The 56271-nt window shown below is 62.0% G+C and carries 54 protein-coding genes and 2 pseudogenes (1 of these 56 only partly in view); 29 read left to right on the plus strand and 27 right to left on the minus strand.

Translation table 11 applies throughout. From position 1 onward, the window contains the following. From QA600_RS18275 to QA600_RS18295, 5 genes and pseudogenes are all read left to right on the plus strand, one after another. A pseudogene (locus QA600_RS18275) lies at positions 1-266 on the plus strand (phenylacetate-CoA oxygenase subunit PaaI); the annotation flags it as partial. Next, entirely contained in the window at positions 263-682 is a 420-nt protein-coding gene (paaD, locus tag QA600_RS18280) for a 1,2-phenylacetyl-CoA epoxidase subunit PaaD (protein ID WP_278293365.1), read from the plus strand. The pseudogene QA600_RS18275 and the gene paaD, both read left to right, overlap by 4 nt. After that, positions 679-849 carry a 1,2-phenylacetyl-CoA epoxidase subunit PaaE gene (gene paaE, locus QA600_RS18285; RefSeq protein WP_005556097.1) on the plus strand — a complete coding sequence of 57 codons (171 nt, stop codon included), beginning with the start codon at positions 679-681 and terminating at the stop codon, positions 847-849. The genes paaD and paaE overlap by 4 nt, the downstream gene beginning before the upstream one ends. A gap of 98 nt (positions 850-947) precedes the next feature. Further along, the gene (gene paaK / locus QA600_RS18290; protein ID WP_278293366.1) at positions 948-2231 is read left to right on the plus strand and encodes a phenylacetate--CoA ligase PaaK; all 1284 of its coding nucleotides are present in this window, start codon (positions 948-950) and stop codon (positions 2229-2231) included. A 68-nt stretch (positions 2232-2299) separates the two neighbouring features. After that, positions 2300-2686 (plus strand): PaaI family thioesterase, encoded by a 387-nt coding sequence (locus tag QA600_RS18295; protein ID WP_278293367.1) that lies wholly within the window; start codon positions 2300-2302, stop codon positions 2684-2686. A 12-nt stretch (positions 2687-2698) separates the two neighbouring features. On the opposite strand, the gene QA600_RS18300 is transcribed toward QA600_RS18295, so the two are convergent. From QA600_RS18300 to QA600_RS18310, 3 genes are all read right to left on the minus strand, one after another. Further along, positions 2699-5293 (minus strand): penicillin acylase family protein, encoded by a 2595-nt coding sequence (locus tag QA600_RS18300; RefSeq protein WP_278293368.1) that lies wholly within the window; start codon positions 5291-5293, stop codon positions 2699-2701. An 80-nt stretch (positions 5294-5373) separates the two neighbouring features. Beyond that, complete coding sequence (locus tag QA600_RS18305; RefSeq protein WP_278293369.1) at positions 5374-6381, minus strand: LLM class flavin-dependent oxidoreductase; 1008 nt, start codon at positions 6379-6381, stop codon at positions 5374-5376. A 186-nt stretch (positions 6382-6567) separates the two neighbouring features. Continuing rightward, positions 6568-7842 (minus strand): M24 family metallopeptidase, encoded by a 1275-nt coding sequence (locus QA600_RS18310; RefSeq protein ID WP_278293370.1) that lies wholly within the window; start codon positions 7840-7842, stop codon positions 6568-6570. Positions 7843-7943: 101 nt separating this feature from the next. Here QA600_RS18310 and QA600_RS18315 point away from each other — a divergent pair, with 101 nt between their 5' ends. Beyond that, entirely contained in the window at positions 7944-8147 is a 204-nt protein-coding gene (locus QA600_RS18315) for a hypothetical protein (protein ID WP_278293371.1), read from the plus strand. Positions 8148-8159: 12 nt separating this feature from the next. On the opposite strand, the gene QA600_RS18320 is transcribed toward QA600_RS18315, so the two are convergent. The 4 genes from QA600_RS18320 to QA600_RS18335 form a co-directional block, all read right to left on the minus strand. Beyond that, the gene (locus QA600_RS18320; RefSeq protein ID WP_278293372.1) at positions 8160-10190 is read right to left on the minus strand and encodes a primary-amine oxidase; all 2031 of its coding nucleotides are present in this window, start codon (positions 10188-10190) and stop codon (positions 8160-8162) included. 84 nt (positions 10191-10274) lie between these two features. Beyond that, on the minus strand, positions 10275-11243 hold the full coding sequence (locus QA600_RS18325) for an NAD(P)-dependent oxidoreductase (RefSeq protein ID WP_278293373.1): 969 nt from the start codon (positions 11241-11243) through the stop codon (positions 10275-10277). Between the two features lie 55 nt (positions 11244-11298). Further along, positions 11299-12999 (minus strand): thiamine pyrophosphate-binding protein, encoded by a 1701-nt coding sequence (locus QA600_RS18330; protein ID WP_278293374.1) that lies wholly within the window; start codon positions 12997-12999, stop codon positions 11299-11301. Beyond that, on the minus strand, positions 12996-13316 hold the full coding sequence (locus tag QA600_RS18335) for an EthD family reductase (protein WP_278293375.1): 321 nt from the start codon (positions 13314-13316) through the stop codon (positions 12996-12998). The genes QA600_RS18330 and QA600_RS18335 overlap by 4 nt, the downstream gene beginning before the upstream one ends. Positions 13317-13434: 118 nt before the next feature. Here QA600_RS18335 and QA600_RS18340 point away from each other — a divergent pair, with 118 nt between their 5' ends. From QA600_RS18340 to QA600_RS18355, 4 genes are all read left to right on the plus strand, one after another. Beyond that, on the plus strand, positions 13435-13902 hold the full coding sequence (locus QA600_RS18340) for a VOC family protein (protein WP_278293376.1): 468 nt from the start codon (positions 13435-13437) through the stop codon (positions 13900-13902). Between the two features lie 61 nt (positions 13903-13963). Continuing rightward, positions 13964-14686: an EthD domain-containing protein gene (locus tag QA600_RS18345; protein ID WP_278293377.1), complete on the plus strand. Its 723-nt coding sequence runs from the start codon at positions 13964-13966 to the stop codon at positions 14684-14686. 5 nt (positions 14687-14691) lie between these two features. Further along, entirely contained in the window at positions 14692-15285 is a 594-nt protein-coding gene (locus QA600_RS18350) for an HD domain-containing protein (RefSeq protein WP_278293378.1), read from the plus strand. A 60-nt stretch (positions 15286-15345) separates the two neighbouring features. Next, complete coding sequence (locus QA600_RS18355; RefSeq protein ID WP_278293379.1) at positions 15346-16113, plus strand: IclR family transcriptional regulator; 768 nt, start codon at positions 15346-15348, stop codon at positions 16111-16113. A 666-nt stretch (positions 16114-16779) separates the two neighbouring features. Here the strand turns inward: QA600_RS18355 and gfo6 are convergent. From gfo6 to QA600_RS18405, 10 genes and pseudogenes are all read right to left on the minus strand, one after another. Further along, positions 16780-17850, minus strand: coding sequence for a D-xylose 1-dehydrogenase Gfo6 (gene gfo6, locus QA600_RS18360; protein WP_278293380.1), 1071 nt, complete (start codon positions 17848-17850; stop codon positions 16780-16782). A gap of 36 nt (positions 17851-17886) precedes the next feature. Further along, positions 17887-18312 (minus strand): universal stress protein, encoded by a 426-nt coding sequence (locus tag QA600_RS18365; protein WP_278293381.1) that lies wholly within the window; start codon positions 18310-18312, stop codon positions 17887-17889. 46 nt (positions 18313-18358) lie between these two features. Further along, positions 18359-19282, minus strand: a complete 924-nt coding sequence (locus tag QA600_RS18370; RefSeq protein WP_278293382.1) for a hypothetical protein — start codon at positions 19280-19282, stop codon at positions 18359-18361. A gap of 48 nt (positions 19283-19330) precedes the next feature. Further along, complete coding sequence (locus QA600_RS18375) at positions 19331-20083, minus strand: hypothetical protein (RefSeq protein ID WP_278293383.1); 753 nt, start codon at positions 20081-20083, stop codon at positions 19331-19333. 45 nt (positions 20084-20128) lie between these two features. Then, positions 20129-20560: a hypothetical protein gene (locus tag QA600_RS18380; protein ID WP_278293384.1), complete on the minus strand. Its 432-nt coding sequence runs from the start codon at positions 20558-20560 to the stop codon at positions 20129-20131. Positions 20561-20562: 2 nt separating this feature from the next. Then, positions 20563-21441 carry a hypothetical protein gene (locus QA600_RS18385; protein ID WP_278293385.1) on the minus strand — a complete coding sequence of 293 codons (879 nt, stop codon included), beginning with the start codon at positions 21439-21441 and terminating at the stop codon, positions 20563-20565. A 117-nt stretch (positions 21442-21558) separates the two neighbouring features. Beyond that, on the minus strand, positions 21559-22920 hold the full coding sequence (locus tag QA600_RS18390) for a PQQ-binding-like beta-propeller repeat protein (protein WP_278293386.1): 1362 nt from the start codon (positions 22918-22920) through the stop codon (positions 21559-21561). A 2-nt stretch (positions 22921-22922) separates the two neighbouring features. Further along, positions 22923-23120 (minus strand): hypothetical protein, encoded by a 198-nt coding sequence (locus tag QA600_RS18395; RefSeq protein ID WP_278293387.1) that lies wholly within the window; start codon positions 23118-23120, stop codon positions 22923-22925. A gap of 175 nt (positions 23121-23295) precedes the next feature. After that, positions 23296-24222: pseudogene (locus QA600_RS18400) on the minus strand (glycosyltransferase). A 92-nt stretch (positions 24223-24314) separates the two neighbouring features. Further along, complete coding sequence (locus QA600_RS18405; RefSeq protein ID WP_278293388.1) at positions 24315-25631, minus strand: cobyrinic acid a,c-diamide synthase; 1317 nt, start codon at positions 25629-25631, stop codon at positions 24315-24317. A 168-nt stretch (positions 25632-25799) separates the two neighbouring features. On the opposite strand from QA600_RS18405, the gene QA600_RS18410 reads away from it, so the two are divergent. From QA600_RS18410 to QA600_RS18430, 5 genes are all read left to right on the plus strand, one after another. Continuing rightward, positions 25800-26054 (plus strand): hypothetical protein, encoded by a 255-nt coding sequence (locus QA600_RS18410; RefSeq protein ID WP_278293436.1) that lies wholly within the window; start codon positions 25800-25802, stop codon positions 26052-26054. 84 nt (positions 26055-26138) lie between these two features. Beyond that, the gene (locus tag QA600_RS18415; protein WP_278293389.1) at positions 26139-26369 is read left to right on the plus strand and encodes a hypothetical protein; all 231 of its coding nucleotides are present in this window, start codon (positions 26139-26141) and stop codon (positions 26367-26369) included. A 130-nt stretch (positions 26370-26499) separates the two neighbouring features. Beyond that, a complete protein-coding gene (locus tag QA600_RS18420) occupies positions 26500-28083 on the plus strand; it encodes a solute carrier family 23 protein (protein WP_278293390.1) in 1584 nt (527 codons plus the stop codon). A gap of 132 nt (positions 28084-28215) precedes the next feature. Next, positions 28216-29043 carry an alpha/beta hydrolase gene (locus QA600_RS18425; protein ID WP_278293391.1) on the plus strand — a complete coding sequence of 276 codons (828 nt, stop codon included), beginning with the start codon at positions 28216-28218 and terminating at the stop codon, positions 29041-29043. 107 nt (positions 29044-29150) lie between these two features. Beyond that, positions 29151-29774, plus strand: a complete 624-nt coding sequence (locus tag QA600_RS18430) for a MaoC family dehydratase (protein ID WP_278293392.1) — start codon at positions 29151-29153, stop codon at positions 29772-29774. Positions 29775-29798: 24 nt separating this feature from the next. Here QA600_RS18430 and QA600_RS18435 read toward each other — a convergent pair whose 3' ends face one another. Together QA600_RS18435 and QA600_RS18440 are read right to left on the minus strand one after the other, a co-directional pair. Beyond that, on the minus strand, positions 29799-30434 hold the full coding sequence (locus tag QA600_RS18435) for a hypothetical protein (protein WP_278293393.1): 636 nt from the start codon (positions 30432-30434) through the stop codon (positions 29799-29801). A 79-nt stretch (positions 30435-30513) separates the two neighbouring features. Further along, positions 30514-31575, minus strand: a complete 1062-nt coding sequence (locus QA600_RS18440; protein ID WP_278293394.1) for a Gfo/Idh/MocA family oxidoreductase — start codon at positions 31573-31575, stop codon at positions 30514-30516. A 335-nt stretch (positions 31576-31910) separates the two neighbouring features. On the opposite strand from QA600_RS18440, the gene QA600_RS18445 reads away from it, so the two are divergent. Further along, positions 31911-32921 (plus strand): site-specific integrase, encoded by a 1011-nt coding sequence (locus tag QA600_RS18445; RefSeq protein WP_278293395.1) that lies wholly within the window; start codon positions 31911-31913, stop codon positions 32919-32921. Positions 32922-32957: 36 nt separating this feature from the next. Here QA600_RS18445 and QA600_RS18450 read toward each other — a convergent pair whose 3' ends face one another. Continuing rightward, a complete protein-coding gene (locus tag QA600_RS18450; protein WP_278293396.1) occupies positions 32958-33497 on the minus strand; it encodes a hypothetical protein in 540 nt (179 codons plus the stop codon). A 192-nt stretch (positions 33498-33689) separates the two neighbouring features. Between QA600_RS18450 and QA600_RS18455 the strand changes: the two genes are divergently transcribed. Beyond that, on the plus strand, positions 33690-35699 hold the full coding sequence (locus tag QA600_RS18455; protein ID WP_278293397.1) for a hypothetical protein: 2010 nt from the start codon (positions 33690-33692) through the stop codon (positions 35697-35699). Between the two features lie 606 nt (positions 35700-36305). Here QA600_RS18455 and QA600_RS18460 read toward each other — a convergent pair. After that, entirely contained in the window at positions 36306-36554 is a 249-nt protein-coding gene (locus tag QA600_RS18460; RefSeq protein ID WP_278293398.1) for a HalOD1 output domain-containing protein, read from the minus strand. A 154-nt stretch (positions 36555-36708) separates the two neighbouring features. On the opposite strand from QA600_RS18460, the gene QA600_RS18465 reads away from it, so the two are divergent. From QA600_RS18465 to QA600_RS18480, 4 genes are all read left to right on the plus strand, one after another. Then, positions 36709-37575: a hypothetical protein gene (locus QA600_RS18465; RefSeq protein ID WP_278293399.1), complete on the plus strand. Its 867-nt coding sequence runs from the start codon at positions 36709-36711 to the stop codon at positions 37573-37575. A 138-nt stretch (positions 37576-37713) separates the two neighbouring features. Further along, positions 37714-38877, plus strand: a complete 1164-nt coding sequence (locus tag QA600_RS18470) for a transposase (protein ID WP_278293400.1) — start codon at positions 37714-37716, stop codon at positions 38875-38877. 262 nt (positions 38878-39139) lie between these two features. Continuing rightward, positions 39140-40264, plus strand: coding sequence for a hypothetical protein (locus tag QA600_RS18475; RefSeq protein WP_278293401.1), 1125 nt, complete (start codon positions 39140-39142; stop codon positions 40262-40264). A 721-nt stretch (positions 40265-40985) separates the two neighbouring features. Next, entirely contained in the window at positions 40986-41666 is a 681-nt protein-coding gene (locus tag QA600_RS18480) for an SHOCT domain-containing protein (protein WP_278293402.1), read from the plus strand. Between the two features lie 119 nt (positions 41667-41785). Here the strand turns inward: QA600_RS18480 and QA600_RS18485 are convergent, their stop codons facing one another. Next, complete coding sequence (locus QA600_RS18485; protein WP_278293403.1) at positions 41786-42211, minus strand: hypothetical protein; 426 nt, start codon at positions 42209-42211, stop codon at positions 41786-41788. 541 nt (positions 42212-42752) lie between these two features. On the opposite strand from QA600_RS18485, the gene QA600_RS18490 reads away from it, so the two are divergent. Beyond that, entirely contained in the window at positions 42753-44132 is a 1380-nt protein-coding gene (locus tag QA600_RS18490) for a hypothetical protein (RefSeq protein WP_278293404.1), read from the plus strand. A gap of 43 nt (positions 44133-44175) precedes the next feature. On the opposite strand, the gene QA600_RS18495 is transcribed toward QA600_RS18490, so the two are convergent. From QA600_RS18495 to QA600_RS18515, 5 genes are read right to left on the minus strand one after another with little or no spacing between them, the layout of a single operon-like run. Continuing rightward, complete coding sequence (locus QA600_RS18495; RefSeq protein ID WP_278293405.1) at positions 44176-44346, minus strand: hypothetical protein; 171 nt, start codon at positions 44344-44346, stop codon at positions 44176-44178. Positions 44347-44355: 9 nt separating this feature from the next. Continuing rightward, positions 44356-44793: a hypothetical protein gene (locus QA600_RS18500; protein ID WP_278293406.1), complete on the minus strand. Its 438-nt coding sequence runs from the start codon at positions 44791-44793 to the stop codon at positions 44356-44358. Beyond that, complete coding sequence (locus tag QA600_RS18505; protein ID WP_278293407.1) at positions 44790-46229, minus strand: ThiF family adenylyltransferase; 1440 nt, start codon at positions 46227-46229, stop codon at positions 44790-44792. The genes QA600_RS18500 and QA600_RS18505 overlap by 4 nt, the downstream gene beginning before the upstream one ends. After that, on the minus strand, positions 46226-46696 hold the full coding sequence (locus tag QA600_RS18510) for a hypothetical protein (protein WP_278293408.1): 471 nt from the start codon (positions 46694-46696) through the stop codon (positions 46226-46228). The genes QA600_RS18505 and QA600_RS18510 overlap by 4 nt, the downstream gene beginning before the upstream one ends. Before the next feature lie 54 nt (positions 46697-46750). Further along, complete coding sequence (locus QA600_RS18515; protein WP_278293409.1) at positions 46751-47068, minus strand: hypothetical protein; 318 nt, start codon at positions 47066-47068, stop codon at positions 46751-46753. 206 nt (positions 47069-47274) lie between these two features. Here QA600_RS18515 and QA600_RS18520 point away from each other — a divergent pair, with 206 nt between their 5' ends. From QA600_RS18520 to QA600_RS18550, 7 genes are all read left to right on the plus strand, one after another. After that, positions 47275-47736: a winged helix-turn-helix domain-containing protein gene (locus QA600_RS18520; protein ID WP_278293410.1), complete on the plus strand. Its 462-nt coding sequence runs from the start codon at positions 47275-47277 to the stop codon at positions 47734-47736. A 109-nt stretch (positions 47737-47845) separates the two neighbouring features. Continuing rightward, positions 47846-49645, plus strand: coding sequence for a hypothetical protein (locus tag QA600_RS18525; protein WP_278293411.1), 1800 nt, complete (start codon positions 47846-47848; stop codon positions 49643-49645). 220 nt (positions 49646-49865) lie between these two features. Further along, on the plus strand, positions 49866-50867 hold the full coding sequence (locus tag QA600_RS18530) for a DUF932 domain-containing protein (RefSeq protein ID WP_278293412.1): 1002 nt from the start codon (positions 49866-49868) through the stop codon (positions 50865-50867). Between the two features lie 5 nt (positions 50868-50872). After that, positions 50873-51529 carry a hypothetical protein gene (locus QA600_RS18535; RefSeq protein ID WP_278293413.1) on the plus strand — a complete coding sequence of 219 codons (657 nt, stop codon included), beginning with the start codon at positions 50873-50875 and terminating at the stop codon, positions 51527-51529. Positions 51530-52156: 627 nt separating this feature from the next. Further along, positions 52157-54559 (plus strand): S-layer protein, encoded by a 2403-nt coding sequence (locus QA600_RS18540; RefSeq protein WP_278293414.1) that lies wholly within the window; start codon positions 52157-52159, stop codon positions 54557-54559. 79 nt (positions 54560-54638) lie between these two features. After that, a complete protein-coding gene (locus QA600_RS18545; RefSeq protein WP_278293415.1) occupies positions 54639-55427 on the plus strand; it encodes a hypothetical protein in 789 nt (262 codons plus the stop codon). A gap of 152 nt (positions 55428-55579) precedes the next feature. Next, on the plus strand, positions 55580-56271 hold the 5' portion of the coding sequence (locus QA600_RS18550) for an ATP-binding protein (protein ID WP_278293416.1). It continues 2986 nt past the right edge of the window; the window shows 692 of its 3678 coding nt (coding positions 1-692); it begins with the start codon at positions 55580-55582; the stop codon falls past the right edge of the window.

The raw sequence follows: 56271 nt of genomic DNA on the forward strand, positions 1-56271 counted from the left end.
GACTGCGGGACGCGAGCCTCGAGGAACTGGGCGAGGAGTGGCTCTCGATCGTGGTACCCTACCTCGAGTCCCTCGAACTCGAACTGCCGGTCAGCGCGCAGGTCGACGACGACACCTTCGAGATCACCGAGGAGATGCTCCCCGAGGAGCGCGGCCGGGACGGGAGTCACACCGACGCGTGGGTCGACCTTCACGACGACCTCACCCACACGTACCGCGACCTCGGGCGCAGCGAGACCACCAAAATTATGGACAAACCAGAATGAGCAGCGAGATGCCGGATCCGGATAGAGACGCGACCCCGTGTGCGTACACGGAGTACCGAGAGGGTGACGGGGTCGAGGACCTCCCCGCGACCGGCGAGGACGCTACGGGCGTCGAGGCCGACGTCTGGGAAGCCCTCTACGGGATCGAGGACCCCGAGATGCCGATCAGCATCGTCGACCTCGGGCTGATCTACGGCGTGACTATCGAGGACGGACACGCGGTCGTCGACATGACGCTGACCTACTCGGGCTGTCCGGCCAGAGACATGCTCACCGAGCAGGTCCAGGAGGCGGCGGCCGACGTCGAGGGCGTCGACGACGCCGAGGTGCGCCTCGTCTGGAGCCCCGAGTGGACGATCGAGATGGTGACCGAGCAGGGGAAAACGGACCTCCGGGAGTTCGGACTAAGCATATGAGACGGAGCCGAGACCCGAGCGTCACGACCAGCGGCGAGGACGCGGGCGCGGAGTGCCCGTACTGCGAGTCGACCGACACCGTCCGTGAACACCCGAAAGGGCCGTCGCTCTGTCGGTCGATGCACTACTGCAACGCCTGCGAGCAACCCTTCGAGAAGTTCGAGTAGTCGAGCCGACGTACGTTTTTCCCAGCGCGAGCGAACGCGCCCGTCGACGACCGGGGATCAAAGCTTTGGTATTCGGTGTCGTGGACTCGAGACGAGCCATGGCAGGCACTACCGAGCGAACCGCCCTCGAGGAGCGCCAGGAGCTGCAGTCCGAGCGGCTTCGCGACACCGTCGCTCACGCCTACGAGAACGTCCGGTTCTATCGCGATCGACTGGACGAGACTGGAGTTTCGCCCGAGGACATACAGTCAGTCGACGACCTCGAGCGGTTGCCGTTCACGACGAAAGAGGACTTCCGCGATGAGTATCCCGACGGCCTCTTCGCCGTCGACGCCGACGAGCTCCTGCGTATCCACGCCTCGTCGGGCACGACGGGCAAACCCAAGATCGTCGGCTACACCGAGCGCGACCTCGAGCTGTGGGACGAGGTGATGGCTCGGTCGATGGAAGCCGCGGGGATCGAACCGGGAGATACCGTCCAGAACGCCTACGGATATGGCCTCTTTACGGGCGGACTGGGGTTTCACGGCGGTGCTGAAGAACTCGGCACGACGGTGATCCCAACGGGCAGCGGGAACACCCAGCGACAGGTCGAACTCGCCCGCGACCTCGAGAGCGACGTCCTCGCCTGTACGCCGTCGTACGCGCTGTACTTCGCCGAGACCGCCCACGAGATGGGCGTCGATCCACGCGAGCTCCCGGTGTCGACGGTGCTGTACGGTGCCGAACCCTGTACCGAGCCGATGCGAGCGGAACTCGAGGACCGCCTCGGCGCGGCCGGAATCGAGAACTACGGGCTCTCGGAGCTGATCGGTCCCGGCGTCGCCGTCGAGTGTCGCGAGGCCCAGGACGGGATGCATATCTGGGAGGAACACTTCTATCCCGAGGTAATCGACCCACAGACGGACGAGACCCTTCCCGAGGGCGAGGAGGGAGAGCTGGTGCTGACCTCGCTGTCGAAGGAGGCACTCCCCGTTCTCCGGTACCGGACGGGGGACCTCACGTCGCTCACCTACGGGGAATGTGCCTGTGGCCGGACGACGGCGCGAATGGACAGCGTCACGGGCCGAGCCGACGACCTGCTCATCGTCCGGGGGGTCAACCTGTATCCGAGCCAGATCGAGGACGTCGTCCTCGAGTTCGACGCGGTGGCGCCCCACTACCGGATCGACCTCTCCCGCGAGGACGAACTGGATCGGCTGGCGCTGACCGTCGAGCTTGCGGAGGGGTTCGACGGCGACCGCGAACGGCTCCGGGAGGCGGTCCTCGAGCGCCTGGAGAACGCCCTCTCGGTCCGGCCCGATTCGCTCGACGTGGTCGAGTACGGAACGCTCGAGCGGACGGAAGTAGGAAAGGTCAAACGCGTCTACGACCACCGCTGACGCACGGTTGAGACGGATCCTGCGGCTGACCTGCTACCTTTATTACGATTCGTTCGGCACCGTGTTGCATGGACACCGAAGCGTTCTTCGAAGGGATGCCCTTCGCGTCCCTGCTGGGAATCGAGGTTACCGAGTGTGCCGACGGACACGCCGAGGGTCGCCTCGAGATGCGCGAGGAGCTCTCCTGGAACGAGGACGAGCTGATGGCCCACGGCGGCGTCACGTTTACGCTGGCCGACACCGTCGGCGGCGCGGCGCTGGTCTCGCTGGTCGACCAGCCCGTTCCGACGATCGATATGCGCATCGACTACCTCAGCGCGGGGACGGGCGACCTCTACGCCGAGGCCGACGTGGTGCGCTGTGGCAGCGACGTCGGGACGGTCGACGTCGAGGTCTACGCGGCGAAAGATGACACGCTGATCGCGGACGCCCGCGGCGTCTACAAAACCGGGTAGTCGGGGAGCAGGTCAGTCGGTCCCCGAGGCCGACTCGCTCGGGTCGGCCGCGCGATCGCAGCCGTCGGCGTCGGGTCGCAACACCCGCTGGTCGACCGTCGCGGCGGCGACCTCACCGTCCTCGAACAGCAGCTCCTTGTACTCGAACGCGAGGAAGAGATCGAGTTGGTCGTCGTAGTGGGGGGCGGGCTCCCCGTCGGGCGAGACGTACCCGGAGTTGCCCGGCGGCAACACGTTCTCGGCACAGACGACCTCGTCGCCGATTCGGACGAAGTGGTTCTCCGTGCCGCGGTTCATGAACGGCAGCTCACCCGCGTCGCCGACGCCGACGGGCATCCCGAACAGGACGACGTTCTCGAGGTCGTCGACCGCGACGTCGGCGCGCCAGTCGTCGACGTCGAGGCCGTACTCCTCCTCGAGTTCGGCGACGGCCTCCTGGAACGCCTCGCGGAACACGGCGTCACGGTCGCCGTCGAAGTAGTCGACCGCCGTCTCGAGTGCCGTCTCCTCGGGGTAGAGCGCTCGCATGAGCGTGGCGCGGCCGTACCGGAAGTCCAGGAACGTCATCGCGGACTCGAACTGCTCGCCGAACGTCGGCGCGAAGGTCCGCTCCATCAGCCGCGGGAAGAACGCGTCGAAGACGGTGTATCCGGGCGGGTACGTTCCCATGTAGTCCTCGCCGTCGGCCTGCCCGTAGTCGTCCCACGCCTCGAGGGCCGCCTTCGCCTCGCTCTCGGTCTCGGAGAGGTCCGCACCGTCGAGCGCCTCGAGCAGGAACGGCTTGTACCGGATCGCCCGCAGGTCGACGAAGGAGGTGTCGTACACCATCTGCTTCAGGTTGTCGTAGCTGACCGACCCGGTCGTCTCGAGTTCGTGTTCGACGAGGTTGATGAAGCGCTGGACGCGGTGGTCGACGCCCCACGAGTAGCTGCGGTCGCCGTTGTCCCAGTCGGGCGCGGGCTTGTTGTTCCACTGGGCGGAGTAGCCCACCGGCGGGTTGATGCTGTAGGGTACCTCGCCGTCGGCTGCTCGCAGGAAGTCGTCGTCGGTCAGTTCGTGTTCGGTGCCGTCGGCCGGCAGCCGGGTGTCCCACGGAACGGACTCGAAGTCGGGGTAGCGACCGAGGTGGAAGAAGCCGATGCCGCCCTCGCCGGCCCACATGAAGTTGAGCGCGTAGTCACACTGCCTGGCGGCCTCGCCGTAGCTCTCGACGTCGTCGGCGAACTGTGCGTCGTAGAACGCACGGAAGCAGCGCATGTCCCGGCCGTCGAACGCTCTGGTCTGGGCGATCGCTTCGCCGGCGTCGGGATCGTAGTCGGTGACGACGCCGTGGCGGGTCCGGCGAACGGTGTGAGTCACGTCCTCGGCATCGGCGACCTCGATGCACTGTTCGTCCTCGTCCATCTCGTACCACTCGCCGCCGAACTCGTACTTTGCGGGCCCGTCCTCGGCCGTTCGGATCGACTCGACGAACGTCTGGATGCTCTTGTCGATGCCTGCCGTCGACGTGAACGAACCGTCGCCGTTGTGACCGAACATGATGGCCGGGTAGCCCGTCACCGTGATCCCGGCGACGTCGAAGTCGGGGCCGTGGAGACCAACCTCGTACATGACCGAGGGCGTAGAGAACTCCATCTGTGGACCACCCATCAGGAGGTGGTCCCCGCTCTCGGTGACGTCGCCGTGGACCACGAGCGCGTTCGAGCCGACCGTCGTCGGAATCCCGAGTTCGTGCGCACCGTCGACGAGCGTCCCCAGTCGCTCCTGCTGGCGCTCGAACGTCCCGGCGGGATCGCTCGAGAGGCGATACTCGCCCCCGGTGACCCGGTTGCTAACGTCGTTCGTCTCGCCGTCCGAGATCCGATCGGCGTAGATCCCCGCCGCCGCCGTCGGCGGCGTGAATCCGGGGTTCGGGACGTCGCCGGACGTCGGCGCGTCCGGGTCGTCGCCCCACTGGAGGTCCTCGAACAGCGCCCACGCCGTCTCCTCGTCGTACTCGGCCTCAAGCCCGGCCAGCACGGCCGCGTTCAGCCCCTCGAGGTTCACCCCCGAAAAGAACGCCATCGTCGCGACGAAGACCCCCGCAACGTCGACCGGGTCCCACGGCTCCGGTTCGAAGTCGTGTTCGACGAACCCGCGGTGGAACCCCGGTCGGTCGCTCTCGCCAGAGCGTACGTCCTCGATGTGACGGTTGATCCCGTCGGCGTAGGCCCGCAAGACGGCGCGGTGTTCGTCCTCGAGTTGCGTCTCGATCTGTTCGGCCAGCGGAATCGCGCTGTCGTGGTTGATTCGGGCCTCTCGATCGAACTCGATCCACTCCTCGCCCAGCACCGCGGCGACGGTGCCGTGGTAGTATCGCCGATAGAGCTCGAGCTGGTAGAGGCGATCCCGAGCCGTCGCGTACCCGTAGCCGTAGAAGACCGGCTCCGGTCCGCGGCCGTCGCGCGCGTAGACGTGCGGGACGCCGTACTCGTCCCGTCTGATCCGAACGGCGGTCTCGACCCCGTCTTCCTCCTCGTAGGCCAGCGCCGTCGACCCCACGAACTGTCCCGCGGTAGCCACGGCGCTCGCTTTCAGTAGGCTGCGCCTATTGAGTGGTGCTACCATGGCTCTTGAACCACGGTAGCTGACATATACGTCCCGATGGCGGAGATTCTTACTGGTTGAAGGGTTCGGAGTCGACTCAACTACCGGAGTTCGGGCGCGACTTCGTCGCCGAGGCGCTGGACGCAGTCGATCGTCGCCTCGGTCTTGACGCCGGGGTAGTACGTCCGGAAGATAAAGTGGATATCGTCGCCGAGCGCCTCGCGGTAGCTCTCGAGTTCCTCACGGACCTGCTCTGGCGTGCCGAAGATCGCCTGTTCTTTCAGTTCCTGCTTTCGGTCCTCGTCGAGTTCCTCGACCGACTCGCCCGAAAAGATCTCCGCGTAGCGGCGCTGGAGGTAAAAATAGCCGTCGCGTATCGCCTCCCAGGCCGCCTCGCGGGAGTCGCCGACCCAGCCGTGCTGGAGGACGTAGATCGTGAACTCTCCCTCGAGCCCCTCTGTCTCTCGAACGGTTCGGATGTCCTCGACGCGCTTTCGTACGCCCTCGAGTGACAGTGCGGACGGCGCACACCAGCCGTCACCGACTCTGGCTGCGCGCCTGACGGCGGGTTTGGCCGCGCCGCCGAGCATGACCGGGACGTCCCCTCTGGCGGGTTTCGGCGTGATCGAGACGTCGGTCGGAACGTCGTGGAACTCGGCGTCGTACTCGAGATCACCCTCGCTCCAGGCGCCTCGCAGAAACGGGACGAGATCCGCGAGCCGTTCGGCACGTTCCTCGCGCGGGACGCCGAAAACGTCGAACTCGCGGGGGTTCGAGCCGATAGCGAGTCCGAGCGTGAGCCGGCCGTCAGAGAGGAGATCGACCGTCGCCGCGTCCTCGACGAGCCGGATCGGGTCGTACAGCGGTCCGAGCGCGACGCAGCTGCCGATCTCGAGGTCGTCGCTCTCGGCGGCCATCGCTCCGAGCGCCGGCATCGTTCCCGAAAGGTAGCCGTCCTCGGCGAAGTGGTGTTCCGAGACCCACGCGCTGTCCAGGCCCGCGCTCTCGATCTCGCGGGTCAACTCGAGAATCTCGTCGTACAGTTCGCTCGGTTCGCGGTCGTCGTCGGGCCGCTGCTGGGCGGTAAAGAGGCCAGTCCCGAGTTTCATACTCTCGGCATCACCGGGAACCGGCTTAATGGTTGGCGAACCAGCTAGTGGTCGTGTGCTACTTCGGTTTGAAACCTTCTATCGTCGCTGTGAACACCACGAAAGGGGCTGTCGTGGTGTTTTCGATGGTCTCCGTACTGCTCGAGCGGTACCGATCACCAGTCTCATCTCGAACGGTTCGAACGATCAGTAGTCGATAGTGGTGATCTCCTCGACGGGCCACTGGCTCAGAATCTCGACACCGTTCTCGCGAACGACGACCATCTCCTCGACGCGGACGCCCTGGCGACCCGCGGGCTCCTGGGTCTCGACGGCCATCGTCATCCCCTCCTCGATCTCGATGGGGTGGTCCGGCGAGAGGCCGCGCCAGATCAGGGGCACCTCGTACAGCTGGAGGCCGAGCCCGTGGGCCCAGTGGTTGGTCGTCAGCTGCCAGTGTTCGTCGGCGTCGTAGTAGTCGGCATGTTCGCCCTCCATGTCGGGAAAGCCCTGCGCGATCTCGTCGGTCGTCGCGCCTGGCTCGATCCGCTCGAGGACGGCGTAGAGGTTGTCTCGAGCGGTCTCGTAGGCCTCCCGCTGTTCCTGGGTGGGCTCGCCCATCGAGAACGTGCGGTAGTAACAGGATCGGTAGCCCAGGTAGCCGATATTGTAGAAATCGGCGTAGACGAGGTCGCCGGGTCGGATCGCCCGATCGGTGGTGTTCGCCTGGTGTTTCGGCCAGGTGTTCGGTCCCGAGGTGAGATACCCCCCGCCGACGAACGCGCCGTGGCGCCAGAGCTCTTGTACGGCGTCGCCCCAGACCTCGTTTTCGCGCTTTCCGGGTCTCGCGGACTCTTTGATCCGCTGGAAGCCGGCCTCACATATCGCCGCGACCTGGCGCAGGCACTCGATCTCCTCGGCGGTCTTGACCTTCCGGGCGTCTTCCATCACCGACTGCGCCGTTTCGGGATCGGTCTCGACGCCGTGCTCTTCGAGAGCCTCGAGCAGCCCCCGGTTGCCGACGTCGACGCCGAGTTTCTCGTCGGCGACGCCGTACTCCTCCATGGCTTCGTAGACGGTTTCGGCCATCGTCGACAGCAGGAACCGACGGGCCGACGGACTGCCCGAGGCCCGCGGAACGTTGCCCAGCCCGGGACAGGCGTAGCGGATGTCGTGGAGCCACGGGCAGTTCGCCCGCTGGTTGCTCGCGTGGTCGGCGGTGTCCCAGTGAACGATATCACCGTCCTCGGTGAGCAGCGTGTAGTGATCCGCGCCGCTGCCGCCGGTCATCGCCAGCCCGGTCACGTATCGAATATTCGGATCGGAGACGAGCAACATCGCGCCGAGGTCAGTCTCTCGGAGGCGCTCGAGAGCCCGCTCCCTGCGCTCCCCGCGCAGCCGCTGGGTGTCGATCCGTTCCTCCCAGTCGACGGCCTGGGTTCCCAGCGTCCCTTCCATGTAGTCGCGCTCGTGGAACGTCATGGCCTGACGTATCAGGGGAACCTACTAAATCGTACCGCTGTCGGGCGGCCGGCGGCGCACGGAGGCCACACTATAAGAGCCGTGGCGTCGTGCGGTAGCACATGCCAGTACCAGGATACGATCCGGAAGACATCGACGACACGCTCGAGACGCTCCTCGAACCCGATGAGATCGAAGAGTATCTGGACGACGAACAGCTCGAGTCGTACCGAAACGGCGGCGATGACCTAGTAGACCTACTGGAGGGCGACGAGATCCGCCGCATCCTGGATCGGAAGGACGCGTCGATCGACGCTCCCGACTGAGTCGCGACGAGATTAGTCGTCGTCCGCGTCAGCCGAGCAACCCTCGCCGTGGCCCGGGACGTCTTGGCCCTCGATCGCGTGCTGCGGTGGGACGTCGATCGCCGGACTTTCCTCGAAGAAGTTGACCGGCTGGAGCTTGAAGCTGTAGACCTGTACCGGGAGGATCGGCCAGTCCTCCGGACGGGTGACGTGGTTCACGCCGAGCGTGTACCAGAGAACCAGGTCCTCCGCCTCGAGGTCGCGGTCAGCCGCGGTCCAGGCCGGGAGCCCCGCGCCGCCGGGGTGTTGGTTCGGGTACCGACCCGACGGATACCGTTCGTCCTCGCGGAACGGCGTCGCCCACAGGTGGTACTTGATGAAGCCGGAGCGTTTCATCACGCTCGAGTCGTTCTGTACGGCCGCCTCGACGTTGCCACCGGGCATCAGTCGGTAGCCGGTCGGCTTCCCGAGCCGGTTCGTCTCCTCGAGGTTGACGACCTGCCAGTATCGACCCTTCAGCGGATCGATAAGCTCCTTCGCCGCCGTCTCGCTCGCCAGCTTCTCGCGTGTTGCGTAGAAGGCGTTCCCGCCGGGGTTGTGGGTGCGGTCATCGGCGTCGCCCATCGGATCGAGGCCGTCCGGCCCGGCCGGGACCTGCTGGTTCTCGACGCGGTAGAGCGTGTTCGGGCCGTCGTCGACGTTCACGTCCAGCCGGAAGTTGAAGAAGTGCTGGTGGATCGGGCCGCTGAGCTGCGGCGCGACGAGTTCGCCGTACCCCGAGGGATCGTCGTCCGGACCGACGGCGGAGACGCTGTCGATCCCCGTCAGCCGAACCTCGACCTCCATCGAGGCGTCCTGGTAAAAGTACCAGTTGAAGATGTAGTCGTAGTTGCCGACCGCGGCGACGAACGAGACGACCAGTCGTCGGCGCCTGCGGACCTCGTCGCTGCCGGTGCGCCAGTCGCTTCGCTCCCAGAGGGTGCCGTTGTCCTCCTCGTGGAGACAGATCGCGTTCTCGAGGACGTTCGCGTCGCCGCCGGCGGTGTTCATCACGGCGTCCCAGTAGTGCATGTGGCCAAGACAGTCACAGCCGTTGGTCAGCGACTTCGCAAGCCGGCCGATGTTGTACTCGCCGACGTCCATCGCGTTCTTGAACCGGTCGTTGATGTCGGCCGTGCCGTAGGGCACGGACATCTCGGCACACGACGCGCGGTCGATGATCGAGCGCACCTCGCCGTCGTCCTCGTAGCCGATATTGTACAGCACGAGCCCCTCGCGCTGGGTCCAGCCGACGCGCATGTGCCACCCCTGCCACTCGAGCTTCTGTCCCTCGACGCTCCAGCTCGGTCCGTTCGGCTGGTCGACGTTGTAGGCGGTCAGGTCGTCACGGAGGTCGACGTCGTCCTCGCGGTAGGCCATCCCCTCCGGCGGCAGCGGCTCCTCGTCGTTGGGCGGGCCGTAGTCGACGACCTCGACGACCTCCATCCGATCCAGGTCTACGAAGGTGTGGACGCCGGTCACCGGTTTCGCGTACCCCTCGTCGCCGTCGTCCTCGCTCGGCCGGAGAAACGTGAGTCCGTGGGCTAGCCGCTTCGACCGATCGACGCCCTCGGGGACAAACTCGTGGCCGACTGACCACGGATCGACCATTGCCCGCTCGGTGTGCTCGATCCCGCGGCGCTCGAGGGCCGCCTGCCACTCTTCGTTTTCTTTGACCGTCTCCTCGCAGGCGATGAACTCCTCGATCGCGATCGAGGGCTGGGCGCCCTCGACGTGCTCCCAGGAGACCACGGCGTCGTCGTCCGGCGAGACGACGGCCTCGATGGTCTTCCGTTCCGCGCCGTCCCTAATGACGATCCGCGCTCGGCGGTCCGGAACGTCGCCGCCGTCGTCGTCGTACGCCGCGAGCTCGTCCTTCGCCGGTTCGGCCAGTTCGATCTTGATACAGAGACTCGAGTCGCCGAGCTCCCGTTCGTTGGTCAGAATCTCGTACGCCGACTCTATCTCTTCCGGCGAGAGCGGGTCGAGCGGGTGATCCGCCGCTGGCGTGTGTTCAAGTGCCATGAGGTGGGGAGCACGACTACCGATAAATAGGTTGCCGGCACCTGACGCCGTCGCCGACCGGACGCGGTGTGGCCGCGCGTGGAGCTACACCGGCTCGAGTCCGTGTTCCTCGCGCAACACGTCGATATACTTCCGGAAGCCCGACTCGAGGTCGTAGGCGGGTTCGTAGCCCAGATCCGCCTGCGCCTTGGTCATGTCGAGGTTCTGCGTCCAGGGGAGTTCGCCGTCCTCGGAGACCTTGATCTCGGCGTCGGGCACGATCGATTCGACGGTTTCGGCGGCCTCCCGGACCGTCGCCAGTACGCCGCGGACGTTGTAGACGCGCTGGGTGAGTTCGGCTTCGGGGGTGAAGGCCGCCTTCCGGAACGCCTGGGCGATGTCCTCGACGTGTTGCCAGTCGATCGCCTGGTCGCCGTAGTCGACGCTGTAGGGCTCGCCGAGTGCGGGTTTTTCGATGATGTTGGCGAGAAAGGCCGAGCCGCCGGTCTCGCGGTAGGGGCCGTAGGCGACCGTCGGCCGCAAGGCGACGTGGTCCAGTCCGTAGTCCTCGTGGTAGACCCGGGCCTGGTGTTCGTTGTACTCCTTGGTCGCGCCGTAGAGCGTGTCCGGATACAGGAGTTCGTCCTCGTCGACCCACTCGGCGTCGTAGTTGTGGGGCGGGGCGTAGGCCGCCGCCGAGGAGGCCCAGGCGACGCGCTCGACTTGATCGTCGAGCGTGCGGGCCGCCTCGAAGACGTTGTTCGTCCCCAAAATGTTCACGTCGGCCGCCGCCCGGGGGTTCTCGCGGGCGGTCGTCGTCAGCAGCGCGGCGAGGTGAACGATGTGGGTCGTTCCGGTCTCCTTGACTGCACGGATTACGTCGGTCGATTCGGAGACGTCACCCCGTCGCACCGCGACGTCGTCGGCGACGCCGAGATTCTCGAGGATCTCCGTGTCCGTCGAGAGGTCGTAGGCCACGACGTCGTGGCCGTGCTCGAGCAGGTCCTGTACCACGTAGGAACCGATGAAGCCGGTTCCGCCGGTTACCAGTACGGTCGCGTTGTCGTCGGTCATGTGTCCGTAGTATGTCGATCGTTCACGTATAGGTTGGTGGTCGTCCGATACGTTGCTACTCGTGGAGCCCCCCGACCGAGTCGTAGAACGAGGACGAGAGCGTCTCCGCCATGTCCTCCTCGCGGTCGATCCGGACGTCGATGACGTGAGGGGTATCGGCGGCTTTCCCCTCGGCCAGCGCGTCGGCGAACTCGTCGGGTTCAGTTACCCGACAACCGATCGCGCCGAACGCCTCCGCGATCTTCACGAAGTCGGTGTCGTGGAACTCGACGCCCGCGATGTCGCCGTCCTCGTGTTGCATCTGGCGGACCATCCCGAGGCTGGTGTCGTTCAGCACGACGAACGTCGGCGCGACGCCGTACTCGACGGCCGTCTCCACGCTGTTCATCGTCATCGAGAAGCCGCCGTCACCCGCAACGGCGATGACGTCTTTGTCGGTCGTCAGCGCCGCCGACACCGCGGCTGGGTTCGCCCACCCCATTCCGCCGACGCCGCCGCTGCCGAAGTAGGTGCGGACGGCCGGGGTCTGGAGGTAGTACAGCAGCCAGAACCGGTTGTTACCGGAATCGGCAGTGACGATGGTGTCCTCGTCGACGACGGCCTGGATCTCCTTGGCCGCGCGCTGGGGTTTGATCGGGGCCGAGTCGTCCTCGAACTCGGGGGCGGTGAACCACTCCCGAGCCTCGGCGGCGCGCTCGAGCGCCCAGTCGTTCTCCCCGCTCCCGGCGTCGGCGAGCGCCTCGAGGCTCGCTTTCGCATCGCCGATCAGTCCCACGTCGGCGGGGTAGACCCAGCCGGCGTTGCGGGCGTCGACGTCGGCGTGGACGATCGTCTGCTCCTCCGGACGAACGAAGTCGGGCGACTGCCAGTTGGTGTCCATCGGGTTCAGTCGACAGCCGACGACGAGCACCGTGTCGGCCTCGCTGACAACCCGGTTGGCACCCTCGTGGCCGAACGAGCCCATGACGCCCGCGGCGCGGTCGTCGGTTTCGGGGTACGTCGACTTCCCCAGGTAGGAGGTGACGACGGCGCAGTCGTAGGCGTCGGCGACCGCAGCGAGCTCGTCGTACGCTCGGGCTGCATGGATCCCGTTGCCCGCGACAATTACGGGCTTGGCCGCGTTCTCGAGCGCTTCGGCCGCCGAGGCCACGTCTGTCGCAGTCGGCGCAGCGTCCCAGGTCCGGACCTGTGCGCTCGCGTCCCAGACGGCCGGCGTCGGGTCGTGGGGAACGTCGTCGGTGATCGCACCCCCGTCCAGGATGACCGCGGTGGGACCGGGACGGCCCGCGACGGCGTGTTTGAACGCCAGTTGCGTGCTCCGGAGCGTCTCGGTCGGCGTCCGAGGAAACCACCATTCCTTGCTCACGCCGTCCAGAATGCTCGGCAGGCTGAATCCGCCGTAATCGCCCCGGGCCTGCTGGTAGGGTGCGAGCGTGGAGTACTCGCCCCGTTCGGAGGCCTCGGTGAGTACGACCATTGGTGAGGAGCCCAGCCGTGCCTCGAGCTGCCCCATCAGCCCCAAACTGCCGATCCAGGGTCCCTGGCCGGTGAGCACCCCCGGGTTTCCGGTGAGTCGGCCGTGCATCTCTGCCATCACGCTCGCCTCGCGCTCGTCGCGGGGTCGGACGAGGTCGATCTCCGACTCCGGCAGGTGCTCGAGCAGCTCGATCGCGCGCCCGCCGGGGTAACCGAAGACGTACTCGACGCCCAGTTCCTCGAGGGTTTCGACGAGCGCAGCGGTGGTGGTCGTCGTCATTCCTCGTCGACGTGGACCGTCTCCTCGACGATCATGCGCTCGCCGGCGTCGAAGTCGACGTAGTCGGCGGCGTCGGCCACCACCTCTTGGCCCGTTTCGGAGTCGAAGGCGTCCTCGAGCGCCGACATATCCTCGAAGGCGAGCTCGAGCACGCCGTCGTACTCGACGGCGTCGGGGTTCGTCGGGACCGACGTGGTGTAACGCTTCAGCCCGGGCAGGTCGCGCGCGAGGTCGGCGTGGTCGCCCTGCCACCACTCGACGAACTCCTCGTGGCTGTACTCGTCTCCGCGGACCAGAAACTCGACCTGTTTGATCATGCAGTCGTACTGTTGCGAGCCCTTCTCTTCGTTCTGTCGGTGCGACGCGTTCCCGATCGGCGTGACGATCGTTTCCGCGGCCCGAACAGCTATGTGTGACGACCGCACTGTCGCCTGTATGTCCGAGATGCCAGCGGTACGCGTCGACCACGTCGGGATCGCCGTCGAGTCGATCGAGGAGGCCGAGGGGCTGCTGTTCGCGCTCGGCTGCGAGAAGATCCACGAGGAGCGAAGCGAGTACGGGTCGTTCACCTGGGCGACGTACGTGTTAGGTGGTGCTTCACGGCTCGAACTCATCGCCCCCGAACCCGGCTCCGACTCCTTTCTGACCGAGTTCCTCGAGCGAAACGGGCCCGGCCTCCACCACGTTACGCTCGAGGTCGGCGACCTCGATCGAGCAGTCACCGCACTCGGGGAGCGGGACGTCGCGGTCGTCGACCGCGCCGAGTTCGACCACTGGACGGAGGCGTTCCTCCCGCCGAGCAACCCGACGGGCGCGCTGTTTCAGTTGATGGAGTACCACGACGGCTACGCCGAGACACGGGCGGCGGGAGAGACACTGTTCGTCGACGGAAAGCCGCTTTGAGGCTGCCAATCGGTCACGAGCCTCATCCTTTATTACTCCATAGCAAAAACCCACCGACCCGATGTACAAACACGCCGCTCTCCTCGTCCGCAAGGAGGGGATGAGCCACGAGGAGTTCGTCGACTACTGGCAGACCGAACACACCCCGATCGCCCGCGAGATCGACGGCGTCGTGCGCTACCAGCAGGTCCTCCCCACCGAGCCCGACCACGCCGAGTTCGATGGGATCGCCGAACTTTACTTCGAGGATCTCGAGAAACTGTACGACGCACTCGGGAGCGAGGGGTCGCGTGACTACGACCCCGAGAAGGGGAACGCGAAGGAGGCCCGCGAGGACGTCGACAACTTCCTCGCGATCGAGGAACGTCCCCGCTTCATCGGCGAGGAGATCGTCCAGAAGGACGAGGTCGACGGCGACACGGACGACCTCTACAAACACTCCGCCTTCCTCGTCCGCAAGGAAGGGATGAGCCACGAGGCGTTCGTCGACTACTGGCAGACCGAGCACACCCCGATCGCCCGCGAGATCGACGGTGTCGTGAAGTACAATACCGTCGTCCCGACCGATCCCGACAACGCCGAATTCGACGGTGTCGCCGAACTCTACTTCGAGGATCTCGAGAAACTGTACGACGCACTCGGGAGCGAGGGATCGCGTGACTACGACCCCGAGAAGGGGAACGCGAAGGAGGCCCGCGAGGACGTCGACAACTTCCTCGCGATCGACGAGCGACCCCGTCTCATCGGTCGGGAGCGACTCGTCAAACGCGAGGGAGAGCGCTGATCGAAATGGCGGACGCCGACTTCGAGCGACAGGTCCGCGAGGCGTTCCCCGAACTCGAGCGCATCGGGAGCGACGACCTTCGGGAGCGGGTCGTCGAGGCCTGGACCCTTGGCCTGGAGCGCGGCGGCTGGCGCGACGTCGACGATATTCCCTACGCCTGGAACATCCACGAAGTGACGAACGCCGAGCACGTCTGCGGGGTCACTCGTATTGCGCTCGAGAGTGCTCGCGAACAGCGGGAGTTCCACGGCGCCGACACCGACATCGACACGGTCGTCGCGGCCTGTCTGCTTCACGACGTCGGGAAGTGTTACGAGTACCCGGACCACGTCGACGACGCGCTCCTCGAGGAGCCCGACCCGCGGTACGTCAGCGAGGAGATTCCCCACTCCATCTCGGGGTACGCGCTGGCCCACGAGGTCGGCTGTCCGCTGGCCGTTCAGCGGGCGATCCCCCACTTCCTGGGAGAGGTGCCGACGCGCACGCTCGAGGCCGAACTCGTCAAGAGCGCGAACTCGGCGTCGTCGAACGCGATCACGCAGGCGACGTTGGGGATCACGCTTCAGGAGTGGGTCGAAGAGTACTCCCAGACCGCGTAAGCGAGTGGTGCGTTCGAATAGCGGGAACAGACTTTTGTCGGCGCGCTCACCACTACCGGTATGGGAAGCGAACCGGGACACAGACCGGTCGAGACCGTCGAGACCGCCCTCGAGATCGTCGCCCTGCTCAAACGCCGGGACCAAGCGGGCGTGACGGTGATCGCGGACGAACTCGGGATCGCGAAGAGCACCGCATCCCGCCACGCCCGAACGCTCGAGGATCGGGGCGTCCTCGTCCGAGAGAAGGGGGCGTATCGCCTCGGAACGTGGTTTCTCGACTACGGGACCTACGTCCGGAACCGGTGCCCCGTCTTCGAGGCGGCGAAGCCGAAGGTCGACGAGCTCGCCGCGGCGACCGACGAGAAGGTCTGGTGCGTGATCGAAGAACACGGCGTCGGCGTCCACATCTACGGCGCCGAGGGTCGCCACTCGGTGCGGACCCACGCTCGAGTCGGCAGGCGAACCCCGCTGCACCAGTTCGCCGCGGGAAAGGCGATCCTCGCGCACCTGCCCGAAGTGCGAATCGGGACGATCCTCGAGGAACGCGGGCTCGAGGCGGCGACCGACGAGACAATCACCGACCGATCGGCGCTCCGGGACCGTCTCGAGACGATCCGCGAGCGGGGGTACGCGATCAACCGCGAGGAGTCGGTTCGCGGGGTCCACGCGGTCGGTGCGCCGATCAGATCCGCCTCCGGCGACGCCGTCGCGGCGATCAGCGTCGCCGGCCCTGCCAATCGGCTCCGCGGGGAAGTGTTGACCGAGGAGCTACCGGCGCTCCTGCTCGGCGCGACGAACGAGATCGAGGTCAACCTCGCTCACTCCTGACTCGTCGCAGTGTGGCGTTCGAACTACTCGAACGAATTACGCTCGAGCGACCGATCACGCCGTCGAGTGTCGCGAGACATTACGAACATACCTCTGTAATATCCCGCCGGCGGATGAGTGGAAGAGACAGCACGAAATCATCTCCTTCCTCGTTGTTTCAATGATTCGAACGCAAAGGGAGTGACGCCACCTCGAGCGGTGTACATCAGTTCTGACAATTGTCACTGTTCGAAACATCTGATGCTATACATTACTAGTGTTGCCAATATAAAGCATCACTATAGCACAGTATTAACCGGTGAGATAGCTCTACTGCTCGAATTACCACCGACCAAGAAGTGGGTCGACTGGGTAGTTACCGAAGCGATCATTCTTCCCAGACCGTCCATTCTATCCGTTTTATGTACGCTTTTCCGGAATATATGCAGAGAGAGCCGAATCAACAAACCGTTCTAAATCGCTTTATTTTCGCTATCAGCTTCTGGAATAGCATAGAGTACTTGTATGAAAGCTGCAAAGACATAATCGAAAAGGCGCAGTAGTGTTGCGCCAGATGTGCATCTTCTGTCCTCGAAATCCAAGTCAATCAATTGGTGATTAACCAATTATCGAACCGGCAGCGTCGTCCTACGGGGTCCAGGCGACCGATCGGTGGTGCCGGCGCGCTCAGAGCTCCACCGATCGCTTCTCCTCAGCCGCCCGGTGTATCGCCTCGATGATACGCATATCGGCGAGCCCGTGGCGGCCGTCGGGGTAGATCTCGCCGTCGGTCAGCACACGGTCCGCGAAGTAGTCGAACACCTCCCGAACCTCCCGCTGGGCGTCGAACCCCTCGTGTTCGATTTCGATGGAGACATCACCGCGAGAGAGTTGCAGGGTCGCCTCACCGTGAAATGCCGGGTCGAGTTCGATCGTTCCCTCGGTTCCGGTGAGTTTCAAGTGGGTGTCCTCGTGGGCGCGCTGGCTCGAGGTCGTGATCACGTGAACGTCGTCCTCGAGCAACAGCGCGGAGGAGGCGCGTTCGTCGGGCACGTCGTCGAACGCCTCATGATGGGCAGTCATCCGCGAAGAGACTGCCACGGGCTCACGCCGGAGCAGGTATCGCGTCGTGTTGATCGAGTAGATGCCCAGATCCATTACGGAACTGCCGTACCCCGTGAGCTCCGGATCGAGGCGCCACTGATCGTGATCGGAGTTCATCTCGAGCAGCGGCTGGCCGTTCGCGCCGTAGACCGAGACCGGCTCGCCGATGAAACCCGATTCGACGAGCTCTCTCGCTCGGCGGACGGCGGGCTCGGTCTGCATTCGGTAGGCGATCATCAGGGGAACGTCGCCGTCCTCGCAGGCGTCGACCATCCGTTCGGCCCGCTCGACGGTCGCCTCCATGGGCTTCTCACAGAGAACCGCCTTCCCGAGGTCGGCCGCCGTCTCGGCGTACTCGAGGTGGTAGGCGTTTGGCGTGCCGACGTAGACGGCGTCGTAGGCGTCGCCGCCTTTCCCCTCGTGGTACTGGTCGTAGCTGATGCCGTGCTCGACGCCGTTCTCCTCGGCGAGCCGTTCGGCCTTCTCGGTCGAACTGCTCACGAGTACCGAGACCTCGCCGAGGTCGGAGTTCTCGATCGCCGGGATCGCGACGTCGACCGTCCACCAGCCGAGCCCGATCAGTGCGTACCGGACGATACCCTCCTCGGTCGTCTGCCAGTCCCGCTCGTCGTAGCCGTCGATCCAGTCGTGCATCTATGGAAAAGGTACTCGGAGGAGGAATAAAACTCCTCACCCGCCGACGACGAGCACCGGTCGGGTCGCGAGCCTGACGACCGCGTCGACGGTGCTCCCGAGCAGGGCACCCTTGAAATCCGACCGTCCGCGGCTGCCGACGACGATCGCGTCGACCCCGCAGTCGTCGGCGTAGGTGACGATCTCCTCGTGTGGGATCCCGACCCGAACGGCCGCCTCGACCGGAACACCGGCCGCCTCGGCTCGCTCCTCGAGAGTTGCAAGCGACGCCTCGGCCCGCCCCCGGAGGTGGCGCTCAACCTCGTTTGGATCGACGATGGCGTTGTCGTACTCGGTCCGGGTCTCGAGGACGGCGACGCCGTACAGCGTCGCCTCGAGCCGGTCTGCGAGATCGATCGCGTGCTCGACGGCTACCGACGCCGTCTCGCTGCCGTCGGTCGCGACGAGTATTGAGTCGTACATATTGGATCTACGCGAGCGAGCGACAAAGAGCTACGGCTGCGATCGGCTACCGGTTTCGCTTCGGCATCGTCGAGTGGCGCTTGACCGCGTTCATATCCGCCCGCTCGTTCGGCGGCGGCGCCATCGTCGAGTACCGCGACGACTCGCTCGAGCCGAGTCCGTCGTCGCCGGAGCCCAGCAGACCGTCGTCGTCCTCCTCGTCGTCTTCGTCATCTTCGTCATCTTCGTCGTCCAGGAGGCCACCGTCGTCTTCATCGTCCTCGTCTCCGTCGGCATCGTCCTCGGAGTCCAGAAGATCACCGGCGGAGTCGAGGAGTCCGTCCTCGTCTTCGTCATCCTCGTCGTCAGCCCCCGCTGCCGCCGCCAGCTGCTCCCGAACCGACTCGAGGTCGGCGCCGAACTCCTCGACCGACGAGTCTACGGCGTCTCGGAGGCGGTCCTCGAGTTCGTCGGTCGTACTCTCGTCGTCCTCCGCCTCGTCGTCATCAGCCGGCTCGTCGTCACCGTCTTCCGACTCGTCGTCGTCTTCATCTGCCGACTCCTCCTCGGCACCGTCATCCTCGTCGACTTCGGTGTCGCTTTGTCCCTCCGTTTCGTCGTCGCCGTCCCCCTCCTCGGTCGCCTCGCGGAGCCCGTCGATCGCGGTCTCGAGCTCGCCCTCCTCCTCGCGGTCGCCGAGCTTCGCGAGCCGGACCAGCCGTCGGAGCTCCTCGACGCGTTCGGGCTCGCCCTTGGTGATCGCCTCGGGGACGGTCTCGGGTTCGGTTCCGTCTTCGAGCGTGCCCAGTCCGACCGCCTCGAGCAGCTCGCGGGGGTCGGTCGACTCGAGGATGTCGGCCGCCTCCTCGGAGAGCTCGAGCAGGTCGTCGTCGGCGCCGTCGCCGTCGTCATCCGGAACGGCGAGCGCTCCGCTCTCGGTGCTGGCCTCGTCGAGAATCTCCGTAATACGGTCGTAGAGTTCGTCAGTCATGGTTCTGGATCGGGGTTGGGTGAGAGTCCGGACTCGGTGCCGAGGGGATTACGACGAGTCGTCGTCCGCGTCGGATTCCTCGTCGTCGTCGGCTCCCTCGTCCGCGACCGCTTCGATGATCTCGTCGGTCATCTCCTCGCGGCTGAGGTTCGCCTTGACGCCGACGTCCTTGGCGACCGACTGCAGATCCTGGTACGACATCACGCCGAGGAAGTCCTCGAGCGTCTCGCGTCGCAGGTTCTCGAGTTCCGCGACCGACGGCTCCTCCGAGGTCTCCGCTTCGTCTTCCGCTTCGTCGGCAGCGTCCTTGTCGGTTTCGTCGTCCTCGGTTTCGTCAGCTTCGGCTTCGTCGTCCTCAGTTTCGTCGGCTTCGGACGCGTCGTCCTCGGCGGTTTCATCCTCGTCCTCGTCAGCCTCGGACTCCTCGTCCTCCGTCGTTTCCTCGTCTTCCGCCTCGTCACCCGTGAGTGCACCGGCCGCCGACGAGAGGGCGTCCTGACCGACGACGCTGGCGATCGCATCGCGGATCGCCGTCCGGAGCGCGGCAACCAGATCCGAAAGGAGCTCGCGGAGGCTCTTTCCGTTCTCGATCCCCTTTCGAAGGGTTTCCTGGATATCACGACCGATCGTCGCGCCGAGTTCGCGACCGAGCTGTTCGCCGAACTGTCTGCCGACGGCCGCACCGACCTCGCCGCCGTCGACGTTGTCCTCGAGGCTGCCGTCGCCGAGCAGATCGGCGACGTCGACCTGTTCGGTTACCTCGTCGGTGACCATCTGCTTCAGCCCGGAGTCCTCACTCATCGCGCTCACCTCGAGTCGCTCGTAGTGGAGAACTCGGTCTCACGGCTACTCTCCTCCGTCCTCGCTCTCGTCGTCGTCATCCTCTTCGTCCTCGTCGCTTTCACTTTCGTCGTCGTCATCCTCTTCATCCTCGTCGCTTTCGCCCTCGTCTTCCGCCTCTTCGTCCTCTTCGCCTTCGTCCTCGTCTTCCGCCTCTTCCTCTTCGTCGCCTTCGGACGCCTCGTCGTCCTCCTCGTCCTCATCGCCCGCACTGAGCAGCTCCTCGACGACGAGATCGCCGATCGTGCGCCCGACCTGCTCGCCGATCTTGCGACCAATGATCGCGCCGATCAGCCCGCCCAGCGTCTCGCCGATGGGCTCGTCCTCGCTGATCTCGTCTTCCCACTCGGTGCCCTCGACGAGCCCCTCGAGCTCGAGGTTCTCGCTTATCTTGTCGTAGTCGATCTGTTCCGTCAGTGACTGGGATTCCTCACTCATTGTTATGCGCTCGCCTCCGCCTCGCCTTCCTGTTCGTTCGATTCCTCCTCGCCCTCGAGCTGGTCGATCAGCGCCTGAAGGATTTCACGGACGACCGTGGCGATGAACTCCTCGACGGGCAGGTCCGGAATCAGTCCACGCAGGCTGTCGGTCATCGTCTCGATGGCCGACGAGATCCGACCCTGTGCGTCCTCGTCCTCGCCTTCGTCGTCCTCGTCACCGTCAGCATCCTCGTCGTCTTCGTCGCCGCCCAGCAGTTCGCTGACGAACTCTCGCGGTCTACTCACGAGCGACGTCAGCGCCTCCTGCGAGCGGTCGACGATCGACGAAAGCGCCTCTGCCGGGCTCGAGAGCAGGTCCTGAACGCCGCCGAGCAGGTCCTGCGAGCCGTCGAGGAGCCCGGAGACGGCGGACAGCAGGTTGCCGACCAGGTTCCCCTCTCCCGGCCGAGCCGAGAGGTTGAGTACGACGGGATCGAGGTTGACCTCGAGACCGAGCAGATCGAGGAACAGTCCGTCGAGGTCGAGGTGGAGGACGTTCGTCGCGTCGTCGTCCTCGTAGGAGTCCTCGGCGCCCTGTTCGTGGCCAACTGGCTGTTCTTCGTCTTCTTCGTCCTCTTCGGCTTCCTCCTCGTCTTCCTCGTCTTCTTCGTCCTCTTCAGCTTCCTCCTCGTCTTCCTCGTCTTCTTCGTCCTCTTCAGCTTCCTCCTCGTCTTCCTCGTCTTCCTCGTCCTCTTCGTCCGGCAGTTCGTCCTCGCCACCGTCGGTCATCACTCGTCGCGGTTCGCCCTCGTCGTCGGCCAGCATCGAACGGAAACCGGCGTCCTCGAGTCCGGAGTCCGAACGGTCTTCCGAGTCGTCGTGCTCTCTCGTCTCTGTCATTATCTGGAAACACAGACGAGAGTGCCCGTTGTGGTGGTTTGCCTTGCGTATGCGATTTCTGCCTCAGTTACAATGAAACGAAATGTGTGCGGCAGTCCTCGTGTTCCTACAGTGGATTCACTCTCGAGGAGCGACCGATCCGACGGCAAGAGCGTACTCGCCGCGTGTCCGTCCGTCGTCGTGGTAGGTCACCGGTTCTTCGATCGCGGCAACCGTTCCGTCCTCGATCGCGGCAGCGGTAGCGATCCCCTCGAGTCGCTCGTGCTCGAGCGGCCCGGACTCGAGATCGAATCGACGAACGGCGTGGGCGTCGGGATCCCGATCCCGGAAGTTCTGCGCGCAGGGGACGACGATTCGCGAGCCGTCGGTCGCGAGGCCGTGGACGAACCCGCGCACGGAGTCGTCCCACAGCGACCGACCGTCCTCGCCGAAGACGTCGATCCGGTGTTCGTTCGGGTGACGGCCCGCCGTCTCGTGACTCTCCGCGGCGTAGGTGTTCCCCGTGAGAAACGCCACCCGCCCACCGTTCGCGTAGGCGTGGTTCGGATAGGCGTACAGCCGTTCGCCGTCGGTCTCGGTCTCGGTCGCGAGATCGACCTGCCAGCGCTCGGCGCCGCCCGACTCGAGCAGGTAACCGCGCTTGTCGCCGTGGCTCGCGACCGCGAGGTGTTCGCCGTCGAAGGAAACGTCGCCGACGCGGCGGTCGCCCTCGGTGCCGGGATCCCAGGTCCAGACGAGGTCGCCGCCCCCTTCGGCGGTTTCACCGCCTCCGTTTCGCGACGACTCCGTCGTCACGCAGGTCTCGAGGACGACCAGCCCGTTGTCGTGCGCCCCCATACAGCGATTGTAGCCGACGGCCAGGCGCTCCCCCGACTCGTCTAACTCGAGCGCGATCGGCGAGGCGTCAGTGTCGTACCGCCAGCGGACCGTTCCCTCGGAATCGAACGCGAGAACCGTACTCTCCCACCGTCGGGTCTCGCCGCCGCGCTCGTAGCGGCGGGTCGCCGCATACAGTCTGTCGCCGTCGGTCTCGAGGGCGACGACGTACGGCTGGGCGAAAACGCTCTCCCGAACCGGCTCGCCGACGTCGTCGGCGGTTTCGTACCGCCAGCGGCACTCGCCCGTCTCCAGGTCATAGGCCGCGATCGTTCCCGTCTCCCCGCGTCCGGCGACGACGACCGAGTCCGCGCGGTCGCCGTCGCTGTCGCCTCCCCCGTCGCTACCCTCGAGCGTCGCGATACCGACCGCGCGGTCGGGGTGCTCGACGGACCACCGGGCCTCGAGCGAGTCGACCTCGAAGGCCGTAACGGTGCCGTCCCACTGCCCGGCGACGACGACCCCGTCGATCGCGTGAACCGCCGATCGAGTCCGCATCTGTCGGCTGCGGGCACTCTCGATCTCGCCGAGCGGGCGGCGTCGAAGCGTCGACTCCTGTCCGTTGTCGTCTCTCCCATCGGATTCTGCGTCAGCCTCCGTCATACTCACTCCGGTACAGGGACCGTCCCGTGACACGAGTCGCAGGTTGCTCGTCCGACGGCACGTCCCTCGAGCGGTCGGCCGTGCGTGAGGTCGTACTTGGCGAGGCAATCCTCGGACGCGAACACGGACGCCCGTCCGGCGACGGCTCGAGCCGTCGTCGGGCCGGGTCTCGGATCGTATGACAGCGCGATAGGTGGCATCACCCGTGGATGACCGCCGAGGCCACTAAAACAATTCTGTTTGATGTATGGAAACTAAATTTGTCGGGTCGCGGTCGTCGGACGGAACGGTCGGTTCAAAGGCCGAGCGACAGCTACCGTTCGGCCGAGAGCCTCCGTGAGTGTCGCGCCGAAAACGTCGCGCATTGGCGTCAGGTTACTGACCATCTGTCTCGACCGCGACGTCGAACTTGCCGCGCCACCGGTAGCGTCTCCCGCCCCAGACGAACGACTGGCGAGCCAGGCCGTAGAACAGCAGGGGGAGCGCCGCCAGCGCCACGGGGTAGGCCGCGAGGAACGTCCAGCGTCAGATCCCGAAGGCGGCATAGACGACGGCCATCAGGGTCGTCGTCAGGAGGAACGCGGGAAGCGGGAACAGCACGCAGACGGCGGTCAGCGCGGCCCCGAGCACCCCCTGGGCGGCGAGCCCCGTCGGATCGTGGTAGCGAACGATCTGGACGAACCGAACCTGGTTCTCGAGCGTCTCACGGATCGAGCCGCCGATCCCGACGGGTCGCGTTCGCTTGACGGTCGTAAACTCGACGTGCTCCATTAGAAGGCCGTCGTCGCTGATCGTTCGCCGAAGATCGGCGAGGAAGGCCGCCTCGTCCTCGAGATCGCCGCGTTCGAAAACGAGGGAGCCGGCCCACGGGATGTCCGCGAGAAAAACGGCGAGCGTTCCGCTGATCGCGTGTGTGGGCTCGAGCGCGGCGGCGAGAGGATCCCGTCCGACGAACACGGGCACCTCGGAGGTCGGCCCCCGCCGATCGTAGTCGGCGCGGAGCCGCTCGAGCCAGTCGGGCGGGTGGTAGAAGTCGTCGTCGGTCCAGACGATCCGCTCCGTTTCGGCGGCCTCCATGCCGGCTGCGATCGCGTTGGCCTTCCCGGAACAGCCCTCGGGCTCGCCGGCGACGGTCAACCTGACGCCAGGATACTCCGCAGCGCGTTCGGCGACCGACTCGAGGGGTTCGTCACAGACGACGAGGAGTTCGTCGCCCGAGCGAAGCTGGGCGGCAACCTGCTCGCAGGCGTCGTTCCACCCCGTCGTCGGGAGGATGACGGTCGTCGGCGCAGCCGCTCTCATACTACACCGTTCACGCCGGTTGTCATCAAACGACAGGATCAGTCCGAGAACGACCGGGCGGACACGGCGGCGCGCCGAAGGTCGACCCGAACTCAGTGCTCGAGCAGATCGAGGAAGCGATCGAACGCCCCGCTCTCGGGGTGGACGTGGGCGTAGGTGCCCAGCGAGTCGTACTCGAGGAGGCCGTCGCGCTCGCCGTCGATACCGTCGCCCCGGACCGTCTCGAACGCAAAGCGGGCGTCGCCGTCGACGTCGGCGCTCGAGTAGTGGAACTCGTGACCGCGGATCGACTCGCCCGCGGCCGCGGTGAGCGTGCCGTCGATCGCCTCGAGTTCGACGTGGTCGAGCGCCTGGTAGCGGTCGTGCATCGTCACGTCCGCGGGCAGGATCCTGGCCATCTCGCCGCGCTCGCCGTCGGCACTCGTCAGTGATCGGCTCATCGCCATCAGCCCGCCGCACTCGCCGAGGACAGGGAGGCCGTCGCTCGCGCGCTTGCCGAGGGCGGCGAGGGTGCCACCCGCTTCGAGTTCCTCGACGTGGAGTTCGGGGTAGCCCCCGGGGAGGTAGACGCCGTCGCAGTCGGGCACCGGGTCGCCCGCGACCGGCGAGAACGTCACGAGGTCGGCGCGCTCGCGGAACCGCTCGATCGTCGCGGGGTACCGAAAGCAGAAGGCGGCGTCGCTGGCGACCGCGACGCGAGCGTCGACGGGCGTCGCCCCCTCGTCGGCCCGTGTCTCGCTTTCGAGCGCGCCGGGTTCGCTCGCCACCGCCGCTAAGCGTGCGGTCTCGAGCGTCTCGGCGGCCTCGCGCAGTGCCTCGCGGGGCAGCGCCGCCTCCGCGCCCATCTCGAGGCCCAGGTGGCGATCGGGAATCTCGAGGTCGGGGTTCGGCGGGATCCGTCCGAAGTACTCGAGTTCCTTGGGCAGCGCGTCCCGAATGCCCTGCTCGTGGCGACCGCCGTGGGCGCGCTGGGCGACGATTCCGGCGACCTCGACGTCGCGGCTGATCCGGTCGGCGTACTCGCGAAAGCCGAGGGCCGTTGCAGCGACGCTCTCCATCCCCGCACTGGCGTCGACGACGAGCACCACGGGGAGGTCGAGCGCCTCGGCGACCATCGCCGTGCTCGAGCCGTCGCCGTCGTACAGCCCCATGACGCCCTCGACGACGCAGACGTCGCCCTCGCCGCGACGGTAGTTCCGGCGGACCCCGTCCTCGCCGCAGAGCCACAGATCGAGCGTTCGGGAGGGCCGTTTCGCGATCGCTTCGTGGTGGCTCGGATCGATGAAGTCCGGCCCCGCCTTCGCGGGCTGGACGTCGTAGCCGGCGTCCTCGAGGGCCTGGATCACCGACAGCGTCGCGACGGTCTTGCCGACGCCGGAGCTGACGCCACCGAGGACGAACCCCTTCATCCTGGCACCCCCGTACGGAGCGCCCGAACGCTTCGTTTCATTGTAATTTCGTTAGCACAATCGAACTTGAATCCGTCGGTGCGGCCGACGACGGCGTGCCGTTTGAAGCGGTTCGTCGCAGCCGTCTTCGGGATCCTACCGCCGTCGTGCCCAGGTGGAGTCGGGAACGTGCTCGAGTGGGGCCGGAACGCGCTCGAGCGAGCGAGCATCGCCAACGAAGTTAACAGGCACACGGCCCTACGTTCGCCGCTGGTCCCCATGACCGACGAGAACGAACGAACGACCGAGCACCACCTTCGGGAGGCGATTCGACACCTCAGCGAGGCACAGGGCGGCGACCTTCGCAAGACGAACGCCGCCGTCATCGAGGACGTCTCGGACACCGTCTCGACGGTCCTTCGCGAGCAGGAACGAAGCCAGTAGCGGAACCGTCCGGCTACTCGGCTCGAGACCTGCCGTCCGCACGCCAACCACAGCGTTATCAGTATTCTTCCCCAGGAGTACGATATGAGTGACGAAAGCCCAGCGACGGGCTCGACGCCGAACTGTCACCGACGCGGCTGTGACGAGCCCGCGGCGTTCGTCGTTCTCGAGCGCTATCAGGAGGAGACCGGAAAGGGCGCCGTCGAGGCCGAGGCGGCCCTCTGCCGGGATCACACTGACGAGGAGAGTCCGGCGAACCTCGGCGGGGCGTACGACGACTACGTGTTCCGGATCGAACCGATCGCCGGGGACTGAACGAGGGCTGCGGGCGACGCCACGGTCGCCACGCTGAACGACGTATCGCGCTCGAGGAGTTGCGAAATCCCGGGTCGGGACGGATCAGTACGCATTTGAGCGGGCTCTCTCGTTATGCTATCAGAGAGGGATGACGGAGGACGATACGGTCGACAGGGAGGAAGCCGAGGGGATCGAGTACGGGATCGAGGACCGGCCGCCGCTGGGCGAGTCGACGGTGCTCGGAATCCAGCACTACCTGACGATGGTCGGCGCGAACATCGCGGTCCCGCTGATTCTGGCTGACGCGATGGGGATGCCCGGCGACGTCACCGCCCAGTTCATCGGGACGTTCTTCGTCGTCTCAGGAATCGCGACGCTGGCTCAGACGACTTTCGGAAACCGGTACCCGATCGTCCAGGGGGCCCCCTTCTCCATGCTCGCGCCAGCGCTCGCGATCATCGCCGTCGTGACGGCAGGCGGAGTGCAGGGCCAACCCGACTGGCAGGCGGCGCTGTTGCAGTTACAGGGGGCGATCATCGTCGCCGCGGCAGTCCAGGTCGCGATGGGGTACTTCGGGCTGGTCGGCAAGCTCCGACGGTTCCTCTCGCCGGTCGTCATCGCGCCGACGATCGCCCTGATCGGCCTGGCGCTGTTCGACGCCGGCCAGATCACCGACACCGACCAGAGCTGGCTGCTGCTCGGGCTCACGCTCGGACTGATCCTGCTGTTCTCGCAGTATCTTGAGATCAGACACCGGGCGTTCAGACTGTATCCGGTCCTGCTGGCGATCGGTATCGCCTGGATCGTCGCCGCGGCCCTCTCGGCTACGGGCGTCTTCGGCGGGGGCCACCCGGGTCACGTCCCGCTCGGCGACGTCACCGACGTCGATCCTCTGTTGCCGATCCACCCGCTACAGTGGGGTGCGCCGGAGTTCACGACGGCGTTCGTCGTCGGAATGTTCGCCGGGGTGCTCGCCTCGATCGTCGAGAGCATCGGCGACTATTACGCGGTTGCGAACCTGACCGGTTCGGCGGCGCCGAGCGAGCGACGGATCAACCACGGGATCGGGATGGAGGGGCTGATGAACGTCTTCTCGGGTGTGATGGGGACCGGGGGCTCGACCTCCTACTCCGAGAACATCGGCGCGATCGGGCTGACTGGCGTCGCCTCGCGGTACGTCGTCCAGATCGGCGCCGCGGTCATGCTGGTCGCCGGCTTCGTCGGCTACTTCGGCCAGCTGATCGCGACCATCCCCGATCCGATCGTCGGCGGCCTGTTCGTCGCGATGTTCGCCCAGATCGTCGCCGTCGGGATCTCGAACCTGAGACACGTCGATCTCGAGTCCTCGAGGAACGTGTTCGTCGTCGGCTTCGCGCTGTTCGTCGGCCTCGCGGTCCCCGAGTACATGGCGAACTTCGCGGACCCGATCGCGTTCCGGGAGGGAATCGAGCTGGCGGCGACGATCGCGCCGCTGGTCGAGGCCGAGCCGATCGCGGGCACCGCAGTTGCGGTCTGGATCGAGGCGATCGCCCAGGCGCTTGCGGACTCGGTGTTCATCATCGGCTCGACGGGGATGGCCGTCGGCGGGCTGGCCGCACTCGTCCTCGACAACACGATCCCCGGTACCCGCGAGGAGCGCGGGCTGGCTCAGTGGGAGCGACTCACCGAGGACGAGTCGGAGTTCGACTCCGCCTGGGACCGCTGGATCGGCTCGGGCCGGGACGGCGACTGAGACGGACGCTTATCCGTCGTTCCGAAGCCGGGAGCCGTCCTGTGGTCGTTCGGGAAACAGAGACGACAGATCGAACGAGCGAGCCGCGAACGCCAGCAGGGGATCTATTACCGAGCGGTCCCAGACGGAGGTATGGCAGAACTCTCACTCGAGGACGGCACGCTCTGGTACGACACGCGCGGCGACGGCTCGCCGCTGGTGTTCGTCCACGGCGGCTGGCAGAACGGTCGCGCCTGGGGACCACAGGTCGACCGGTTCGAATCGACACACCAACCCGTCACCCTCGACGTACGCGGCCACGGCAACACGGGCGCGACCGACACCAACGAGTACTCGATCGATCTCTTCACCGACGATCTCGAGGAACTGCTCGACCACCTCGCGCTCGAGCGGCCGGTGCTGTGTGGCCTCTCGCTGGGCTCGATGGTCGTCCAGAACTACCTCGATCGCCACCCCGACCGCGCGGCGGGCGCGATCCTCGGCGGGGCCGTCAGATCGATGCCACCCGTCGAGCTCCCGATGGGGACGAAATCGTTCCTGTCGCCGATGCCCGCCCTGTCGGCGTCGCTGTCGATGACCGGACCCGAGGCGACGTTTCGGTCGATGCTGACCTCGATCCAGGCGACGACGGGCCAGCGGTGGCTCTCGGTCGACCCCGAGGTCCGATCGATGGCGATGGACGCCGTCGGCGAGGTCGACGACGATGAGTACCGCAAGATCTTCGACGCGCTCTACCAGTACGACCCGCCCGAGCTGACTCACGTCGAGACGCCGACGCTGGTGGTCCACGGCGATCAGGAGGCCCCGCCCGTGAAACGACAGGCTCGTGCGATCGCCGGCGAGGTCGACGACGGCGCGTGGCTCGAACTCGACAACTCCGGCCACCTGGTCAACCAGGACCGTCCGGCGGCGTTCAACGAGGCTATGACTCAGTTCCTCGAGCGACGGGTGTGGGACTGACGACGGTGTGCGTCCGATGACGATCACGAATCGATGGAGGTAGCGATGTCATCAAGAGGATGCGAATCCTACTCATAGTCGATCACGATCGGTTCCGGCTACTACCTATGAGTTCGAACACGATACCAACGGACGCCGCCGACATCATACCGAGTCCCGAACGCTGGGCGACGATCTCACAGCACGTTCTCAACAGCTACGCCGAAGCGAACAACGCGATGCTGGCTGCGATGGGGCTGCAGTCCTCGAGCGAGGCGACCAGGGTCGCCCCGACAGTTCCGGAGGTCACCTACGGGGACGCCGACTGGACGACCGAACGGTCGACGGACAGTCTCGAGGAGCTCTCGGTCGGCGACGCCGTCCGGTTTACCAAATCGGTCGAGGACGCGGACGTCGCCGCCTTCGCCCAGGTCTCGGGCGACACCAACCGGCTCCACCTCGAGAACGACTTCGCCGAGGACACCCGCTTCGGCGGCTCGATCGTCCACGGCACGCTCGTCGCCGGCGCCATCAGCGCGGCCCTCGCGCGGTTTCCGGGGCTGACGGTGTACCTCTCCCAGGACCTCGAGTTTCAGAGCCCCGTCGAGATCGGCTCGACGATCACCGCCGACTGCGAGATCATCGAGGAACTGGGCGGGGACCGGTACCGACTGCGGACGACCGTCGACTCCGAGGGCGAGCGCGTGGTCGACGGCGAGGCCGTCGTCCTGATCGAGGACGCGCCCGAGTGAGGTGGATCGGCGATCGGGAGCCGCTTACTCCTCGCCGTCGAAGACGCCGTACACCATCGCGCCCGACTCCGGGTCCTCGAGGTCCTCCTCGAGGCCGACTTCGATCACGCGGACCCAGGTTCCCTCGGCGGGAGCGTTCCACACTTCGTCGATACAGTAGCAGTTGAGCACGAGCCCGCTGTCGATATCGTAGGGCTCTCCCTCCGGTTGATGGGCGTCGAAAGCCACGTCCTCGTCGCCCCGGACGACCAGCGCCATCGTTCGGGTTTCCCCTGGCGCCAGATCGAGGGCGTACAGCGTGATCTCGTCGGTGTCGAGGGTCGGCAGCTCCTCGACCGGATCGGCGACGAGGTCGACGTCCTCGAGCGCCTGAGTGTCGTACTGCTCGGTATCGCCGATCTCGGCGTCCGGATTCGGCTCGTACAGCTCGCTCGTCATCGGGAGCTGCTCGTCGGCGAACCCGACGCCCAGCGTCACCGACCCGTCGGGGGCTTCGGACTGCTCGGCGACCGTCTCCTGAAGGGCGTCCATGTCGAGTTCCTCGAGCTGTGGGTGGGAATCACCGTCCTCCGTATCCGCACAGCCGGCCGCGCCGACGACGAACGCGCTCGCCGCCGTCTGGAGGAGTCGGCGCCGCTCGAGATCGGGGATCCGTTCCATACCTCCTCCCGCGGCTCGGCGTATTTAGGGGTTGAGATATCCCACGTCGCTCGAGCGCCTCGGCTTCTCGCGAGCGGCACTACCGAGAGACGTCGCCGGAGTCGACGGCGACGAACGAGCCGTCACCTCGTGCGGACTCGTAGGCCGCCTCGGTGACGGCCGTCACCCGCAGGCCGTCGAGCGCGGTCGCCGGCGGTTCACTCCTGGTCCTGATCGCCTCGACAAACGCGTCGGCCTTGGTCTGCCTGCCCTCGGTCCGCAGCCGAGGCCGGTACTCGCCGCTGTCCGCGTCGATTTCGACGTACTCGCTCGACTCCCAGTCCCGGCTGTCGAGGGCGACGGCGCCCTCTCGATCCCATATCCGGACGTGTTCGCGCATGCACGGCACCTCACCGGACATCGAGAACGACGCCGTCGCACCGTTCGTAAATCGGATCGTGACGGTCGCACGGCCGTCGACGCGTCGCTCGTCGTCGACAAAACTCATGCTCGCCGAGACCGTCTCGGGAGTGAGTCCGGTGCTCCAGAGGACGCAGTCGAGCAGGTGACTTCCGGTGTCGTACAGGTAGCCGCCGCCGGAGAGAGCCGGATCCTGTCGCCACGTCCCCTCGAAGCGGTCGACCCAGTCCTGTCCGACCTCGGCCGTGATCCAGCTCGGCTCGCGTCCCTCCGTCGCCCACAGCTCCCGAGCCCTGCGAAACCCCTCGTAGAGATGGCGCTGGTAGCCGACCATCAACACCTCCTCGCGCTCGCGATCGAGCTCGACGAGTTCCCGCGCCCGCTCGAGGTCGGTCGTCAGCGGCTTGTCACAGAGCACGTGAAGATCGCGGTCGATCGCCGCGAGTGCCTGCTCGTAGTGGAGCGTGTGCGGCGTCCCGATCAACACGGCGTCGAGGGGTTCGGCCTCGAGCATCGTCTTGTATTCTGTGTACCGAGCGTCGGCGTCAATGTCTAGTTCGGCGCCGGCCGACTCGAGAGTCGTCTGGTCGATGTCGACGAGCGCGGCGACGCGGGCGTCGTCGTGCTCGCGGAACTGCCCGCCGACCGTCGTTCCGATGAATCCGCCGCCGACGACGCCGACTCGAAGCGGCTCGGTCGTGTCGGGGGTATTGGTCCGTTCCTCGCTTTCGGTAGTAGTCATGGTCCGTACTGGACGCCGGACAGTCAATACGTGTTGTCGTTGCGGTAGTACCGGAGCTGGGTGTTCGGTGCGCTGCTCAATAGATGATAGTCCGGGCGCTGCAGGATTTGAACCACGCGAACGGCTCGCGGTGCTCGCCGTTCTCTACTTCAAATCCTTCGCGACCCACGTACTCGAGGCTCGCGAGAGTGCTCGCCTCGAGAAGTGGGCGCTGCAGGCTTGCGTCACCGGCTGTTACGGTTTTCCTTGGGCGCCATGGTTTCCTCGGCCACGAGATTTCAGCCGGGGATTGTTCCACCGGGCTATCGTGATCCTGAGTTCCGTGGGTGTACACGATGAGTTTGGAACCGATCGATCCGGAAACGGCGCTGGACATGTACCTGACCGACCGCGATACCGAGGTCACGGAAGCAACCATTTATGCGCATAGCTCTCGGCTCGGGCACTTCATCAGGTGGTGCCAGAGCAAGGGGATGGAGAACTTGAACACGTTGACGGGCCGGGACCTGCATGAATACCGGTTGTGGCGGCGGAGTGAAGGCGACCTGTCCGCAGTCACCGAGAAGACACAGATGGACACGCTCCGGGTGTTTGTGAAGTGGTTGGAACAGATCGATGCCGTCGAGCCGGATCTGCATACCCGGGTGCGGTCACCGATGCTGGACGAACAGGAAAACGTCCGGGACGTGATGTTGGGTTCGGACCGGGCCACTGAGATCCTGCAGTACCTCGAAAAGTACGAGTATGCCACCCGTCCGCACGTTGTCTTGACGTTGCTGTGGCATACGTTCATGCGGGTCGGTGCAGTCCACGCACTGGATGTGCCCGATTACGATCCGCACAAGCAGCTGCTGGCGGTGCACCATCGTCCGGAGACAGGGACCCCGATCAAAAACAAGTCCCAGGGCGAGCGATTGGTCGCTGTCTCCGAGGAGGTCTGCCAGGTACTGGATGACTGGATCGACACCCGGCGACCGGACGTCACCGATGACCATGGCAGACAGCCGTTGATCGCCTCACGGCAGGGCCGTGCCCATACCACAACGCTTCGGGAAGATTGCTACCGGTTTACGCGGCCGTGTACGGTGACCGGGGAGTGTCCACACGACCGGGTTATCGAGGACTGCGATGGAACCGACTATCACGATGCATCCCGGTGCCCCTCAAGTGTCAGCCCGCATGCGTTCCGCCGCGGCGGGATCACATACGCGTTAAACCAAGAGTGGCCGATGAAAGCCGTCAGCGACCGAGCAAACGTCTCTGAAAAGGTCCTCGACAAGCACTACGACCGGCGGACACCAGAAGAGAAAATGGAGCAACGCCGCCAGTACCTTGAGAACATATAATCTCGTAATAATAGCCCAAGTATCTATTTGGAGTATTTAAAATAGCTTCATCAAACCTTCGACTGCATCGGAGAAGCTTTTTGGCTCAAACTTGATATGACGACGGCGCTTTTCGTATTCAACCCCCTCCTCTGTCTTCATTTCCACTACTTCTGAATCGTATTCTATACTAGCAGTTAGCCATGCTACAGCAATTGCTGCGAAAGCAACACCGACGAACTCGATTGCAAGAGGGCTCTCTTTCTGTATGCGAGTGATTCTGAGTCTTTTGTCGTTATTGTCCGGGTATCGGATATAAGGAGAAGATCTCTCAAACCGTCTTGCCCGTTTGAAAACTCCTTCCTGAGTAAGTCGGCCGATAAATTGGTCCCGAGCACGCCGGTCGTAAAGTCTCTCACTATCTTGGTACTCATACAGTATATCTCGATACGCCTGCTCAACTTCTGATCTATGAAGTACCTCATCCAAATACCTCAAACTTGTTATGAAATCCGAGAATTCTCTTAAAGGAAGTTCTTCTGGTTCTTCCGAGAACTCTATCGTGACTTTGACTTCTTCCTGCGGTTCAATGTCCATACATCCATATCTTATTGAGAGATAATACATTTAACCATACGCATAGTGCGGCCTCCTGAGGAGTATCAGTAGACTGGTAGTGTCGTCAATATTCACTCTCTCTAACATCTCATGGCCACCCGTCTACGGAATCAGGAGAAATCTGCGGGGGGTCGAGCTATGTATGCAGTTCAGTGCAGGACCTCTGTGTATATGGTCAAGAGCGGAGAACAGCCGTCACCGGTGGAGCTTGAACAGTTACGGGAGACACTGGAATTAGTGGGAGAAACGGAGGACCGAATCGCGAAGCTGTTGCAGGTAGCAGCGGTCAGCCGGGAACGGTACCGGGCGTTTCTCGCGTTGTACCAAGATCAGGCCCGGCAGATCGAAGCAGCCGGAGTAGCCTATGACTGGTCCTACCCGTTCGACCGGTATGACGGCCAATTCCGAGTAGGAACTGCACCAGACGGACACCCGATCGGGTTAACCCAGGAACAGTTGAACGAGCACGTACTGGTGGTCGGCCGGACCGGGGCTGGGAAGACAACGTTGTTCTACAACCTGATGGATGAGTGTACTGGCCACGGACTGCCGTTCTGGGCGTTCGATCTGAAAAACGATTATCGGCACCTGGTCCGGCACCGGGACTTGCTGGTGATCAACTGGCAGGACCTGAAGTTCAACCCGTTACAGCCCCCGCCCGGGGTCCCGGTGGCGATGTGGGCCGAAGTCATCGTTGAGACCTTCGCGCATACGATGGGCCTCCTACAGGGATCGCACGGGTATGTTCTCGGGACACTTCGGGACCTGTATGCGGTATACGAGCCAGCGGAGACCGGGCAGTACCCGTCCGTCTTCGAGCTGCGGAAGCTGGCGGTGGCCGAGGAGATCCCGTTGGCCTCCCCTCGGTTCCGGTACCGGGAACGGTTGATCAACCGGTTGACGTTGATGACCGGGTTCAGCGGTGAAGTGTTCGAATGCAGCCAGGGCTATCCCTTGGCGACAGTATTGGACCGTAACGTGGTGTTCGAACTGAAGGGTACCAACCAGTACGTGGCCACGTTCCTGATCGAGGCGTTGTTGATGTGGCTGTTCTACTACCGGGATGCTCAGGGACACCGCCAAGGGTTACGGCATCTGGTCCTGTTCGATGAAGCCAAACACGTGTTTGATGTGAACCGGGAACGCCAGCCAGCGTCCGGGTTTCCCCCGATCGATGATCTTGTGGGCAAAGTCCGGGAGTACGGGGAAGCCCTGATCGTTGCCGACCACGAACCCTCAAAGCTGACGGACAGCATCAAGGCGAACACGGGAACGAAGCTGTGGTTGAGTCTGGGCAGCGGGAAGGACACGAGGGAGATGGCACAGACGTTCGGCCTGGACGCGGACGAAACCGCGTTCACCCGGACCCTAGAAAAAGGCGAAGGTATCGTGACCACGGCAGGCCGGGAACCCTGCCCGATCCAGCTCCCAGACTACACGATCGACAAAGCAGTGACGACCCCGGACCTTCAAGAACAGATGCAACCAGTGTTAGCCGAGTTCTCGTGGGACCCACGGGTCCAGCCCGAGGTGTTCTGTCAGGCCATCGGCGAACAACCAGACGACTTGGACGAACCCGAAGATGAGACGGAGACGGTGGGTGCGGTCGCAGAAGCGTTGCTTGTGAGCATCGAGGAGGACCCGTTCCTGTCCCTGTCAGACCGGTACGAAGCGATCGATGTCGGGAAAAAGGTTGGATCGGAGGCAAAGGAGGAACTCCGGGCACTGGGATTGGTCCGGGAGGTCGAGGTCCGGACCGGGACCCGGGGCCGGAACCCGAAGATGCTGGAGTTGACCCGGCAAGGCCGAACTGTCTTAGAAGATCGGGGATTCACTGTTACGAAGACTGGGCGGCGCGGGATTGAGCATCGGTACTGGCAGCACCGGATCAAGGCGTACTACGAGACACATGGCTTCGAAGTAGAAACCGAGTTTGCGACCGACGATGGGCACATCGATGTGTACGCAACGCGGCGCGACGAAGCTGTTGCCATTGAGGTTGCCCGGAGTCCGGCACACGAACTGGCGAACATCGAAAAGTGCCTGGAGCACGGGGTGGACCGGGTGGAAGTTGCGTACCTCGATGAAGATGTCAAACAACGGGTCGCAGCAGCGGTTACCGGCGTATTCGGTGACATACCGGACGCGGTGATGTTCGTCCCGATCGCGGACTATGTGTGAGCTGACAACTGGCGTCGGTGATAGCCGGGATTCTTTCCGTCTCACAGCCGAGACGCTTTCTGATTCGTTCTTCTTTGGCTCGCATGGAACAATTCCGGAGCATTGAGTAGATGTTTTGCACGCTTTTCTCCATTGGCGTCGGCCGGACACGGTATTTCGTCTCTCGATCTACAGCCTCAGAATCCAGTAGACAGGATATACTCGTCTCTCGTTTTCTGTGCAGCGGTAAATAGGAAGAGTGGGTAGAGAGGAAGGAGGATAAGGGAGGGAGAGAGGGAGGAAGGAAAGGATGAGGGGGTGAGAGGTTAGTGAAGGTGGGTGAGGGTGATCGGCCAGGGATGGCGATCAGGTGTCGGCAGGCCGAGGGGATGGATAGAGGAACAAGGATGTTCTCTATCCGGGGACAAAAGGGAGGGGGGAGAGGAGGAAGGTGGGTGGCCTCACGTGTGTCGGTGAGGCCCCTGGGTTAGGCAGGAAGTTGGGAGGGGGGGATCGGTTGTGTGAGGGAACAGGGAGAACCGATCCTGGTAACGGTGAGAACTCGAGGATGTGCGGTGGCTATCATCGAGTGGAAACGGTTGGCTGGTGGTGGGGGAGAAAAGGGGGTTATTGGGGTGTGTAGGTGATGGTGCCGGTGTGGTCGATGGTGATCTGGTACTGGTAGTAGGTAAAGGAGACGGCGAACTGGTCGAGGGCGGGTTGGGTGAACAGGTGGTCGAGGTCGGCCGGGTCGATGGCGTGATACAGGAGGGGGAGGTCGGGTTCGGGGGTGTCGGTGAGGTCGGCGATGGTGGTGACGATGAGGGGGGTGAGCATCGGTGGGTCGTCGGGGTCGAAGCTGGTGTGGTAGGTCATGGCACACAGGGGTACACGTGGGGTGTACGCGCTGGAGAATGATAAGTGCTGGACCCGCCTGAGCGGGCCTTGGCCCAGGCTACCGATCGCGTTCCACCAGGGGGTGTCCGTTCCAGTTCACGACCCCGGTGTCGGGTGGACCGGTGGTTCGTGAATGGACGTCACCCCGATTCCAGCGGTCTTACGGGCCAAGGCCCAGTGGGTCTGCTGGCGAACGGAGATACGCGATGGGACGCACACGAAGGTGCCGGTGGATCCGGTGCATGGCGGGTATGCAAGTGTAGCGGATCCGGAGACGTGGGGGTCGTTTACGGCGGCGCAGCGGTGTCGGCGGCGGACGCCGGATATCGAAGGGGCCGGGTTCGTGTTTACCGCAGACGATCCGTTTGTCGGCGTTGATCTTGATGATTGTCGGGAGCCGGCGACGGGTGCGGTTGCGGACTGGGCGGTCGATGTGGTACGACGCTTGGCGTCGTATACGGAGGTCAGTCCGAGCGGAACAGGGTTCCATGTGCTCGTCCGAGGCCAGGTCCCGCGTGGAGGCAACCGGCGCGGGGACCTGGAGATGTACGAGGCGGATCGGTACTTCACGGTGACCGGTGAGCATGTGGCCGGGGCACCGACGGAGATCCGGGACCGCGTTGAGGCGCTTACAGCGGTGCACGACGCGTATATCGGGGCGGCCGACAGCGAGGAGATCGCCGTGGATGGGGCGTCGGGACAGCAGGTGCCGTTGTCCGATGAGGCATTACTTGAGACGGCGCGGAACGCAGCCAACGGCGACAAGTTCCGGCGGCTCTGGAACGGGGATACGGCAGGGTATCCGAGTCACAGCGAGGCGGACCTGGCCCTGTGTAGCCTGCTAGCGTTCTGGACGGGCGGGGATACGGCGCGGATCGAGCGGTTGTTCGCCCGGAGCGGGCTCGTCCGCGAGAAGTGGCGGCAGCGGCCGGGGTACCGTGAGCGGACGATCCGGCGGGCGGTCCAGGGCTGCAGCGACTTCTACGATCCCGGGCAGTGAGCTACGCGGTGTAGCGGGTGAAGCGGACGGAGAGGCTGCCGTGTATAGTTATTTAAGAAATAGTGGGGAAGAGGGTTGGTAGCAGAGCAAAAGCGGAGAAGGCTGTTTGGTTGTGAAGTTCGAGAAGGGGGTGATAACATGGTAACGCGGACGGTGCGGGTGCCGTTGACAGGGTTGAGTCGGCGGAAGAAACAGCGGTTGGAGCGGACGGTTGGTCGGCAGCAAAAGATCGCGCAGGCGATAGCAGGGTTGATGCCATCGGTGCAGCCGGTACGGTGGCAGTATCCGCGGCGTGATCCGGTGTTCAGTCGGTGGGTGAAAAAGCGGTTTCCGGAGAACAATGGGTTGCGGAGTCATGATGCGAATCAGGTTGCGTTCAAGGTGGTGCAGAATTTCCGGGCGTGGCGAGCAAGCGGGTATGGAGAGCATCCACCGGAGTACGAGGAGATGCGGTGGATGCGGTTTTGTAACTGTTCGACGGGGTTGACGTACAAGGAGGCGGACGGGGTCTGGGGAGTGAAGCTGCCGCTGGCTCCGCGGGATGGGGAGTGGTTCCGGTTGGGGACCGGCCAGTACCAGGAGCAAATCCTTGAACGGTACCGGGCGGAGGAGGTCCTGTTTGGGGAGGCAGAGGTGATCCAAGAGGCAGGACGGTATGTGTTGCATCAAAGTTATACGCCGAAGAAGACGCCGTCGACCGGGTATGAGCCGGTGACCGTGGTAGGGGTGGCGTTTGGAGTGGATAATATTGCGGCGGTGGCCGTAGTTGAAGCAGGAGAGATCCAGGAGGTGGACCTGTTTTCCGGGGACAAGATCCGGCATCATCGGACGCGGATGCGTCAGCGCCGCCAGGATCTGCAGCGAGCTAACCAGATGGAGAAGGTACGGGCATTGGGCGGTGAGGAGCACCGGTACTGTGCCCAGCAGACTCACCGGATTTCTCGGCGGATCATTGAGTGCGCCCAGCGGTGGCCGGATCCGGTGATCGTGATGGAGCCGGCAGCCGAAGCCCGAGTCCGGATCAGGACCCAGTGCCGTCACCGGGATGATCCACAGGCAGGATTGGCTGACTGGGCCTACACCGGGCTCCAGTCGACTATCGCGTACAAAGCAGAAGACGCCGGGATACAGACCGAGAAAGTAACGGTACCAGCGTTGGATACGACCTGTAACAAGTGTGGAGCCACAGGAGAGTATCCGGCAGCCGGGAACTGGAAAGAGTTCCAGTGTCCGGACTGTGAGTATACCGTGAACGCGGATGTGAACCGGGCGCTGGCCCTGGCAACGACTCCATCTCAGTGACCAGTAAATTCTATCTCTTCAACAACAAGAAGAGAGGGATCGAACGGATACCGTGGACCGGTCAAATACAGTGCTGTTACCGGTTAACACCGTGTTCTCCCAACCTATCAAGTAACTAACTTTTATATACCGGCGGCGGTAACACCGGTGTATGAAGGCATCGGTCTAGCGATGCCTTTTGATTGCAACGTTTGCAAGCGTTGAAACGAGCAAATCAGCAAACACGCGAACCAACATTCTGAACGGAGGTGAAAAACACAACATGAAAAAAACACTACACATCGCAGTAGTTCTCGCACTCGCTGTCGGCATGATGGCAGCATTCGGTGCTGCAGAAGATGACGACAGTGAGAGCACAGATGTTGAAGTCACGATCGCGGAACAGACTGCAGTTGATGTGAAACCGGACCAACTGACGTACAGTGACATGGAACCAGGAATGGATCCAACAAGTCCAAGTGATGTTCCAGATTCTGACCGGAACTTCACAGCAGTGGAAATCGAGAACATCGGTTCTACCCACATTGATCGAATCTGGGCAGAAACAAGCTACCCAGCAAGTAATCCATTTGGAACCGGTGATGCAGAGGCGTACGATGCTGGAAACTTCATCCAGGTACGTGTCCCTGACATTGACGCAGGAACCAATCCACTTGTGGAAGCTGATCAGAATCAGTTCCACTTCGTGAACCGGATTGAATTCCTTGATGAGCTGGATGATGCACCATCGTACATCCAAGTTGATCCTGCTGATTTCGACGAGCAGGACGACACACAGTACGTTGGCCGCATCCGAGCCGGTGAGTACGAGTGGTTCTTCGTTGTCAACGACAACAACGATGATCAGTGTGTACAAGGCGAAGTCCGCGTAGGAAACACGCCGCACACACCAACAGAACTCGGAACCTACGACTTCACTGACGGCAACAATGGTGCGAACGATGCGAGCGAAACAAATGGATGGACCTCTCTATCCGTTGAAGAACTCGCAGGCGCATCCCACGGTGCTGCAGCCAGTCGTCTCCGGCTTTCCTTCGCTGATGAAGGAGCAACCAACGACGGTGACACAGACCGGGCATATGGTCTGCTCACATCCTGTGACGACAACCTGCCACATGTCGTCGCCAACACTTACAACTCATTCTGGGAAGTAAGTAGCGAGCTTGGGGACAACATGGATCTGACAGAGCCTGAAGTGGACACAGATCTGGAAGATGCAGTATCCGGTGTTGAGGACATCCTTGACGCTAGTACTGCCGGTGAAGCACTTGCACCTGGTCAGAGCTTCGCGCTCGATACCACGGTAGAAGTGCCACAAGGAGTCGCACAGGGATCAGTCGAGGAAGGAACCTTGACCATCCTTGTCACATCCGATCCTGCACTCTAACAACTGGATCGTCTTCAAATCACACTATGAGAGCGGTGTAAGACCCGCTCTCATTTTTCTCCTTTTCTTCCGAGTAGGTCACAGTGATTCTGGCAAGAGATCCACTAGAGGTAAGATAGTGCATATAACCAGAGTGATAGCCAATAAAAAGGTGGGTTTGATTGTTTCGTTTCAACCCCAAATGAAGTGATTCGGTCACTGATAGCGTGGAAAAAGAAAAGAGGGGTTCTTTTTCCCGATTTACGTCCCACTGGTGGGTGGCACTTACAGTACGGGTGGGGTTAGCGCGGTCTGCGGTGTTGGTGTTTCCCTCTTCGCCTCATAGGTGCGATCAGGTGAACGCTACAAGATTGTTGGTCTTGTAGTATGTTCCCGGGTTTCGACGCATTCGCATGCGTTGCCCTTCTTGCCTGGTGTGGCATGGGAAGGTCGGGGACGGCACCGTGTTAGCCAGCGTCCTTACGGATGCTGGAGGCCGTACGAGTCCAGCCCCGGCTCTTTGGAATGCCGGTGTTCTTGGATCCTCCACAGCGGGAGTCCAAGTGGTACGGAACAAACCGGTTCCATGGAGTCTTCGGATTCCCTGCGTGCTTCACGGGATACGCGCTTTCACAGCAGTGAAACAGCTGCATCGACCGTCACACGCCACTGACGTGTCCCGGCTACCACCTACATTACAAATAGCTCTTTAAATAAACTGCGCGAGGGGTGGAGTAGCAGAATGCTTCGTGGATATGAGAGTGTTTTCGGAGGAAATGGGGGAGGGGTAAGTCCGAAAGAATTTCAGGTGTTCAACAGGATGTCTGTGGGTATGGGATTGTTTGGTGGGGACGAGGATGTCCAGATTGAGAACGCGGAGTTGGCGTGTACACCGCAGAACGATTTTGTGTCAGAAGAGGAGGTTGCACCGCTTGATGATCATTTAGATCCGGGGGAGCAGGTGCATTTCCTGTTTACCGGGGGGTCAGGGATGGAGATTGATGGGGAGCAGGGTGATCGGAAGGGGAAATCACGGACGGCGGTGACGGATGATCGGGTGTTGGTGAAGGTGGGGACGATTGGGACGTTTACACCGCATAGTGGCCATAGTTATCAGTCGATCCGGTACCGTGATATGTCATCGGTCAATCTGAAGGAGGGGTTGGTGACTGTGAAGCTGGTGATTGAGAGTTCGTCGAAACGGTACGGGGTATACCTGCAGCAGGCGTCGTTTTCGGATGTGGGACAGGAGGTGGTGGAGTTCATCCGGGCACAGATGCAGGCATCAACGGAAACGGGGTCACCGGTAGGGGCGGATGATCCATTGGCGAAGTTAGAGCAGCTGCGTGACCTGAAGGACGACGGGGTGCTCACGGAAGCGGAGTTCACCGAGAAGAAACAGGAGTTGTTGGACCGGATTTAGCGAGTCCCAGGATCACAGGTTTTCTGTGGGACACCCGAAGCAGGGCACGGTGCTGGAGGACACTGTGGAGAGATGCAGCGGAAGGGGGGCTGGCCAGGCGGGGAGAGGAGGAGGAGTGGTTAGAGCAGGAGAAGGATGAAAAGGAAGATAAGGAGGACGGCGGCCACATAGTAGAGGAGTGGTTGGAGTGAGGGATCAATGGTTGCGGTTGGAGTGGCTGTAAGAGGGGCAGGGATTGTACCGTGGAACGGGGTTGTATCGGTGGGATGGTCGTGGATGGTGGTCGCGCAGTCGGCACAGATGATGTGGCCAGTGACCGCAGGGAGGTGGTCGTGGTCTTCAGTAAGGGTGAACTGGAATTCGTCGTCCCAGTTGCCGGCGTCTTCGGTGTCGTGGCTGACGGTGCCGGTTCCGAGGACAACGGCGTAGCCGTGTGGTTCCGAGATATCGGCGGGAGCGTCACCGATAGCGGTTGTGGTACTGCAGATCTGGCAGTCGGTTGTATCGTATTCGTATTCGCGGGTGACAGCGGTTGTTCTGGTCATACGGAGCGTTAGGGGTCGAAACCGTAGATGGACTGTGCGCACGCCGGACACAGGTGCTGCCGGGTGATCGAGGATGACGTAGTCGTATCGCCGGTGAACCATTTGACCAGGATTTCTGGGACACGGTAGTCACGAGCTGGCAGTGTCGTTGTATCCGCAGTGATGTTGTCACCGCCCCCAACGAGGACGGTCACGGCGTCGGGCAACTGCTCCGGAGGCGTCTCCTCATCCGTGACAACCGTCTCACCGCAGTGAACACATGGTGCCGTCTCATAGTCCTCGGTCTCCGACCGGTACGCTTTCCGTTCATTCATAGGTGTTGAATCGCAGGTACGAGAACGGTTCTCAGCCGCCTACTTGGTTCTGGCTGTCCGGGGAGAACCGGGAATTGCTGCGGTAACCAAACAGCGGTCCAACGGGTATACGGGCTGAAGCCGTAGAGTATAGGGCCCTTCTGGAAGAGAAGTGTGTAGTGGTTCTGGACCGTGTTCAATGGTAACGTATGAAACAGCTATAGTGGGTGATGTGGGAGGTTGGGGGTATGACCGGGGATTTGTCCGGTTTGCTTCGGGAGGTAGATCGGAGTTTTGTTCCGCTGGGAGAGCGAGACGTGTACAATTCGGATGGGGCGCATGTGGTGGTACCGCCACGGGTTGAGGAATTAGGGTTGTTGGTGCCGCCGGTGAAGGTTCATTTGGGGCGGACGCGGGCGGAGTATGAGTATTTGAAAGAGGAGGAGCAGGGGGCGGAACCGGAGACGGGTGATGAACCGGAGGTAGCGGTGGGAGAAGCTATGGACGCTGAGGTGTGGACGACTCCTGGCCTGAAAAGGGAGCCGACGATTCCGTATCTGGTTGTCTCAAAGTATGATAAGTGGATGCGGGAGAAAGCGGAGTTTCTGCAGCATTTCAAGATGCAGCGGTTGAAGGAGAATCGAGCGTTGACGCTGGGAGTCTATTTTGTGCCGGAAACGAGTTCACGGTCAACGGTGGCAGCGGCACCGAAGCCACACCAGATCGCGGTCGGGGAGATGCTGTCGTTCTGGGTGCGGCCGTGGGAGTGGCGGGAGTATCAGTTCTTGTATATTCTGCGGGAACAGTTTGGACGGCCATTGCTTGCTGTGTTCGAACAGCCGGTTGAGCAGATCCTTGAGCAGACTGTTGCTGAGAAGGGTGACGACGCGAAGGTGGGAGAAGACGGGGAGTCAACGGCAGAAGATTCAGAGGATGATGATCGGCCGGTATCGGATGGGGGCCGGTTGGATCCGGACCAGTTCTCGGAGGCGGAGATCGCGGCGTTTGCACCGATTATTGAGGAGGTGGAGGTCCCATCGTTTGAACTGGTAGAGAAGTGGCGGGATCATGGGTACTACGTGGATCGGGAGCATCGGCGGCTGATCAATCAGAAGCTGGTCAATGACTTGCTGGGTGTGTCAGATCAGGTCCGGCAGCTGCGGCAGGTACTGGCGGCGGACTATGACTGGGAGGATGCGGCCGTCGACGAGACAAGGGTATTGACGGCCGTGTTCCGTGTGTTTGTCAGTGACCACGAGGACGCAACGTATGATCTCCGCCGGAGTATCTCCGGGACGCTGGAAGATGGGGCAGTGGCGACAGAAATCCCGGAACAGGAGGAACCGGAGCTGGATGCACCGGTGACGTTCGACTATGCGAACTTTCACAGCGCGGTTATGGCGGAGCTGGACTGGGATAATACGCCACCGGAACATGCCCGGTTAGCCGGAGTATTAGACCGGTATGTGCTCCCACTACTGACCGAAGAATCAATCATCACGCAGACACCGGCACTGCGGGGTTCGACCCCCCTGCAGACACCGATACCGCCTGGTAAAAACAAGATCGGGTTGACGGTCCGGCCCACAGCGGTCTACGCCGCACTCGACCAATATCATACAGAATAATGACCGATAGGACAATCATCTCGCAAGAGGAGAGAAGTTGTGGTCAGTCCTGATGCTGGCGGAGGTACCGCAGGATGTAGACGAAAGCGAGTGCCAAGAGGAGATCGCTCCAAAGCGAGGGCGGAGTCTCGTTGTCGCCGGGGTCAGCGGTGAGTTCGGCGGTGCCCCAGAGTAGTGCGAGGAGGATGATGGCGCCGATGACAGCGTCGATCATGGCCCTGGGTTAGGTGCGGAAGTCGTCGATGGTATCGACGTCGTCTTCGAAGTCGGTGGTAAAGTCGCCTTCTTGGGGTGTAACGGGGTAGTCCTGTTGTGGATCATGGTTCGGTGGGTGCTGGCCTTGGGGCGGACCGGGGCCAGGGTCGTTGCGGGCAGCGAGTTGGCGCAGCAGGTGGGGTTGGCCGTTGCGTTCGGCGGCACCCCGGACGGTGTAGATGACTGCCGGGAGCAGGAGCGCGAGGATCATCATCACGGTCAACGGGGACGAGATGAGCCCGGCGTCGTTGGCGGGTAACAAGACCAGGATGGCGTAGCCGACGCTTGCGAACAGGGACAGGGCGACAACGGGTTTCGGGAGGAGAGTGGCGATCACGGTCAGGGCAACGATGAGCAGGGCCCACGTCCCGAGAGACGGGATCAGCAGGGGGATCGGTGTAATCATAGGTGATCGAAGTAGGCGGTGACCGCGTCCGGAATCTGGTACACCGACTGGGTGTCAGTCTGTGCAGACCTGGGACGTGGAAGGTCGATCTCAGGATCGTCGGCCGGGGGAGTGGTGTCGCCGGTTGCGGTGAATCGGGTGCATGTATAGCAGTGGGTGTTGCGGTGGGTTGTGAGGCGGGCCAGGTCGTTGTGGAGGCCGTCGTAGTGGAGGAAACTGGGCGGGGTGTCGTAGCCGGTGACCAGTTTGGTGAGGGTTTCGGCCGCGAGGCTGGCGGCGATGCCGTTGAGATGGATGACGGCCGGTTCCGGGCTGAGGGCGGTTTCGGCGATATACCCTTGTTCGACCTCGTCTTCCAGTTCGTCCCGGGAGAGGTGTTCGCGGCGCATTGTTTCGGTGTCGCCGCGGTCGAGGCAGTCGAAGCAGGCGGTGTCCGTGCCTGGGGCGATGGTCTGGATGTAGGCGGCCATGTCGGTCACCTGGTCGTCTGTGATGTCGATGCGGCTGCCGGCATCGATGTACGGAGTCAGGTGCTCGGTGGCGTACCGGTTAAGCCACATCCGGGGTGTGATCCGGTCGAGACCGGCAAGGATCACGTCCACGTCTTGGAGGTACGAGGCGGCGTCTTGGACCGGGGTGGTCACGGCGGTCGTCGCGGCATCCGGGACGCGTTGGACGTACTGTTCCTGGAGGATGGAGACTTTGTACGCGCCGGTGTCGCCCTGCCGGGCCTGCGGGATCCGGGGGAGGTTGCTGGACTCGATTTGGTCCGGGTCGATGAACGTTACCGTTTGGACGCCGAGGCCGGCGAGGTGTTGGGCGAGCAGGCTGCCGATCCCGCCGCAGCCGACGACAGCGACATGCGTGTCGGCCAGTGCCTGCTGCCCCGGTTCGAGGAAACACCGGATGTTCCGGTCGTACACCGCTGGATCCACGGTATCGGTCTCTGTCTCGGTTGTCGGCTGTATCTCTGGAGGGTCGCTGAGGGTCCAGGCGCCGATGATCCGGGCGGGAACCGGGACGGGTGTCTCGGTCGCCGGATCCCATTGCGTGATATGGAACTGGGACGGGGTGAGGACGCCGAACAGGATGGTCAGGTCATCCACGAGGTCGGTGATCCAGGTGTAGGCGGCGATCGCGTCCTGGTCCTGATCGGTGAACCTGTCCGGGCCGGCAGGATGGCTATGAACGATAAGCGGGTGACGATCGGTAGCCAGGCAGTGCTCGATGAACTGGCGATCGGTGGCCTCGGTAACCGCACACCGGGTCGGTGTCATGACGGCCATCTCGTCGGCAGGGACCGGATCAACGGATGACACGAGCAGGGAATCACCGCTGGCAGAACACGGGCAGAACGCGATGCGTTCCCGGTCGTCTTGGAGTAGCGTGTCCTGGAGCGTGGTGATGGCGTCAGCGGGGATACGAACAGTGGTCATCGCTGTGGCGCCCGGTAGTCTTCGGGCCGGGAGACGGCCAGATGGCTGGTCGGGTCCGGGACATCAGGGTGGCTGAATGCGACCTGGAGCAATCCGAGGAGCCAGGGGATGTTGTGTTCGGCTGGATCCCAGTCGAGATCGCGGACGCACCACGGTAGCCAGGCCGGGTCCGGTGTTTTCGTTAACAGGTGGGTGACCCGGCCCTCGGTGTACTCAAGGCTGCGCGGGATGTAGGCGTACGGCTGGCTGTACGGGTAGCTATCAGGGATCCGGACGAGTAACGGGGCCACATAGGGTGGGCCACGAGGGACGCCGGGATGACGCTGCCAGCGCCGACGGTCCCGGAGAACCCATCCCTCGGGATAGTGGAAGTCCCGGAGTTCGTAGGCCTGGAGCTCGGTGTTCCGGGCAACGTAGTAGTTTTTGGCCAGTGCGGTGATTTCCGCGCGAAGTCGTGCTGTGTCCATTACCTTGCGTTGGAAATATTACTGGTCCGAACGTTCGGACCCCCTGTTTAGGGGTTAGCCGAACGGATTCTTTTTCGCGCCAGGCCGGAACGTCAGCCGGTCCCCGTCGTCCACGTGCTGGTACGGCCGGTCGTCATCATTCAACGCTTTCAGTTCATCGCCGGACCGGAGGTACGCCAGGTTATCCTCGCTCACATCTACCCGGTCCTTCAGGTCGCGAACCGTCATTTCCTGACTGAGCTGGACGCGGCGGCCTTTCACCTGCACCGTTTTCATATCAGGATCTGTTACCGGCCGTGTCTGCTTCGGTGGCTGCCCACGGTCCGTCTCCGGCATCGGTAGCCCGCCATCATCTGAGGGTTTCTCTCCCATGCCAACATACACCACGCCGTAGTCGATAAACCTTTGGGTGAAGTTGTCGAAAAGGTTTTGATGTTCGCTAGAGTTATGCCGATTTGGCAGGGACGTGGCGAATCGGGAACAGCCTGACAGGCGTACCCGAAACAGGATACCACAAGGAAAGCGGGTAGTACAACTGTTCAGTATACTTAACCGGTTGGGGTGGGAACCCGGCGGGTATGGACGACGCCGATACTGGGGACCAAGTGGCACGGTGGGAGACGGTGGCCGCCCTGTTCACCGGGCTCTCGCATCGGGTTCGGATCGCGATTCTTGAGTCGCTGGCCGCGGATACGGACCGGCCGCTGACCGCGGTCGGGGACGAGTTCGACTACTCCCGGAGTGCCATCCAGAAACACGTCGAGACACTAATCGAGGCCGACCTGGTGTACCGGCCGCAGGAAACGGACCAGCACTACGCGTTGACGCCGTTCGGCCAGTTCTTCGCCGCCTTCCTCGACGAACACAGCGAACCCTTGTACCAGGCGATGCAGCAGGCGGACGCGGCCGAGGCCGAAGCACAAGCCGAGTTCGAAGACGTGCCGTTGGATGAAGCGACACGGGAGAAAGCGGTAACAAACCGGAAGTGGGATCGGGTTTCTGAGAAAGGAGTTGAAGAATTAGACAGAGAGGACGGATGAGGAAGGTGTGGATGAAGCGTAGGGGTAAAGTAGATGGGGTTCTCTCAGGTTTTGTCAGATAGGCTATGAGGCTTTGTAGTGTCAGCTCGTTATAAGGGTGTGATGGTTGATGTGGTCGAAGATTTCGTTCAGTTCAAGTAGGTATGCCCGGCCGGGGAAAATACCAGTTTGGATATATGTTGTTTCTGGGGTGATCTTGGTTGCAGTGATTGGTTTAGGCCAGGTGATTCAGGATATTCCTGTAGAAAATATCCGTGCGTTTCTCACGACGTTAACAGGGATTCAGGGTGGAGTTCTTGCGCTTGTGCTTACGATTTTAGTGGTGGGGATTCAATTTATTAGTTGGCTTTCTTCACCCTGGTTAGCAACGATCCTGTTACAGGCCCGTATTTTTCATTTTACGATCGGTGTCTTTATTGCATCAGTATCCATAAACCTTGGATTATTACTTGTTACACCGGCAGAGTCGGCACAGTGGATGACGAGTAGCGTTCTACTAAGTGCCGGATTGACATTGGTCGGATTTGTATCATTGTATGGACTTACCGTATTCGTCTTCGAGCAAAGTACACCGGAAGGGGCGATAGATACGTTCCAGTCGTCGATGAGTCCTCTACGATACGTAGATCTGGCGGAGGATGAATCTAGTCCACATCCACTATACCCCTTGTATACGGCTATAGTAACGGCGGTATCGAGAAAAGATTGGGAAACGGCAAGGCGAGGTGTAGACAGTTTTTCACAGATTCTCTTGGATACGCTTGCTGCTCGTAAAGAGGACGGTGAGTTATCGGATCTTGGTTCAGATATGGATGCTACGGTGTTTATGGCACCGGTCAGGGAGTATGTGCCTTTCCTTGCGCTCCAAGCGTTTGGGGCAGAGGAATACGATTTAGGGGAATCGCTTTTATTGGTTAATGTACGATTCGGGGAAGTAGTTGCTAAGATGTTATGGAGTGATTCGGATATTTCCGGTCAACTTTTCAAATATGCAGTATTCGGTCTATCCGATTTTGCTCGGCGTAGTCCAGCAACAGACAATGGTGCTATCGGTTTTGAACTGGCGATGATGGGGTCAGGACGTCTTTTCCGTGAGGATGCATTGGTTATTCTAGCAGCGGGTATGCAATATCCGGGTTCTGCTATTGGAGAGACGTTCTTGGGTGGTGAAACGAATGAACGACATGTAAACGGTGCAATTGCGTATCAAAGAGATGTTATCAGGCATCAAGAGGTCATACTGGGTGCATGTTCTTCCACTGATGAGGTAGATATCGACTGGTCGTTACTGAAGGATTCTCGAGGTGAAGAGACTCCTGCGACTATTCGGAACTATTTGCAGGGGATTAGAGTCTGTCGGGCAATACTGATGGAAACAACAGCAGCGATTATCAGTAGTGAGATCAGTCCGGAGAAAGAAAATAGGTTCTCTGTTTCTCAGGAGCTTTCAGACATCTGGCACTGGACCTGTATCACTGCAGTCCGTGAAGGTGTTCCTGAGTACGCTACAGATCTCGCTATCGCTGCGATTCACGCATCCTTCGCGGTCTCCAGACAAGAGGGTCGCGCTGATTGGCAGGTTGCGGCAACGGAACTGGAGAACGAAACCGTTGAACGGCCGTGGATCGCTAATCTCGCATCGATTTCACAAGAGTCCGATGAAGTTCTCAGTACTGCTTTCGATAAGATCGAACAAAAGCTGGAGCAGACGAGCAGAGGCGAGACAGATGACCCGTTTCACTATCCGTTCCAACCAGATGCTTGGCATGATTCGATTCTCGAACCGGAACCATTGCTCTCCTGGATAGAAACCGACCTCGTAACCGATTACGAAGGCTGGATTCCTGAGTTCCGCGCTGCCGTTGAAACCGAGCAAGAGAGGCTTTCTCAAGACAATACAATGATTTAGCTATCCCTCTCTAGTTACAGAAACCGAACCAAATCTATACCACAGATATCAGGAAGACATAATCTTAATGAAAGGGATTAGCACCTTCAAAACAAGGAAAGCGACTAAAACGGACCAGCGTCGAAAGGTATCGAACATGACTCATAGATCAAATACCCGGCATCCGAACCCGGGTGTTTCCATACGGCTTTGATTGTACAGGACCCCGTGCTCTGTCTGGGTGATACCACTGACAGGACAACTGCACACGTTCGATGGGATCACTGAATTCGAAGAGTTGAAACAGGAGCTGGCAGCGGTTGAGCGGCACGATATCTATGCGTACCATGACGATGCGGATGAGTGGGCCGAGTTACCGTACCGGGATTCGTTGTGGACAAATAGTGGGCCGGTCGGGGATGTCTCGGCCAGTTCGAAGTATTATCACGTGTTTCAGCCGGCGGAGATCATCGAGTATGAGGTCCATGCCCTGGAACAGTACCGGGATACGGTACGGCCGAAAGGGTATATCCGGGAGTCAGCGGACGGCCGGAAACTAACGGTGTACACGAATCTGGAGGGCCTGGAGGTGGAACCGGTGGAGGGTGATGTCTACGAATTAGGGAAGCGGACGTCCCACGCGCACACCGGGATGCATGGGTTGCATCATGATATCGGGGCGGTCCGGGTGGTCTGTTCGAACGGGATGATGTCGTTCGATGCGGAGAAGCAGTTCAGTCAGACCCACAGCGAGCCGTTGAACTATGCGTTGTTCGAGCATGCGTACGACAGTATCGTGAACGGGGTGGAGGACGTAGAAGACCGGATTCAGGCGGCAGCCGCCCAGGAACTGGTGAACCAGGATGAAGCCCTGCTGGTGCTGACCGATCTCAATATCGACACGTACCTCCCAGGGGATGAGCCGCTGGCAACACTGGAGGAGGCATTGGAGACAGAGCTTGACATGGAGCAGGATCGGCCGACGCTGTACGACACGTACAATGCGGCGACACGGGCACTGACCCATGCACCGGGGATCGAGCCGGACAGCCGGGAGCAGGGCCTCAAACAGGCGGCCCGGTTGCTGGATCACCAGGGCGCGGTACCGGAGGCGACGGACCTGGGACAGAGCGCAGTCGAACGCCGGCTTGACGCGTACGTCGAGGACGAAACAGAGCCGTACTGGGACGATGAAGAGGAAACGTTGCAAACCCTGATCGAGACCCATGCGGGGGAACGGTGAGACCGGTGAGTGCGGACCACGATGATACGGATGGCCGGGCGGTCGGCGGGGTGATGCGAGACGATATTCCGCAGATACTTGCGGATGTGCTCGTTGACCACGATCAGCATCTTGAGGTGTGGGTGCGGCCGGAACGGGCAGGTGCCGGCTATACCATCGAGTGGACACCGGTCGAGTTCGATCGGGACACACAGGACTGGCAGCCAGCCAGTCGCAGCACCCGCCTCCAGGAGACGGTCCGCGACCTCTTGGAACGGGTTATTGGCGGGGAGAACCGGGAGCCGGTGAAAGTGTTTGCGGTCAACGATGCGTACCTGTTCAAGCACTACTTCGAGGAAAAATCGGTGTTCGAGGCGTTGCGATCGTACTACAACGGGGATCAATCCCGGTTCGAGGTCCCAGACCACGCATTCGAGGACGTCCAAACGATATTGGAGGAGGCCGGGTTTGAACCGGTGCTCATCCGGGATGTCCGGCCGTTCTGCGTTGTCTACCCAAAGTACCGGGAGCATCCAACTGTCCTGTTCAAACGGTCGGTGCTCCAGCAGAGCCGTGATCGGGTCCACATCTTCTTGATGCAGGACCAGGCCGCGGTCGAGCAGGCCGTCAACCAGGGTGCAACACCGGTGACTGACACCGACCTCGATGATAACGGCCTCTAAACCCGGGTCAACGTCTGCCTTGTACCTGGTTGAAGACGAACTACAGCGGGAAGATACAGTGGATTTGACGGTGGCTGTAACCGGGGATCGTGCTCTGGGAACTGGGGTGGTCGGATACCCGGGTGAGCGGACACCGCCTTGTACCGCTGGAGCCCGGTATCGGGAGAAATTAAAAGTTTCTTAGGTCTTCAATCGGTGAACGCAGGGTTGTACGTGGTTCGTTCGTGGCTGGAGCCATGCAATCGGTCAAATCCGGGTTTCCGGTCTGAACGCGTTGCTTCCACGATTGACGTGTTTTCGTGGCCGCAGAAACGGTTTCACGGGTTCGTAAACAATCTATGCGGAAATAACGTGTTTTACATGCGTCTTTGGCTGTGCGATGAACATTTCCGTCCTAAGGTACTTAAAAGGTCTTTATCAAGTACTGTACAGGTTGTAAGTGTTCCACCTCCACTTTTCGTGGAACCTACTTACCAGGTGCCCTCCATTCGGGGGCATCACTACCTATACCCGAATGGGTACCCAGGATCGGCGACCGCTCCGGGCCCGATCCCAAAAATAACTCCCGGAGCAACCAGAACACAACTGGTTGAACCACAATCAAATCAAATTAGGTGAATCAACACAATGAAAGTCAAGAACTCAATCAAGAAGGTCGGAGCCGTTGCAGCATCCGGACTGATGGTCGGACTATCAGTCGGTGCCGCAGCATCACTCTCCGACTTCCCAGAACCATTTGTGGAGGACGGCGAAGTCGCCTCCCAGATCGTTGTGGGATCAACAGGACAAGTAGCCGACGTCGTTGGTGCGGTTAACATCGCAGCAGCACTCGGCCACGCAGCAGTACAAACAGAAGAAACCGAAATCGAAGGCGGCATCGCTCACGATGTCGACGGAGAAATCGAAGAAACCGCCATCCGTGGCGAAGTTGATTTTGATGTCGGAGACGCGTACTCACAGTTCGAAACGTACTACGAGTACGATGAAGACGACAACCTCCGAGTCACAGAAGAAGCAATCGTCAGCATGGGATCAGAAGGTGGTGCAGTCGTTGCAACTGACGTCGAAGAAGAACTCGACGCAGAAGTACGACTGACAGGAGAAGGAGACTTGGGTGAAAACGATTACCCTATCCAGTACACAGCTGACTATGGTGCAGGTGTCGAAGAAGGTGAGGCAATCTACCTGCTCGGCGAAACGTACGAAGTGACCGCTCTCGACAGTGATGACCTCGAACTGGGTGCACAGCTTGAGCACCGCAATCTCGCAGCTGGCGACGAAATCGAGCACGGTGTCTGGACCGTCGAGATCATCGACGTTGACCGGGGAGACAGTCCAGCGGTACGAGTTGATGTCTACGAAGACGGATCTTTCGTGACCAGTGCCACACTCGATGAGAGTGACAATCCTCGTGAAGAGTTCGGAGACGACAATGAGTTCGTCATCGAAGTCGACGACATCTGGTTCGGTGACGCACTGGATCAGGTCCACCTGGACACGACACTCACCGAAATCGAACAGGAAAACGGTGAAGCGTTCTGGATGGACGAGGACTACAACTTCTACTTCGAAACCACCGCAGACGACGAAGCGGTTGTCAGCGTTGACCTTATGGCCAACGTAGAGTTCGTGATCGTCGAAGATGACGACGATGAGGAACTGGACGAAAACGAAGTACATGCACTCGCTCCGGGAGAATCCTTCGCAGGACCGAACGACTACTTCACAGTCGAGAACCTCGGACTCGATGACGCGGACGCTGAAGACATCTCCATCCAAGAAGACATGGAGCTGGACTTCTACGACGCCAACAACGTCCACCACAACTTCGCACTCGAAGACATCTCAACACTCAGTGACTTGACAACCAATGAAGATGACGGGTACGTAATCGTCGCAACCGACGACGATGAAGGCGTTCCACTCTACATGGACGTCAACACCTGGGATGATTCTGGTGGCGACGGAGTCGATATCGACTTCGAGTACGGTGACCGAGAACAAACCATCGAAGAAGACTCTGGAAGCGGCACCTACACGTTCCGTGGTGACGGATTCAGCGTCGAAGTGTCTCTCGATGACGGTAATGCAGATAGCATCAGCATTGTCAGTGACGCTGAAGATGGTTCTGGGCCAGTTCTTCCAGGTCATCTTGAAGGCACATCTATCGCTGATGGTGAAGCCAACTATCTCACCACCTACCGACAAGGTGTCCTGACACTCCACGACCTCGCTGCAGACGACCTGGAGGAAGGCGATGAGACGCTTGGTGACTACGGTGTCACTGTCGCCGCATCGGATCTGGATGCTGTTAATCCAGAAGACGGTGGTGTCATTGCACTGTCTGAGTCCGACGAAGACACAGAAGAACGAGGATACGTTCTGACAGTCTTCGAAGATGACAACCACGTTGGCGCTGAAGATGTCGATGCAGGTGAGATCTATGAGGTCTTCCTCCACGACGACAGCGATGATGAACAAGGTGACAACACCAATTGGGACTTCGACGCTGATCAGGATGAGTCGATGACCAATCACGGGACACACGTCACCTTCGACGACTCTGATGAAGTGGCACTGAGCCACCCTGAAGAGCAGCTCGAACTGTCAGTCGCACTCGGTTCAACGGACACCACCGAAACCAGTGGAGAAACCGTTGAGACTGTTGCCGAGCAGAGTGATCTGCCTGACATGGCAATGCTTGACGAGGAAGAGACTGAGTCTGTCCGGGACAACAACCACTTGATCTTGGTTGGTGGTCCGGCGGTCAACACGTTGACCCAAGAGCTGTACGATGACGGTGACATCGACCTCAGTGATGTTGAGGACGATCAGTCTGGTGCGGTCATTGAGATCGTTGAAGACGCGTTCAGTACTGGACAGCACGCGATGGTTGTTGCTGGTTACGCAGCTGACGACACACGCGGTGCATCCCAGTACATCGCACAGCACAGGACGAACGCTGACACGTTGGCTGACAACGATCAGCGACTGGTCCTGACCGAAGCACAGTTCGACACAGAACAGTAGCATCGGTGAACACACATTTCCCGAGGGGCTGGGCCTTGCCGGCCCGCCTCTCATTTCTTCCCTTACAGACTGATGCCCGATGACACAGCAGTACTCCCGTGACGACCTCCTCGAATACCTCCAACGATTAACGGAGGAGCTGGGACACTCACCGCGGATCGTGGATATCCGAGACAGAACAGATGCACCGCCAGTATCCCGGTTCAAGAACGAGTTCGGATCGTGGAACGCGGCTAAAGACGCGGCCGGCCTCACCACGTTCCAACAACGCGGCCAAGGATCGTATTCTGATACAGAACTACTGGACCTGCTGCGGCAACTGGACACCGAACTCCGCGGCGATGGCTCGGTGACCAAACAGGAGATGCAGGACGCCGACGGCTATCCCTCTGCCCAGACCTACAAACGCCGGTTCGGCTCCTGGAACGCCGCCAAAGAACAGGCTGGATTGACCACGATCGCCGAAGACGACACCCGGCCCAGGTACACGGATGGAGAACTACTAGCCATGCTCCAAGACTTGGCCGCAGACCTGGACCGGCCACTGCTCAAACGGGACGTAGAAGAAACCGAGGACTACCCGGACCCGACAACGTTCGAACGCCGATTCGGGTCATGGAACGCCGCCAAAGAACAGGCCGGGTTGACCACGATCGGGAAAGGCGAGACACCACGCCCGGACTCATACACGGATGCGGAGCTGCTGGACTTGTTACGGCAACGCGCCGCCGAGGTCACAGGAACACTGACGGAGAACGCGATGGATGCTGCCCCGGACTATCCGAACTCGTCAACGTACCGGCGGCGCTTCGGATCCTGGCAGGCAGCGAAGGAGAAGGCCGGGGTCCAGAAATCATCTGGGAAGTAATCGGGAGGGGGATAGACAGTAGGAATATATGATTTTCGTGCCTATAGGGATGTAGGATGGATCCTGCGTCACTCGGTACGAGTCTTCTTGCGTCTGCTACAGCTCGGCGTGTCGGTCAGAAAGCTCATGAGATGGTCTTCCTGGAGGATCCAGTGGAGACAGCAGCAAGTCGGGTTGCCGAAAACCATGATGCATTAGAGCCAGAGGTCTTTCCGGCGATTTTTCAGGATGAGCAGGTTGCAGGGTTAGTTGAAGAGTTTGAATCAGGGGGGTCGGTGATTACACCGAGACAGGTAGCTGACGCGTTTGATGCCGATATGTTGGGATCTGAAGTCGAAGCAACGCCAGAGGAACTGGTTGAGGAGTTTCTGGAGTATCTTGAACAGGAGATCGGGCAGCAGCCGGAGGTTGGGCGGAAACTGTTACTGTGTTATTCGCAGCGGATCTTCCAGTATGCCACCGAACTTCAGGAGGGTCAAGAGGAGATACTGTTCGACCTGCGGAAAGTAGCTGGCCGTGTCCATACCGAGAAGGGATATACGATCTTCAGTCCGATAGAGGACCGGTTCGCCAAACAGCTGGCCGGAGACCATCCCAAGGAGCGATACGATCTACCGTTTTACGGGAGGGAAGACGCCGTCGAGGATTTCTTTGAGTTCGTCGACTCAGATCAGGCCGTTTTCGTTATCAGTGGGCCTGCCGGCGTTGGAAAAACCCGGCTCGTGGTCGAAGCAGGGCTCCATATCCAAGCCAGTTATCCGAAGTGGCGGGTTCTGACGACAGATATCCATGCGGGAAACATCGACGACGGCCTCCATGAAATCGACTTCAACGATGAGGAAAA

This window comes from Natronococcus sp. A-GB1, assembly GCF_029688845.1.
Lineage (GTDB): Archaea > Halobacteriota > Halobacteria > Halobacteriales > Natrialbaceae > Natronococcus.

Excerpts from the sequence above, each read along its gene's own strand:
- paaD (WP_278293365.1), top strand. The coding sequence starts at position 263 with ATGAGCAGCGAGATGCCGGATCCGGATAGAGACGCGACCCCGTGTGCG.
- paaE (WP_005556097.1), top strand. The coding sequence starts at position 679 with ATGAGACGGAGCCGAGACCCGAGCGTCACGACCAGCGGCGAGGACGCG.
- paaK (WP_278293366.1), top strand. The coding sequence starts at position 948 with ATGGCAGGCACTACCGAGCGAACCGCCCTCGAGGAGCGCCAGGAGCTG.
- QA600_RS18295 (WP_278293367.1), top strand. The coding sequence starts at position 2,300 with ATGGACACCGAAGCGTTCTTCGAAGGGATGCCCTTCGCGTCCCTGCTG.
- QA600_RS18300 (WP_278293368.1), bottom strand. The coding sequence starts at position 5,293 with ATGGTAGCACCACTCAATAGGCGCAGCCTACTGAAAGCGAGCGCCGTG.
- QA600_RS18305 (WP_278293369.1), bottom strand. The coding sequence starts at position 6,381 with ATGAAACTCGGGACTGGCCTCTTTACCGCCCAGCAGCGGCCCGACGAC.
- QA600_RS18310 (WP_278293370.1), bottom strand. The coding sequence starts at position 7,842 with ATGACGTTCCACGAGCGCGACTACATGGAAGGGACGCTGGGAACCCAG.
- QA600_RS18315 (WP_278293371.1), top strand. The coding sequence starts at position 7,944 with ATGCCAGTACCAGGATACGATCCGGAAGACATCGACGACACGCTCGAG.
- QA600_RS18320 (WP_278293372.1), bottom strand. The coding sequence starts at position 10,190 with ATGGCACTTGAACACACGCCAGCGGCGGATCACCCGCTCGACCCGCTC.
- QA600_RS18325 (WP_278293373.1), bottom strand. The coding sequence starts at position 11,243 with ATGACCGACGACAACGCGACCGTACTGGTAACCGGCGGAACCGGCTTC.
- QA600_RS18330 (WP_278293374.1), bottom strand. The coding sequence starts at position 12,999 with ATGACGACGACCACCACCGCTGCGCTCGTCGAAACCCTCGAGGAACTG.
- QA600_RS18335 (WP_278293375.1), bottom strand. The coding sequence starts at position 13,316 with ATGATCAAACAGGTCGAGTTTCTGGTCCGCGGAGACGAGTACAGCCAC.
- QA600_RS18340 (WP_278293376.1), top strand. The coding sequence starts at position 13,435 with ATGTCCGAGATGCCAGCGGTACGCGTCGACCACGTCGGGATCGCCGTC.
- QA600_RS18345 (WP_278293377.1), top strand. The coding sequence starts at position 13,964 with ATGTACAAACACGCCGCTCTCCTCGTCCGCAAGGAGGGGATGAGCCAC.
- QA600_RS18350 (WP_278293378.1), top strand. The coding sequence starts at position 14,692 with ATGGCGGACGCCGACTTCGAGCGACAGGTCCGCGAGGCGTTCCCCGAA.
- QA600_RS18355 (WP_278293379.1), top strand. The coding sequence starts at position 15,346 with ATGGGAAGCGAACCGGGACACAGACCGGTCGAGACCGTCGAGACCGCC.
- gfo6 (WP_278293380.1), bottom strand. The coding sequence starts at position 17,850 with ATGCACGACTGGATCGACGGCTACGACGAGCGGGACTGGCAGACGACC.
- QA600_RS18365 (WP_278293381.1), bottom strand. The coding sequence starts at position 18,312 with ATGTACGACTCAATACTCGTCGCGACCGACGGCAGCGAGACGGCGTCG.
- QA600_RS18370 (WP_278293382.1), bottom strand. The coding sequence starts at position 19,282 with ATGACTGACGAACTCTACGACCGTATTACGGAGATTCTCGACGAGGCC.
- QA600_RS18375 (WP_278293383.1), bottom strand. The coding sequence starts at position 20,083 with ATGAGTGAGGACTCCGGGCTGAAGCAGATGGTCACCGACGAGGTAACC.
- QA600_RS18380 (WP_278293384.1), bottom strand. The coding sequence starts at position 20,560 with ATGAGTGAGGAATCCCAGTCACTGACGGAACAGATCGACTACGACAAG.
- QA600_RS18385 (WP_278293385.1), bottom strand. The coding sequence starts at position 21,441 with ATGACAGAGACGAGAGAGCACGACGACTCGGAAGACCGTTCGGACTCC.
- QA600_RS18390 (WP_278293386.1), bottom strand. The coding sequence starts at position 22,920 with ATGACGGAGGCTGACGCAGAATCCGATGGGAGAGACGACAACGGACAG.
- QA600_RS18395 (WP_278293387.1), bottom strand. The coding sequence starts at position 23,120 with ATGCCACCTATCGCGCTGTCATACGATCCGAGACCCGGCCCGACGACG.
- QA600_RS18405 (WP_278293388.1), bottom strand. The coding sequence starts at position 25,631 with ATGAAGGGGTTCGTCCTCGGTGGCGTCAGCTCCGGCGTCGGCAAGACC.
- QA600_RS18415 (WP_278293389.1), top strand. The coding sequence starts at position 26,139 with ATGAGTGACGAAAGCCCAGCGACGGGCTCGACGCCGAACTGTCACCGA.
- QA600_RS18420 (WP_278293390.1), top strand. The coding sequence starts at position 26,500 with ATGACGGAGGACGATACGGTCGACAGGGAGGAAGCCGAGGGGATCGAG.
- QA600_RS18425 (WP_278293391.1), top strand. The coding sequence starts at position 28,216 with ATGGCAGAACTCTCACTCGAGGACGGCACGCTCTGGTACGACACGCGC.
- QA600_RS18430 (WP_278293392.1), top strand. The coding sequence starts at position 29,151 with ATGAGTTCGAACACGATACCAACGGACGCCGCCGACATCATACCGAGT.
- QA600_RS18435 (WP_278293393.1), bottom strand. The coding sequence starts at position 30,434 with ATGGAACGGATCCCCGATCTCGAGCGGCGCCGACTCCTCCAGACGGCG.
- QA600_RS18440 (WP_278293394.1), bottom strand. The coding sequence starts at position 31,575 with ATGACTACTACCGAAAGCGAGGAACGGACCAATACCCCCGACACGACC.
- QA600_RS18445 (WP_278293395.1), top strand. The coding sequence starts at position 31,911 with ATGAGTTTGGAACCGATCGATCCGGAAACGGCGCTGGACATGTACCTG.
- QA600_RS18450 (WP_278293396.1), bottom strand. The coding sequence starts at position 33,497 with ATGGACATTGAACCGCAGGAAGAAGTCAAAGTCACGATAGAGTTCTCG.
- QA600_RS18455 (WP_278293397.1), top strand. The coding sequence starts at position 33,690 with ATGGTCAAGAGCGGAGAACAGCCGTCACCGGTGGAGCTTGAACAGTTA.
- QA600_RS18460 (WP_278293398.1), bottom strand. The coding sequence starts at position 36,554 with ATGACCTACCACACCAGCTTCGACCCCGACGACCCACCGATGCTCACC.
- QA600_RS18465 (WP_278293399.1), top strand. The coding sequence starts at position 36,709 with ATGGACGTCACCCCGATTCCAGCGGTCTTACGGGCCAAGGCCCAGTGG.
- QA600_RS18470 (WP_278293400.1), top strand. The coding sequence starts at position 37,714 with ATGGTAACGCGGACGGTGCGGGTGCCGTTGACAGGGTTGAGTCGGCGG.
- QA600_RS18475 (WP_278293401.1), top strand. The coding sequence starts at position 39,140 with ATGAAAAAAACACTACACATCGCAGTAGTTCTCGCACTCGCTGTCGGC.
- QA600_RS18480 (WP_278293402.1), top strand. The coding sequence starts at position 40,986 with ATGCTTCGTGGATATGAGAGTGTTTTCGGAGGAAATGGGGGAGGGGTA.
- QA600_RS18485 (WP_278293403.1), bottom strand. The coding sequence starts at position 42,211 with ATGACCAGAACAACCGCTGTCACCCGCGAATACGAATACGATACAACC.
- QA600_RS18490 (WP_278293404.1), top strand. The coding sequence starts at position 42,753 with ATGACCGGGGATTTGTCCGGTTTGCTTCGGGAGGTAGATCGGAGTTTT.
- QA600_RS18495 (WP_278293405.1), bottom strand. The coding sequence starts at position 44,346 with ATGATCGACGCTGTCATCGGCGCCATCATCCTCCTCGCACTACTCTGG.
- QA600_RS18500 (WP_278293406.1), bottom strand. The coding sequence starts at position 44,793 with ATGATTACACCGATCCCCCTGCTGATCCCGTCTCTCGGGACGTGGGCC.
- QA600_RS18505 (WP_278293407.1), bottom strand. The coding sequence starts at position 46,229 with ATGACCACTGTTCGTATCCCCGCTGACGCCATCACCACGCTCCAGGAC.
- QA600_RS18510 (WP_278293408.1), bottom strand. The coding sequence starts at position 46,696 with ATGGACACAGCACGACTTCGCGCGGAAATCACCGCACTGGCCAAAAAC.
- QA600_RS18515 (WP_278293409.1), bottom strand. The coding sequence starts at position 47,068 with ATGGGAGAGAAACCCTCAGATGATGGCGGGCTACCGATGCCGGAGACG.
- QA600_RS18520 (WP_278293410.1), top strand. The coding sequence starts at position 47,275 with ATGGACGACGCCGATACTGGGGACCAAGTGGCACGGTGGGAGACGGTG.
- QA600_RS18525 (WP_278293411.1), top strand. The coding sequence starts at position 47,846 with ATGTGGTCGAAGATTTCGTTCAGTTCAAGTAGGTATGCCCGGCCGGGG.
- QA600_RS18540 (WP_278293414.1), top strand. The coding sequence starts at position 52,157 with ATGAAAGTCAAGAACTCAATCAAGAAGGTCGGAGCCGTTGCAGCATCC.
- QA600_RS18545 (WP_278293415.1), top strand. The coding sequence starts at position 54,639 with ATGACACAGCAGTACTCCCGTGACGACCTCCTCGAATACCTCCAACGA.